The organism is Ruegeria sp. N7, assembly GCF_056531345.1.
In genome coordinates this window covers 1-56,908 of record NZ_JBQFLR010000015.1, presented here as the reverse complement: position 1 = coordinate 56,908, position 56,908 = coordinate 1, and the positions used below count along the sequence as shown (strand labels likewise).

Annotated in this window: 53 protein-coding genes and 1 pseudogene (1 of these 54 cut by a window edge); 27 read left to right on the top strand and 27 right to left on the bottom strand. The window is 55.6% G+C overall.

What is annotated here, in order from left to right; genetic code table 11:
• The 4 genes in view from sauS to ACR0ES_RS15520 are tightly spaced (at most 60 nt apart) and all read right to left on the bottom strand, a layout consistent with a single transcriptional unit that may run on beyond the window.
• On the bottom strand, positions 1-1,051 hold the 5' portion of the coding sequence (gene sauS / locus ACR0ES_RS15535) for an acylating sulfoacetaldehyde dehydrogenase (protein WP_480871249.1). Its footprint begins 371 nt before the window's first position; 1,051 of the gene's 1,422 nt are visible here — the first part of the coding sequence; its start codon is at positions 1,049-1,051; its stop codon lies off the left edge, out of view.
• 60 nt (positions 1,052-1,111) lie between these two features.
• A complete protein-coding gene (locus ACR0ES_RS15530) occupies positions 1,112-2,071 on the bottom strand; it encodes a Bug family tripartite tricarboxylate transporter substrate binding protein (protein WP_480488016.1) in 960 nt (319 codons plus the stop codon).
• A 42-nt stretch (positions 2,072-2,113) separates the two neighbouring features.
• A complete protein-coding gene (locus ACR0ES_RS15525) occupies positions 2,114-2,569 on the bottom strand; it encodes a tripartite tricarboxylate transporter TctB family protein (RefSeq protein WP_480483463.1) in 456 nt (151 codons plus the stop codon).
• Complete coding sequence (locus ACR0ES_RS15520) at positions 2,566-4,077, bottom strand: tripartite tricarboxylate transporter permease (RefSeq protein WP_480488014.1); 1,512 nt, start codon at positions 4,075-4,077, stop codon at positions 2,566-2,568. Before ACR0ES_RS15520 ends, ACR0ES_RS15525 begins: the two co-directional genes overlap by 4 nt.
• 112 nt (positions 4,078-4,189) lie before the next feature.
• Here ACR0ES_RS15520 and ACR0ES_RS15515 point away from each other — a divergent pair, with 112 nt between their 5' ends.
• Positions 4,190-5,218, top strand: a complete 1,029-nt coding sequence (locus ACR0ES_RS15515) for a LacI family DNA-binding transcriptional regulator (RefSeq protein ID WP_480773823.1) — start codon at positions 4,190-4,192, stop codon at positions 5,216-5,218.
• 197 nt (positions 5,219-5,415) lie between these two features.
• Here the strand turns inward: ACR0ES_RS15515 and ACR0ES_RS15510 are convergent, their stop codons facing one another.
• Positions 5,416-6,201 (bottom strand): DeoR/GlpR family DNA-binding transcription regulator, encoded by a 786-nt coding sequence (locus ACR0ES_RS15510; protein ID WP_480483469.1) that lies wholly within the window; start codon positions 6,199-6,201, stop codon positions 5,416-5,418.
• A gap of 203 nt (positions 6,202-6,404) precedes the next feature.
• Between ACR0ES_RS15510 and ACR0ES_RS15505 the strand changes: the two genes are divergently transcribed.
• From ACR0ES_RS15505 to ACR0ES_RS15485, 5 genes are all read left to right on the top strand, one after another.
• Positions 6,405-7,352, top strand: a complete 948-nt coding sequence (locus tag ACR0ES_RS15505; RefSeq protein ID WP_480488010.1) for an ABC transporter substrate-binding protein — start codon at positions 6,405-6,407, stop codon at positions 7,350-7,352.
• A gap of 76 nt (positions 7,353-7,428) precedes the next feature.
• Entirely contained in the window at positions 7,429-8,451 is a 1,023-nt protein-coding gene (locus ACR0ES_RS15500; protein WP_480546022.1) for a quaternary amine ABC transporter ATP-binding protein, read from the top strand.
• On the top strand, positions 8,448-10,439 hold the full coding sequence (locus ACR0ES_RS15495; RefSeq protein ID WP_480871248.1) for an ABC transporter permease: 1,992 nt from the start codon (positions 8,448-8,450) through the stop codon (positions 10,437-10,439). The genes ACR0ES_RS15500 and ACR0ES_RS15495 overlap by 4 nt, the downstream gene beginning before the upstream one ends.
• Position 10,440: 1 nt before the next feature.
• Positions 10,441-11,322 (top strand): phosphotransferase, encoded by an 882-nt coding sequence (locus tag ACR0ES_RS15490; protein WP_480483477.1) that lies wholly within the window; start codon positions 10,441-10,443, stop codon positions 11,320-11,322.
• 8 nt (positions 11,323-11,330) lie between these two features.
• Positions 11,331-13,775 (top strand): GcvT family protein, encoded by a 2,445-nt coding sequence (locus ACR0ES_RS15485; RefSeq protein ID WP_480871247.1) that lies wholly within the window; start codon positions 11,331-11,333, stop codon positions 13,773-13,775.
• A gap of 225 nt (positions 13,776-14,000) precedes the next feature.
• Here the strand turns inward: ACR0ES_RS15485 and ACR0ES_RS15480 are convergent, their stop codons facing one another.
• Positions 14,001-14,480, bottom strand: coding sequence for an Lrp/AsnC family transcriptional regulator (locus ACR0ES_RS15480; protein ID WP_480871246.1), 480 nt, complete (start codon positions 14,478-14,480; stop codon positions 14,001-14,003).
• 84 nt (positions 14,481-14,564) lie between these two features.
• On the opposite strand from ACR0ES_RS15480, the gene ACR0ES_RS15475 reads away from it, so the two are divergent.
• Positions 14,565-15,767 carry a diaminopropionate ammonia-lyase gene (locus ACR0ES_RS15475; protein WP_480871245.1) on the top strand — a complete coding sequence of 401 codons (1,203 nt, stop codon included), beginning with the start codon at positions 14,565-14,567 and terminating at the stop codon, positions 15,765-15,767.
• Positions 15,768-15,902: 135 nt separating this feature from the next.
• Here the strand turns inward: ACR0ES_RS15475 and ACR0ES_RS15470 are convergent, their stop codons facing one another.
• The gene (locus ACR0ES_RS15470; RefSeq protein WP_480871244.1) at positions 15,903-16,856 is read right to left on the bottom strand and encodes a VOC family protein; all 954 of its coding nucleotides are present in this window, start codon (positions 16,854-16,856) and stop codon (positions 15,903-15,905) included.
• Positions 16,857-16,873: 17 nt separating this feature from the next.
• The gene (locus ACR0ES_RS15465; RefSeq protein ID WP_480871243.1) at positions 16,874-17,890 is read right to left on the bottom strand and encodes a nuclear transport factor 2 family protein; all 1,017 of its coding nucleotides are present in this window, start codon (positions 17,888-17,890) and stop codon (positions 16,874-16,876) included.
• Here ACR0ES_RS15465 and ACR0ES_RS15460 point away from each other — a divergent pair.
• Positions 17,889-18,749, top strand: coding sequence for a LysR family transcriptional regulator (locus tag ACR0ES_RS15460; protein ID WP_480616762.1), 861 nt, complete (start codon positions 17,889-17,891; stop codon positions 18,747-18,749). The two genes, ACR0ES_RS15465 and ACR0ES_RS15460, sit on opposite strands and share 2 nt — an antisense overlap.
• Positions 18,750-18,992: 243 nt before the next feature.
• On the opposite strand, the gene ACR0ES_RS15455 is transcribed toward ACR0ES_RS15460, so the two are convergent.
• Positions 18,993-19,703 (bottom strand): MOSC domain-containing protein, encoded by a 711-nt coding sequence (locus ACR0ES_RS15455; RefSeq protein ID WP_480483491.1) that lies wholly within the window; start codon positions 19,701-19,703, stop codon positions 18,993-18,995.
• Complete coding sequence (locus tag ACR0ES_RS15450) at positions 19,704-20,315, bottom strand: MarR family winged helix-turn-helix transcriptional regulator (protein ID WP_480871242.1); 612 nt, start codon at positions 20,313-20,315, stop codon at positions 19,704-19,706. It lies immediately after the preceding gene.
• A gap of 17 nt (positions 20,316-20,332) precedes the next feature.
• Between ACR0ES_RS15450 and ACR0ES_RS15445 the strand changes: the two genes are divergently transcribed.
• From ACR0ES_RS15445 to ACR0ES_RS15430, 4 genes are all read left to right on the top strand, one after another.
• Positions 20,333-21,082 (top strand): hypothetical protein, encoded by a 750-nt coding sequence (locus ACR0ES_RS15445; protein WP_480773828.1) that lies wholly within the window; start codon positions 20,333-20,335, stop codon positions 21,080-21,082.
• 56 nt (positions 21,083-21,138) lie between these two features.
• Complete coding sequence (locus tag ACR0ES_RS15440; RefSeq protein WP_480871241.1) at positions 21,139-21,663, top strand: redoxin domain-containing protein; 525 nt, start codon at positions 21,139-21,141, stop codon at positions 21,661-21,663.
• 343 nt (positions 21,664-22,006) lie between these two features.
• Positions 22,007-22,792 (top strand): phosphodiesterase, encoded by a 786-nt coding sequence (locus ACR0ES_RS15435; protein WP_480546016.1) that lies wholly within the window; start codon positions 22,007-22,009, stop codon positions 22,790-22,792.
• Positions 22,793-22,795: 3 nt separating this feature from the next.
• On the top strand, positions 22,796-23,665 hold the full coding sequence (locus ACR0ES_RS15430) for an EamA family transporter (protein ID WP_480487995.1): 870 nt from the start codon (positions 22,796-22,798) through the stop codon (positions 23,663-23,665).
• A gap of 292 nt (positions 23,666-23,957) precedes the next feature.
• Here ACR0ES_RS15430 and ACR0ES_RS15425 read toward each other — a convergent pair whose 3' ends face one another.
• Genes ACR0ES_RS15425 through ACR0ES_RS15395 form a run of 7 tightly spaced genes read right to left on the bottom strand, consistent with a single transcriptional unit; the run spans position 23,958 to position 32,828 of the window.
• Positions 23,958-25,322 (bottom strand): aminotransferase, encoded by a 1,365-nt coding sequence (locus ACR0ES_RS15425; protein WP_480773831.1) that lies wholly within the window; start codon positions 25,320-25,322, stop codon positions 23,958-23,960.
• Positions 25,315-26,889: a trimethylamine methyltransferase family protein gene (locus ACR0ES_RS15420; RefSeq protein WP_480871240.1), complete on the bottom strand. Its 1,575-nt coding sequence runs from the start codon at positions 26,887-26,889 to the stop codon at positions 25,315-25,317. The genes ACR0ES_RS15425 and ACR0ES_RS15420 overlap by 8 nt, the downstream gene beginning before the upstream one ends.
• Entirely contained in the window at positions 26,886-28,952 is a 2,067-nt protein-coding gene (locus ACR0ES_RS15415) for an FAD-dependent oxidoreductase (RefSeq protein WP_480487990.1), read from the bottom strand. The genes ACR0ES_RS15420 and ACR0ES_RS15415 overlap by 4 nt, the downstream gene beginning before the upstream one ends.
• A gap of 60 nt (positions 28,953-29,012) precedes the next feature.
• Complete coding sequence (locus tag ACR0ES_RS15410) at positions 29,013-30,074, bottom strand: ABC transporter substrate-binding protein (RefSeq protein WP_480871239.1); 1,062 nt, start codon at positions 30,072-30,074, stop codon at positions 29,013-29,015.
• Positions 30,075-30,091: 17 nt separating this feature from the next.
• On the bottom strand, positions 30,092-31,189 hold the full coding sequence (locus tag ACR0ES_RS15405) for an ABC transporter ATP-binding protein (protein ID WP_480871238.1): 1,098 nt from the start codon (positions 31,187-31,189) through the stop codon (positions 30,092-30,094).
• Positions 31,186-31,974 carry an ABC transporter permease gene (locus tag ACR0ES_RS15400; protein ID WP_480588105.1) on the bottom strand — a complete coding sequence of 263 codons (789 nt, stop codon included), beginning with the start codon at positions 31,972-31,974 and terminating at the stop codon, positions 31,186-31,188. Before ACR0ES_RS15400 ends, ACR0ES_RS15405 begins: the two co-directional genes overlap by 4 nt.
• Positions 31,971-32,828, bottom strand: coding sequence for an ABC transporter permease (locus tag ACR0ES_RS15395; protein ID WP_267366088.1), 858 nt, complete (start codon positions 32,826-32,828; stop codon positions 31,971-31,973). Before ACR0ES_RS15395 ends, ACR0ES_RS15400 begins: the two co-directional genes overlap by 4 nt.
• 130 nt (positions 32,829-32,958) lie before the next feature.
• Here ACR0ES_RS15395 and ACR0ES_RS15390 point away from each other — a divergent pair, with 130 nt between their 5' ends.
• From ACR0ES_RS15390 to ACR0ES_RS15375, 4 genes are all read left to right on the top strand, one after another.
• Positions 32,959-33,597, top strand: coding sequence for a TetR family transcriptional regulator C-terminal domain-containing protein (locus ACR0ES_RS15390; protein ID WP_480773836.1), 639 nt, complete (start codon positions 32,959-32,961; stop codon positions 33,595-33,597).
• A 407-nt stretch (positions 33,598-34,004) separates the two neighbouring features.
• Positions 34,005-34,397 carry a COG4315 family predicted lipoprotein gene (locus ACR0ES_RS15385; protein WP_480773837.1) on the top strand — a complete coding sequence of 131 codons (393 nt, stop codon included), beginning with the start codon at positions 34,005-34,007 and terminating at the stop codon, positions 34,395-34,397.
• Between the two features lie 42 nt (positions 34,398-34,439).
• Entirely contained in the window at positions 34,440-34,949 is a 510-nt protein-coding gene (locus ACR0ES_RS15380) for an RNA polymerase sigma factor (RefSeq protein ID WP_480773838.1), read from the top strand.
• Positions 34,946-35,692 (top strand): anti-sigma factor family protein, encoded by a 747-nt coding sequence (locus ACR0ES_RS15375; protein ID WP_480773839.1) that lies wholly within the window; start codon positions 34,946-34,948, stop codon positions 35,690-35,692. Before ACR0ES_RS15380 ends, ACR0ES_RS15375 begins: the two co-directional genes overlap by 4 nt.
• A 55-nt stretch (positions 35,693-35,747) precedes the next feature.
• Here ACR0ES_RS15375 and ACR0ES_RS15370 read toward each other — a convergent pair whose 3' ends face one another.
• Entirely contained in the window at positions 35,748-36,170 is a 423-nt protein-coding gene (locus tag ACR0ES_RS15370; protein WP_480773840.1) for a hypothetical protein, read from the bottom strand.
• Between ACR0ES_RS15370 and ACR0ES_RS15365 the strand changes: the two genes are divergently transcribed.
• The 5 genes from ACR0ES_RS15365 (at position 36,170) to ACR0ES_RS15345 (ending at position 40,461) form a co-directional block, all read left to right on the top strand.
• The gene (locus ACR0ES_RS15365; protein ID WP_480773841.1) at positions 36,170-36,721 is read left to right on the top strand and encodes a hypothetical protein; all 552 of its coding nucleotides are present in this window, start codon (positions 36,170-36,172) and stop codon (positions 36,719-36,721) included. The two genes, ACR0ES_RS15370 and ACR0ES_RS15365, sit on opposite strands and share 1 nt — an antisense overlap.
• On the top strand, positions 36,718-37,461 hold the full coding sequence (locus tag ACR0ES_RS15360; protein ID WP_480871237.1) for an FHA domain-containing protein: 744 nt from the start codon (positions 36,718-36,720) through the stop codon (positions 37,459-37,461). The genes ACR0ES_RS15365 and ACR0ES_RS15360 overlap by 4 nt, the downstream gene beginning before the upstream one ends.
• Before the next feature lie 235 nt (positions 37,462-37,696).
• A complete protein-coding gene (locus tag ACR0ES_RS15355; protein WP_480483554.1) occupies positions 37,697-38,260 on the top strand; it encodes a GbsR/MarR family transcriptional regulator in 564 nt (187 codons plus the stop codon).
• Positions 38,261-38,323: 63 nt separating this feature from the next.
• Complete coding sequence (locus tag ACR0ES_RS15350) at positions 38,324-38,977, top strand: DUF4166 domain-containing protein (protein ID WP_480487972.1); 654 nt, start codon at positions 38,324-38,326, stop codon at positions 38,975-38,977.
• Positions 38,974-40,461, top strand: a complete 1,488-nt coding sequence (locus tag ACR0ES_RS15345; protein WP_480871236.1) for a TIGR01777 family oxidoreductase — start codon at positions 38,974-38,976, stop codon at positions 40,459-40,461. Before ACR0ES_RS15350 ends, ACR0ES_RS15345 begins: the two co-directional genes overlap by 4 nt.
• Before the next feature lie 69 nt (positions 40,462-40,530).
• Here the strand turns inward: ACR0ES_RS15345 and ACR0ES_RS15340 are convergent, their stop codons facing one another.
• The 3 genes from ACR0ES_RS15340 to ACR0ES_RS15330 form a co-directional block, all read right to left on the bottom strand.
• Positions 40,531-40,731 carry a YgaP family membrane protein gene (locus tag ACR0ES_RS15340; protein ID WP_480871235.1) on the bottom strand — a complete coding sequence of 67 codons (201 nt, stop codon included), beginning with the start codon at positions 40,729-40,731 and terminating at the stop codon, positions 40,531-40,533.
• Positions 40,732-40,796: 65 nt separating this feature from the next.
• Positions 40,797-41,438 carry a Crp/Fnr family transcriptional regulator gene (locus tag ACR0ES_RS15335; protein ID WP_480871234.1) on the bottom strand — a complete coding sequence of 214 codons (642 nt, stop codon included), beginning with the start codon at positions 41,436-41,438 and terminating at the stop codon, positions 40,797-40,799.
• 504 nt (positions 41,439-41,942) lie between these two features.
• Positions 41,943-42,275, bottom strand: coding sequence for a YegP family protein (locus ACR0ES_RS15330; RefSeq protein ID WP_480539187.1), 333 nt, complete (start codon positions 42,273-42,275; stop codon positions 41,943-41,945).
• 78 nt (positions 42,276-42,353) lie between these two features.
• Here ACR0ES_RS15330 and ACR0ES_RS15325 point away from each other — a divergent pair, with 78 nt between their 5' ends.
• Positions 42,354-42,515, top strand: a complete 162-nt coding sequence (locus ACR0ES_RS15325; RefSeq protein WP_480539185.1) for a hypothetical protein — start codon at positions 42,354-42,356, stop codon at positions 42,513-42,515.
• Positions 42,516-42,524: 9 nt separating this feature from the next.
• Here ACR0ES_RS15325 and ACR0ES_RS15320 read toward each other — a convergent pair whose 3' ends face one another.
• Positions 42,525-44,156, bottom strand: coding sequence for an arylsulfatase (locus tag ACR0ES_RS15320; protein ID WP_480871233.1), 1,632 nt, complete (start codon positions 44,154-44,156; stop codon positions 42,525-42,527).
• 19 nt (positions 44,157-44,175) lie between these two features.
• Positions 44,176-45,012: a TauD/TfdA dioxygenase family protein gene (locus ACR0ES_RS15315; protein WP_480871232.1), complete on the bottom strand. Its 837-nt coding sequence runs from the start codon at positions 45,010-45,012 to the stop codon at positions 44,176-44,178.
• Positions 45,013-45,102: 90 nt separating this feature from the next.
• Between ACR0ES_RS15315 and ACR0ES_RS15310 the strand changes: the two genes are divergently transcribed.
• The 3 genes from ACR0ES_RS15310 to ACR0ES_RS15300 all read left to right on the top strand — a co-directional run bounded on the left by ACR0ES_RS15310 (position 45,103) and on the right by ACR0ES_RS15300 (position 49,458).
• The gene (locus tag ACR0ES_RS15310) at positions 45,103-46,053 is read left to right on the top strand and encodes a LysR family transcriptional regulator (protein WP_480559000.1); all 951 of its coding nucleotides are present in this window, start codon (positions 45,103-45,105) and stop codon (positions 46,051-46,053) included.
• A gap of 163 nt (positions 46,054-46,216) precedes the next feature.
• Positions 46,217-47,164, top strand: coding sequence for a DMT family transporter (locus tag ACR0ES_RS15305; protein ID WP_480871266.1), 948 nt, complete (start codon positions 46,217-46,219; stop codon positions 47,162-47,164).
• A 266-nt stretch (positions 47,165-47,430) separates the two neighbouring features.
• The gene (locus ACR0ES_RS15300; RefSeq protein WP_480871231.1) at positions 47,431-49,458 is read left to right on the top strand and encodes an oxidoreductase; all 2,028 of its coding nucleotides are present in this window, start codon (positions 47,431-47,433) and stop codon (positions 49,456-49,458) included.
• Between the two features lie 35 nt (positions 49,459-49,493).
• Here ACR0ES_RS15300 and ACR0ES_RS15295 read toward each other — a convergent pair.
• Positions 49,494-49,889, bottom strand: a pseudogene (locus tag ACR0ES_RS15295) (IS6 family transposase); the annotation flags it as partial.
• A 183-nt stretch (positions 49,890-50,072) separates the two neighbouring features.
• Here ACR0ES_RS15295 and ACR0ES_RS15290 point away from each other — a divergent pair.
• Together ACR0ES_RS15290 and ACR0ES_RS15285 are read left to right on the top strand one after the other, a co-directional pair.
• A complete protein-coding gene (locus ACR0ES_RS15290) occupies positions 50,073-50,771 on the top strand; it encodes an aspartate/glutamate racemase family protein (protein WP_480871230.1) in 699 nt (232 codons plus the stop codon).
• Positions 50,772-50,790: 19 nt separating this feature from the next.
• Positions 50,791-52,170 carry an NCS1 family transporter gene (locus ACR0ES_RS15285; RefSeq protein WP_480871229.1) on the top strand — a complete coding sequence of 460 codons (1,380 nt, stop codon included), beginning with the start codon at positions 50,791-50,793 and terminating at the stop codon, positions 52,168-52,170.
• 415 nt (positions 52,171-52,585) lie between these two features.
• Here ACR0ES_RS15285 and ACR0ES_RS15280 read toward each other — a convergent pair whose 3' ends face one another.
• From ACR0ES_RS15280 to ACR0ES_RS15270, 3 genes are read right to left on the bottom strand one after another with little or no spacing between them, the layout of a single operon-like run.
• Positions 52,586-54,367, bottom strand: coding sequence for a thiamine pyrophosphate-binding protein (locus tag ACR0ES_RS15280; protein WP_480483568.1), 1,782 nt, complete (start codon positions 54,365-54,367; stop codon positions 52,586-52,588).
• Positions 54,367-55,776, bottom strand: a complete 1,410-nt coding sequence (locus ACR0ES_RS15275) for an aldehyde dehydrogenase family protein (RefSeq protein ID WP_480588942.1) — start codon at positions 55,774-55,776, stop codon at positions 54,367-54,369. Before ACR0ES_RS15275 ends, ACR0ES_RS15280 begins: the two co-directional genes overlap by 1 nt.
• Entirely contained in the window at positions 55,757-56,671 is a 915-nt protein-coding gene (locus ACR0ES_RS15270) for a sugar phosphate isomerase/epimerase family protein (protein WP_480871228.1), read from the bottom strand. The genes ACR0ES_RS15275 and ACR0ES_RS15270 overlap by 20 nt, the downstream gene beginning before the upstream one ends.
• Positions 56,672-56,908 lie beyond the last annotated feature (237 nt).

Below are 56,908 nucleotides of genomic sequence, written 5' to 3'. Positions count from 1 at the left end.
CCAGAACCCGGCTGAGCTTTTCCCCCGACAAAGGATGATCCGGGCCAATTCCGTCAGTTTCCACGGCTAGGAACTTGGTCCCTTCGGGGACCTTATCCGCCATATCCAGTGCTTCAAGCATCTTGCCAGCGTCCTGCGCGATTACAGATCGGTTGAGATGCCCATCGGGCCACAGCCGTGCGATGATGTTTCCAGCCTCGGAAGATGGTACCAAGGCACCGCCTTCAACGGCGATCGCGGCGACAAAGGCGTCATAGACCGCATCTACAACAACCAGCGCATTTTCAGACGAGCAGGACGTCGCGTTGTCGAAGCATTTCGATGCCGTGATCCTGAAAGCAGCTGCGGCCAGATCTGCGGTTTCGTCCACAATCACCGTCACATTGCCCGCACCAACCGCCACTGCTGGCGTTCCACAGGATTGTGCGCGTTGGACGTTGTTCTGACTGCCGGTACAGATCACGCGATCTACGGCTTCCATCAACCTTTGTGTCTTGGCCTTGGATCCGGGCGCAGGGATCATCTGGACCAGATCGCGATCGAGGCCGAGCTTGTCAAACTCTGAATGGATAAAAGCGATCAGCATCTCGCAGGAAGCGACTCCTTTGGGGGATGGTGCCACCACGATGGAGTTGCCTCCTTTGAGCGCATTGATGATATTGTTCGCCGGCGTCGCAGCGGGGTTGGTCGATGGAACCACAGCACCGATTACACCGATTGGGCGTGCAATCTCGGTCATGCCGGTTGCTGGATTGTCGCTAATGATGCCGTGGGTTTTCACGTCAGCGATATCGCGCAACAAGCCCAGAGTCTTGCGGTGGTTCTTTGTAATCTTGTCCGGAACATTACCCAGACCGGTGGTCGCAACAGCGATTTCGGCCAGTGCCCGATTGCGTGTTGGCTCCATGATTGCCCATCCCGCCGCCAGCGCCGCCTTGTCGTACAGCGCCTGACTGCCGCTTTCTTCAAAGGTCGCTTGGGCCTTGCGCGCATGCGCTACTATGCGATCAACTTCGTCGATCTGGGGGGAAACCCCTTCCTGAGCGTTCATCTCGGTCCTCGATTGTTTGATCGGGGCGGACCCACTCCGCCCCGTAGGGAGTTGACTGGTTCAGAGCCCAGCCAACAATTCGTTCAGTGTTTGCTGACGTTTCTCCCACATCTTGATCACTTCATCGCGTGTCATGATGTGCATGGGCGATCCGCCAGCTTCCATCTTTTTCACCACACGATCGTTGGCGAACATCTCGGGAACCGTTTCCGCAAGTTTCTCGATCACCTCGGGCGGCGTTCCCTTGGGCACCATCACGCCCCGGAAATTGACCGACGAGTTGTCGACATCAAGCCCCTGTTCCATCATAGTCGGCACGTCGGGCAGGAACGCGTTTCGCTCAAGATCTGCGACACCCAGGATTTTGACGTTGCCCGCCTCTTTTGCGCGGAACGCATCCGACAGGTTGTTTATACCACCCATGACTTCGCCAGCAATTACCGCTTTCATGGCCGCTGCGCCGCCACCTTTGGTCGGGATATAGGCCATCGTTGTTCCTGCAGCCTTGTCGATTTGAAGAGCCGCAATGTGGTGACCAACAAAAAGCCCAGCCCCGGACACGGTAAGCTTGCCGGGGTTTTCCTTGGCATATGCGACAACACCTTCCATCGAGTTGAACGGGCTGTCCGCACCAACCACGAAGACAGCCGGGTCAGCACCCCAGTTGGCGATGGGCTCAAAGCTGTCGACCGAATACTCGACCCCACCCTTGATCGATTGGGCGATGAAATGTGGAACATTGTAGGCAGCAAGCGTGTAGCCATCGGCGTCGGCCTGGGTTGCGAACCAGTTCCAACCCACACGCCCTCCGGCGCCGGGTTTGTTTATGATGGCGATTGGCATTCCCAGCGCGTCTTCATTCCCGGATGTCATGGTGACAATCCGCGCCTGAAAGTCGGTTGCGCCACCAGCGCCGTAACTGACCATCATCATGATTGGGCGTTCGGGATACTCCTCGGCAACCGCCGCGCCCGTCAGGCTCGTGAGGGCCAGTGCTGCCCCTGTAATCAACCGTTTCATTTGCGTTTCCTCCCTATTTTGGTTCACCCGCATCCCTTGCGGTCAGAACAGAAATTCCCTTGGTGTGTAGACTTGCAGAAGCATGGCAAAGAGCCCGTACATCACCGCCACAAAGATCGCTGTGATGACACCGCGCTTGACCCAGGTTTTGGCTTCGGAATGTGGGTCTGGATCGTAAATCGACAGCAGAATGAAAAACGCGATTGCCGTTGCTGTGTAGAACCCCAGCGATTTGGACGCCCAGAAGACATAGATAAGGGTGACGAACAGGCCCGGCAGCATGTTGATGAACATCATGCGGGTCACGCCGTTGCCTACCTTGGACAATCCCATCAGCGCTTTGCCGAAGGTCCACCCTGCCAAAACCACAAAGACCGAAGCGATAAGACGCGGAAACAGAAATGCCTCGACCGGTTGTTGAGTAAAGCTGACCCAGGTTACCCAAAGTCCTACGGCAAAAACCAAACCCGACCCGATTATGTGTTGTGTGCGGTTCATGCCTGTGCCTCCTCTTTGGTGGTATAGCGCCGGTGGCGAAGTTCCATCCAAACCGAGTAGGCAATTGAAGCCAGTACAACGGCGATCAGCAGAAGATTCAATCCGCCCGTCAGGAAGTAAGAGGCCTTGCCGACGGTCGCGTCCGCGATCATTCCGCCCTGAATGAAGTTGGCTTCGGCAATCGGACCAAGGATCAATCCCAGTACCAACGGAGCAGCCGAGAATCCAAATCGTTCCAGAAAGAACATCCCAATGCCAAGGCACGCCATGACATAGACATCCCCCATCGAACTCTGAACCGAGTAGGCGCCGAAGACCGAAAGGGCCAAAACAACGGCCGCCATGACCGATTGCGGCACCTGCGCGACACGCGCGGCCAGACCAGCAATGTATAGGCCGAAGACGCACATCAGGACCTGGCCGATCAGCATGGAGTTTATGAACGTCCACGCAACGTCCGGGTGGTTGTCGAACAGATCCGAGCCCGGAAAAATTCCGTGAATCAGCAGCCCGCCCAGCAAAACGGCTGCGGTTGGGCTACCCGGGATCGACAAGGTCAACAACGGTACCAGAGATGGGCCCACCATCGCATTGTTGGCGGACTCCGCGGCAATTACGCCCTCGGAATGACCCGTGCCGAACTTGTCCTTCTCGGCTGAAAACTTCTTACTCTGATCATAGGCAACCAGCCCGGCAATTTGCCCGCCAACGCCTGGGATCAGGCCAATGATGGAACCTGTCAGTGTGCCGATGCTAAGTGCTCGGGTGCGGCTGAACAGTTCTCGCAATGCGGCCATGATCGAATGGCGCTGTACTTCGATGACTTCAGCACCCGTGTCGTGGCGTCCCTTTGCAAACATCGTCAGCACCTGAGGGATCGCGAACAGACCGATCAGCGCCGCGATAATGTTGATGCCGCCGCCCAGTGCAGGGTGAAAGATAAAGCGTTGCGCGCCCATAATGTCGTCGAAACCGACTGTCGCCAGCCACAATCCGATACAACCCGATAGCAAACCTTTGACCACGGATGCAGAATCCAGCGTGCCGATCACAGTCACCCCTAAAATGGCCAGCCAGAACAGGTGTGAGGGGCCAAACGCCAGCGCCCATTTGGCCAAAACCGGTGTCAGAAAGATCAATAGGAGCACACCGAAGATGCCGCCAACCGCCGAGGCCAGAAACGACAGTTGCAGCGCCCGCGCCCCTTGTCCCTGCTTGGCCATGGTGTGGCCGTCCAGAGTGGTGGCAATATTGGCTGGAGCGCCTGGGATTTTCAGTAGAATTGCACTCACCGCGCCACCAGCAACGGTCGAGGTATAGGCGGCTCCCAGCAAGATCAGCCCCTGTGCGGCCTCAAGCTGGAAGGTGAACGGAATCAAAAGGGCAACCGCCATCGTTGGTGACAAGCCTGGTGTCGCGCCCAGGATCAGCCCTCCGATCGTGCCGCCCAAAAGCAGCAAGAAGGACATCGGTGTGAACACATCCCCGAAGTAGTAAATGAATTCCATCCAGTGCCTCCCAACCCGTTTGTCTGCACTTTTGGTTTGTTGACAAATCAGGTTAGGGGATGAAAATAGTATTGCAAATGTTTTCATAAAATCGACCGAACAGGACGAAATTATGTCTAATTTTCAGCATGGTAAAGTCGATATCGTGGCAGTCGCAAAGGCCGCGAAGGTTTCACCGTCTACGGTTTCTCGTACCTTCAATCACCCTGATCTGGTCAGCCCTGCGACTCGCAAAAAGATCAACAGGGCAGTGCAGCGGCTCGGGTATATCCGCAATCGTGCCGCTCAAACAATGCATGGCAAACGGTCAGGAACGATTGGCCTGGTCGTACCAACTATCAACCATGCCATCTTCGCCGAGGTCATTCAGGCTTTTTCCGACTCTATCGACAAGGCAGGATTCAGCCTTCTACTGGCGTCGCACGGGTATGATCTAGATCGGGAATACGCGATGGTCCGCAAGTTTCTTGAACATCGTGTGGACGGCGTGGCATTGGTTGGCTTGGAGCATTCCGATGCCACCAATCGGTTGATCACGCAGCAGAAAATACCTGCACTTGCGATTTGGAACTACTCAAAGGATTCGGAACTTCCTTGTGTCGGGGCCGACAACCAGTTGGCCGGCCGTCTCGCAACAGAGCACCTGCTGGCCCTAGGGCATCGTGACATTGGGCTGATCTTTCCAAAGACCAGTGGTAATGACCGCGCGCAACATCGACTTTCCGCCGTGCACGAAGCGCTACAAAATATGGGTGTCTCCGTTCCGGGCGAGCACGAATCTGAAGCTCCTTACAGCGTTTCGCAGGCCAAGCAGGCTGCGCTGAACCTTTTGGCGGAAACATCTCGACTTACGGCTTTGTTATGTGGAAATGACGTCATAGCGCAGGGCGCTTTGTTTGCGGCCCAGAAACTGGGGTTAAACGTTCCCGGCGATCTTTCAATTATGGGCATCGGAGATTTCAAGGGATCGGCTGATGTTGAGCCGGGGCTCACCACCATTCGAATCCCCGCCGAAGCCATCGGTAAACTCGCAGGTGACAAGTTCACCGATTACATTACGTCAGATGAGTCGGAACATTTTAAAATTTGCTGCGAGCTGGATTGTGTTGTTAGAGGAACAACAGGTCCAGTGTCAGTATAATAGTCGGCATTGCCAACTTGTTTGCACATTCAGAACGGATGTGTCGCAAACTATGAGGCCCGGTTGACGAACATGCGCGATTTGACGTTTTCCCCATCGAATAGTTCGTTAACAGATTTCAACATGATCTCATTAAAAGGCTGCCATCTCCTCAAAGATGCAGTTTTGTAAGCTGGGTACATCTATCAGTTCTGACACTAGTCCGACCCTGCGATAACAACTTCGATTTCATTTTTGTCGAGCATGGCCAGGATGTTGGCAGGAGGAACGCGGTCCGTATACAAAACATCAATTCCGGCCATGTTATGGAGAGATATCGGAGCCCGCTTGTTGAATTTTCCGCTGTCGGCTACGACGATGCGCACCTGCGCATTTTCAGCTGCAGCACGCGCGATATTGGCCTCTTCAAGATCATGAAGCATGAAGCCCAAATCGCCATTCACGGCTCCAACCGAGAACACTGCCAGCTGTACGTTGAAACGCTTCACAAGATCCAATGCCTCTGCACCGAAAGCGCCCCCATCATGGGCGCGCAGTTCTCCACCCGCCAGAAACACCCGGTTGTTGTTGTGCTTTGACAACGTGTAAGCGACGAAAACCGAATTTGTAACTACAAACAGGTCTTTGTGTTTCCGTAGCGCAAGCGCGACGTAGGCGGTCGTCGAACCGATATCCAGAAATAGGGAATCCCCGTCGCTAATTGTATTTGCGACTGCCCGGGCTATTGCTTCTTTCGCATGTGCTTGCGTTCCCAAGCGGTTTTCAAAGGGTGGCTCTATGGCGTCTTCGCTAAGATGTACGCCGCCATGAACCTTCCGCACGATCTTGCGCTCTTCCAGCGCCTTGACGTTGCGCCGGATCGTTTCATTGGAAACATTCAGTTTTTGAGCCAGGAGGCTGACCCTGCACGATCCGCCCGCATGTTGCAGCTCGCGAAGGATTTCTTCTTCGCGCTGATTTGTGGTTTTTCGTGGCTTTAACATGCGACCTCCTGAAAGGGGGATACGGCAGTCATCCCAATAAAACAATATTACGCCCAATACGGTGCCGTTCGGGGCTTTTTGTGTGAATTATAACGAATAGTCGTGGCGAAGTGTGGTTTTTATTGACGTAGTTGTCAGATTGGCGCAGCATGGAAGTGTAATAAACGAAAAACACTCAAAAAGCCACATTCAGGGAGCACAACATGATCAGGAAATTCAATGCACTACACGCAATGGCATTAGTCGCTGGCGTAACTGCTTCGGCTTCTTGGGCCGCCGAATCGACGGACCCAATCAAACTGACGTTGCATGATTGGTCAGGGCAGCTGATCAACACCAAGATAATGGGATCAATCCTGCAAGAGGCCGGATACAACGTTGAATATGTACAGGCAGACTATATCGCTCAGTTTGCGGGCCTGAAGACAGGTGATCTACATCTGGCAATGGAAATCTGGGAAACCACCGGGCGTGAAGCGCTGGACGAAGCCACCGCCTCTGGCAATGTGGTGAACGTTGGTGAAACCGGTCTGATGGCGATCGAAGAATGGTGGTACCCGACTTACATGAAAGACCGCTGCCCCGGCTTGCCAAACTGGGAAGCTCTGAAAGACTGCGCAGGGGAATTTGCCACGGCTGAAACCTCGCCAAATGGGCGCTATGTCGGCGGACCCGTGACCTGGGGCGGTTTCGACGAAGAACGCGTCGAAGCGTTAGAGTTAGAGTTTGAAGTTGTCCACGCAGGCACGGATGCTGCGCTTTTTGCAGAGCTGGAATCCGCATATCAGCGCGAAGATCCGATCATGCTGTGGGTCTATGTTCCGCACTGGGCCCCGGCCAAATATGACGGTGAATTCGTGGAGTTTCCGCCATACTCGGCCGAGTGCTACAGCGACCCGTCCGTCGGTGTGAACCCGGCCTTGGCCTATGATTGCGGAAAACCGCGCGGTCCGATCTGGAAGGCTGCTTGGTCTGGCCTGCAAGAAAAGTGGCCGGGCGCGTATGACATCATCGAAGCCTATAACATCAATAACGACGAGATGAGCGCCATGGTCGGCAAAGCCGATCTGGACGGTGTGGATATTGATGCAGTTGTCGCGGATTGGATGGAGACGAACAAGGACCGTTGGTCTGGCTGGATCTCTAAATAATCTGCTTGGCCGAAGCGGTTACCCCGCTCTCCTCTACCGCTTCGGTCTTTTTCCGTCTTAGTCCCGGACACCACTGATGACTCCCACAACAAAACTGTCCTGCCGAAACGTTTGGAAGCTTTACGGTCCAAACGCCGAGACCCTTCTGGCGCAAAATCCGAACCCATCGGCAGATGACATTCGAAATGCGGGTGTGATCGGAGCGGTACGCAACGCCAATATTGAAATCGTTGAAGGTGAAATCTTCATCATCATGGGCCTGTCCGGTTCAGGCAAATCAACCCTGGTTCGTTGTCTGTCCAGGTTGATCGAACCTACAAGCGGTGAGGTTCTGTTCGACGACGCCGACCTGCTGCGCGCCAGCGAGAAAGAAATGATTGAAATCCGCCGGCACAAGATGGGCATGGTGTTTCAGCATTTTGCCCTGCTGCCGCACCTGACCGTATTGCAGAATGTGATGTTCCCCCTGACTATTCAGGCTACGCCCAAACACGAAGCCGACGCAAAGGCGAGAGACGTGGTGGAACTGGTCGGCCTGAAGGGGCGCGAGGACTACTATCCACGAGAGCTCTCGGGTGGTCAGCAACAGCGTGTGGGCATTGCTCGATCGTTGGTGACAGAGCCCGATCTTTGGTTTCTGGACGAGCCTTTTTCGGCCCTCGATCCGCTGATCCGGCGCGAAATGCAGGACGAATTTCTGCGACTCCAGGAACGGTTGCATAAGACTATTGTCTTTATCACGCACGACTTTGAAGAAGCCGTTCGCTTGGCCGACCGCATCGCCATTATGAAGGATGGTGAAGTCATCCAGATCGCCACCCCGGAAGAACTGGTGATGAATCCAGCGACAGAATATGTGGCTGAATTCACGCGCCATATTCCGCGCTCCAAGGTTTTGACGGTTGGTGGTGTAATGACCGTCGGCGCTGCAGGTGAAGGTGAGCCCATTGTGCAATCGACCCGCGTCTCGACCGTGGCGGAACGGATCATCGCCGCAGATGCGCCAATTCCCGTGACAGACAGCAATGGGCTGGTTATTGGCGCCATTGATCGCAAGGCTGTGGCCCATGTGCTATTCGGTGAAGGGGACGCGGTATGAGCCGCCTGTCCCGCAGTCAGCTCATCATTCTGCTGTTTGTCGGACTCACGATCCTGCTGGGGTATTTCGGCAGCAACCTGGGAAAAGCGCTCGATGCGCGCTGGATCACCAAATTCCCGTCGGCTTGGGTCGTCCCGTTCAAAACTTATATCTCATCTGCAATGTCCTGGCTGATCGAGGATGCTGCAATCGGCCCAGTTTCGTTCACCGACGTTACCCGCGCTGCTGCTTGGTTGATAGAACAGCCCTATGACCTTGTCTTGTCCCTGCTGGCCGAGGGTTTTGTCACCGGGCAAGGCAACGATGCGCAAGTCATCCTACCTGCGATCAGCTGGATTGTGGTTATCACCGCCGTAATAGCTTTGGGACAGTATTGCCGGGACTGGGGGTTGGCGGCGTTGGTCGGCGGCTGCTTTACCTATCTGGCCGTTTTTGGCCAGTGGGACAGCGCGATGGTAACGCTTGCCTCGGTCCTGATTGCGGTGCCGATTGGCGCGGGCGGCGGGCTGTTGTTGGGGATATTGGCCTATCGCCACCTGACTTTCGATCGCATCATCTCGCCCATTCTGGACCTGATGCAGACAATTCCGATCTTTGCCTATCTGGTACCAATTCTGTTCATGTTCGGCTTTGGACCGATTTCGGCGCTTGTTGCAACTATCATCTATGCGACACCACCCATGGTGCGGATCACCACGCTTGCCTTGAGAGCCGTCGACCCCGAGATTTTGGACTTCGGGCGCATGGCAGGCACGACGCAAAAACAGTTGATGTGGCGCGTTTTGGTTCCTTCCGCCAGCCACAGTCTGATGGTAGGCGTCAATCAGGTGATCATGCTGACGCTGAACATGGTCATCATTGCCTCGATGATCGGGGCCGGAGGATTAGGGTTTGACGTCCTTGCCGCGCTGCGCCGACTGGACATCGGCGCTGGGTTCGAGGCAGGTATTGCCATTGTGGTTCTGGCCATTGCCGTCGATCGCCTAAGTCAGGCTTTTGCCGAGCGTATGGGGCAGGTACATCACGAGCTCCCCGGCTCGTGGATCACCCGCCATCGCCGGACAGTTCTGGTAATGATCCTGCTGATTTTGACCTGGGTTCTGGGACAGTTCTCACCCCTGTTGCTGGAATATCCTGAAAGCCAGACGATCACCACTGGCGGGTTCTGGGATGACACGGTCAAATACCTGAACATCAATTATTTTGACACGTTTGAGGCGATCAAGATCTTCTTCCTGACGTGGTTCATGATCCCGATCAAAACGGTTTTACTGGGAATCCCATGGCCTTGGGCCATTGCCATGCTGACCTTGCTGGGTTGGCACGCAGGGGGCTGGCGGCTGGCGCTGCTGTGCGGAGGACTGGCGTCGCTGATCCTCGTGTCAGGACTGTGGGCCAAGGCAATGGTGACAGTTTATCTCTGCGGTGCCTCTGTGTTTCTTGCTACCCTGATCGGTGTTCCGCTGGGCGTTGTGGCTGCTCTGAACAAACGCGCCGGGACGGTGATCAACCTGTTGATTGATACGTTGCAGACTTTGCCCAGCTTTGTTTATCTGATCCCGGTTGTGATGCTGTTTCGCGTCGGCGATTTCACTGCGCTGATTGCCATAGTCCTTTACGCGCTGGCCCCGGCCGTACGTTATGCGGCCCATGGCGTGCGCTCGGTCAGTGAGGAATTGATCGAGGCCGGATTGGTCTCTGGGTGCACACGCACGCAACTTCTGCGCCATATTCGCTTGCCCATGGCCCTGCCCGAAATCCTTTTGGGTATTAACCAGACCATCATGCTGGCGCTGTCCATGCTGGTTATCACCGCCCTCGTTGGCACCCGCGATCTGGGGCAGGAAGTCTACATTGCCCTGACAAAGGCTGACACTGGTCGAGGTCTGGTGGCAGGGCTGTCCATCGCATTCATTGCCATCATCGCTGATAGGCTGATCAACGCAAGCGCTCGTCAGGCACGCATCCGCTTTGGAATGGAGAGTTGATATGACCCAATCCGACCTGATGACCCGCATTCGCAAGCTACCGATCTGGCAGGGCGAGATCAAAGCCACCCCGTTGACGGGTGGGATTACAAATGTGAACTACAAGGTCACTGACAGCAGTGGATCCTATGTGGTGCGTGTCGGTGACGACATCCCTTTGCACCAGGTGATGCGCTTCAACGAACTGGCTGCCAGTAAGGCCGCCCATGCTGCAGGTCTGTCACCCGCTGTAGTGTTTTCGTCCAACGAATTAACAGTGCTGGAATTCGTCGAAAGCCGCACTCTGATCGAAGAAGACGTACGCGACCCCAGTATGCTGCCTCGAGTGCTGGAGCTCGTGAAAGCCTGCCACCTTGAGGTGCCCAAGCACCTGCGCGGCCCGTCGCTGGTGTTCTGGGTCTTTCATGTCATCCGCGACTATGCCGCCACCCTCACCGATCATGGAAGTTCGCATAAAGGCCTGATCCCTGAACTTGTGCAAATTGGAAATGATCTGGAAGCCGAGGCCGGGCCGTACGAAATCGTGTTTGGCCATAACGACCTGCTTTGCGGCAACTTTCTGGACGATGGCACCCGCCTGTGGCTGATCGATTTCGACTACGCGGGCTTCAACTCGCCATTGTTTGATTTGGGTGGGCTGGCCTCGAACAACTCTCTTTCCAATGAACAAGAGGACTGGGTTCTGGAAACCTACTTTCAGGCACCCGTCACCAACCAATTGCGTCATCGCTATACGGCGATGAAATGCGCCTCGCTGCTTCGTGAAACCATGTGGAGCATGGTGTCCGAGATCACCTCGGATATCGACTTCGACTATGCAGCCTACACAAGTGAAAATCTCGCGCGGTTTCGCACGGCCCTGACCGATTACAAAAACACCTGAGGACAGATATGACCGACCTTCCAAATACAGCCAAAGCCGTCATCATCGGCGGCGGCATCATCGGCTGCTCGACCGCCTATCACCTTGCCAAGCTCGGTTGGACCGACACGGTGCTGCTGGAGCGCAAAAAGCTGACTTCGGGCACCACATTCCATGCTGCGGGTCTGGTGGGGCAGCTGCGTTCGAACGCCAATATCACTCAGCTGCTGGGATATTCAGTCGATCTGTACAACAAGATTGAAGAAGAAACCGGTCTGGGAACGGGTTGGAAAATGAATGGCGGTTTGCGTCTCGCCTGCAACGAGGAACGCTGGACCGAGGTCAAACGGCAGGCCACCACAGCCCATTCCTTTGGTCTGGACATGCAGCTGCTAACCCCGAAGGAAGCGCAGGATCTTTGGCCGCTGATGGATATCGGTGACGTCATCGGCGCGGCGTTCCTGCCCACCGATGGGCAAGCAAACCCCTCGGACATTACCCAGGCGCTGGCCAAGGGAGCACGCATGGCAGGCGCGAAGATATTCGAGGATACCAAGGCCACCGATCTTGAAATCGAGAACGGCAAGATCCGCGCCGTAATCACTGAACATGGCCGTATCGAATGTGAAAAGGTGATCGTGTGTGCCGGTCAGTGGACGCGCGACTTTGCCGCCAAGTTCGGTGTGAATGTGCCGCTGGTGCCAATGGAACATCAGTACATGGTCACAGAACCATTTGGTGTACCCGGTGATCTGCCTACCCTGCGGGATCCCGATCGGCTGACCTATTACAAGGAAGAAGTTGGTGGGCTCGTCATGGGCGGTTATGAGCCGAACCCAATCCCATGGGCGGTGAATGGCATACCTAAAGATTTCCACTACACCTTGCTCGACAGTAACTTCGACCATTTCGAACAGATCATAGAGCTGTCGCTGGGCCGGGTGCCAGCGTTGGAGACCGCAGGGATCAAGACCCTAACCAATGGTCCCGAAAGCTTCACTCCGGATGGCAACTTCATTGTAGGTGAAGCACCAGAGCTGAAGAATTTCTTTGTTGGTGCTGGTTTCAACGCCTTTGGCATTGCTTCTGGCGGTGGCGCCGGAATGGTGCTGGCAGAATGGGCCGCCAAGGGCGAGCCGCCCTTTGACCTGTGGTCCGCCGACATTCGCCGTTTTGGCCGCCCGCATTTCGACACCGATTGGGTTCGCACCCGCACAGTCGAAGCATATGGCAAACACTATACCATGGCCTGGCCACACGAAGAACACGAATCCGGCCGGCCCTGCCGCAAGTCACCGCTATACGATTTGCTGAAGGATCAGGGCGCTTGCTTTGGTGAAAAACTGGGTTGGGAGCGCCCGAACTGGTTTGCCGACGCATCGCTGGGCGAGGCACCCAAGGACGAATACAGCTTTGGTCGCCAGAACTGGTTCGCTGCTGTTGGCCGTGAACACAAAGCCGCCCGAGAAGCGGCAGTGCTGTTCGATCAAACATCATTTGCCAAATTCGCGCTGAAAGGCCCCGACGCCCAGGCGGCGATGAACTGGATTTGTGCCAATGATGTGGACAAACCGGTGGGTGCGCTGGTCTATACCCAGATGCTGAATGATAAGGGCGGAATTGAATGCGACCTGACCGTGGGCCGCGTAGCGCATGATGAATTCTACTTTGTCACCGGCACCGGTTTTGCCACCCACGACTTCGACTGGATCAGCCGCAATATTCCGGACGGGCTGAACTGCCAGCTGTTCGATATCACCTCCTCAAACGCAGTATTGTCGCTGATGGGGCCGAGGGCACGAGATATTCTGGCGGCAGTTACCCGCGACGATGTGTCGAATGACGGGTTCAAGTTTGGCACGATCCGGACAATCGGCATCGCCGGTTGCCCTGTCAGGGCACTGCGGGTGACATATGTGGGCGAGCTTGGCTGGGAACTGCACTTGCCTGTTGAATACGCGCAAACAGTCTATTCTGCGCTGATGCAAGCAGGGCAGCCACAAGGACTGGTAAATGCAGGCTACCGCGCAATTGAATCTCTTCGGTTAGAAAAGGGTTACCGGGCCTGGGGGTCCGATATCGGGCCCGATCACACACCGTTTGAAAGCGGTCTGGGATGGGCTGTGAAGCTGCGCAAAAACATAAACTTCAAGGGCCGCGCGGCAAGCGAGAAGCAAAAGGCCGAGGGCGTCAAAAAGATGCTGGCCTGCTTCACCGTCGACCCCGATGTGGTGCTGTTGGGCCGCGAAACGATATACCGGGATGGAGAACGGGTGGGTTGGCTAACGTCGGGAGGCTATGGCTATACAACCGGTAAATCCATCGGTTACGGCTATGTCCGAAATCAGTTCGGCGTCGATGCAGATTTTGTTACGTCCGGCACGTATGAGTTGGAGGTTGCGACCCAACGTGTCTCCTGCGACGTGACACTTCAACCGCTTTACGATCCCAAAATGGACCGTATCAAATCATAACACAAACTCCTGTTACCTGGATGAGGTTGGGGCAAATGTGTCCCAACCTCAATACCTCAGGAAACGTGGTTATTTTCCAGGTAAACCGAGAGGTATCTCGGCAGGATTTACCGCCCAGATCACCAGGTTTCTGGCAGATTTGGAATGCACAAGCACTTTGTTTCCAGTTCTCGCCGCGCAAAAGTCAAATACCCCGCCAGACTACATGCTCTGGAGAGGCACAAGTCAGATGTTCAACTGCATGGATGACTTTGTTCGGTCCATTGCAACGAATGTTCTGAACTTTCGGATGTTCTTGTTCGAAAAGAACAACCGTTGGGTAAGCTTTTCATATTCGGACATATCTCGAACGATAACGATCAGAACAAAATCCACTTCACCAGTAACATAGTAGCATTGCTGAACCTCAGGGGCATCATAGAAGCTTTTCTTGATTTCATCGATTTTTCCGCCAGTCTCGGTTTTTAGTTCGACTTCGACGAAAATGGTCAGCGGCAATCCCACGGCTGCCGGATCAATATGCGCTGACTGCGCGGCAATGACCCCCTCCGCCTCCATGCGTTTGATCCTCCGCTGCACGCTGGGCGCAGACAGATTCACGCTTTCACTGATTTGACGGTGCGGCACCGTATTGTCCTGCTGCAACACCCTAAGAATCGCGAGATCGAAGCTATCCAGACTTCCTGATGAATATTTTTGTTTCATGGCGACCTCATGCAAGTTTGCCTCAAAATTACCAGCAAGTCAGAGCGAAAACATCGCTGACATTGAATTATATTTGCACCAACAATGGAAGGACCACAAATGCTCGCAAACTTTGAGACAGTCGGAATTGAAAGCCATACAGCCAAGCCAGGCTTTGGCCATGCCGCCACAGCCACCTTACCCCGCGAGGGATTTGACCTCGCACAGAGGGAAATTCAAAGCTGGAGTGGGTACAAAAGAGCGCCAATGCCGTCCTTTCAAGGTCTAGCCGAAGCACTGGATCTGGGCGCAGTCTATTACAAGCATGAAGGGTTAAGATTCGGTTTGGGCAGTTTCAAAGCACTTGGCGGCGCTTATGCGGTTCTGCGAGTATTACAGCGCGAATTAACCAAAAAGACAGGCCGTGAAGTCACTGCCGATGAGATCCGAAACGGCACCCATACTGCCGGAATTGCAGACATAACCGTCATTTCGGCGACAGATGGCAATCACGGTCGTTCAGTGGCTTGGGGTGCCCAGCGCTTCGGCGCGCCATGCCGAATTTACATTCACAAAGAAGTAAGCGCATTCCGCGCCGACGTAATGCGCCAGCTGGGGGCCGAAGTGATCAGGGTTGATGGAGATTACGACGCTTCCGTGGCACAGACCCGGACCGATGCAGCGGCACACGGTTGGTTGATTGTTTCAGATACTTCCTGGCCCGGTTACACTCAGGCACCTCTTGATGTCATGGCTGGTTACGGGGTCATGGCGCGCGAGATCGTGCAGGATTTGGCTTTGCCACCCACTCATGTCTTCCTTCAAGGCGGCGTTGGAGGCTTAGCGGCTGCCGTCACCGCGGTATTCCTCCAGGAATGGGAGCAGAATGCGCCGCGCGTCATCGTGGTCGAACCTGAATTGGCCCCCTGCCTTTTTGCAAGCGCCCAGGCAAATCGGCCTACAGCCGTCGAAGTAGGCGAAGAAACCATAATGGCTGGTCTATCCTGCGGCGCGCCGTCCGAATTGGCATGGAACGTTTTGGAAGAGGCCGCCAGCGGTTTCATGAAAATCCCTGACCAGCTTGTGGCACCGGCCGTCCGCCTATTGGCAAACGGCGCTTTCGGAGATGAGCCAATCGAAGCCGGAGAAAGCGCCGTGGCCGGTCTGATTGGCTTGATCTGCGCGTCATTGCGCACCGACCTGCGGCAACAATATCAAATTACGCCACAATCCCGAGTGATGTTGATCGGGTCAGAAGGCGTCACAGATCCGCATGTTTTCGACCGGATCATGAATGATAGCAACTGACTTGCGGAAATGACCCGGCGTGGTATTCCCCCTTGGTGGAAGACGCGCCCGGCTTCCACCTTCCGGCCACGCCGCAGGAGTTTACCGCTGTCCGGCCTGCAAGATACGCCTTTGTTCTTGGCCAATCATGCAGGTTCACTTCCTTTCGACAGTGAACCGCGTTCCCCAAGGGTCTGTCAGCTCTTGCGGTTGCAATACAGTCCCATCCGTCAACAGCACGATCTCATCCAAGCCGCTGCTGTCAGTTGGACGAGCTTTTGCACCATTGCTGTTCCAGACGTTGCCTGCAAAGTGATGGTGGTACCCACCCGAACTGTAGAACCCTGCTGAACCTTCGTGCAGCATGCGATCCTGCGCTAGATGTCGTGTCATGAATTCGTCGACCGCATTGATATCCCCGACCTGTAGGTGGACATGTCCGACCACCATATTTTCCGGAGCCCCGGACCAGTCTTGACGGGCCGCACCTGCAATGGCCTCCAGGTCCAGATGATGCGAGCCCATGCGGATATACTCTCCATCCATCTGCCATGTTTCAACAGGCCGGTCGGCGTAGATTTCGATCCCATTGCCTTCTGGATCGTTTAGATACAGCGCCTCGCTGACGTCGTGATCCGCCGCCCCGGTCAAGGGGATGCGGTTTTGTGCAGCATAGATCAGCCAGCGTCCCAGGTAATCGTGGTCCGGCATCAGAAAAGCTGTATGGAAAAGACCCGCCGCATGCGGATAGCGCCGCGCAGCACGGTCTTGGCGCAACTCGAGCAGAACGTTGTTTCCTGCGCCCAGTTTCAGGGTTTCGCCATCCCGCGCCAATTCCTCAAGGCCAAGCACTTGTTGGTAAAAGGTCCCATCAGTGTCCAGATTGTTCACAATCAGTGCCACACGGCCGATTGACACGGGGGCTTCGCTGCTTCTCATGCCATAGGCTCCTTTTCTGAGTTTCGAAACCCCCTTCCCATCAACCGCGCTGGCGTAGGCCCGCGTTGCCAGCATATCAGCGATCATCGCTGTACCGGCGGCGGCAGTCAAACCTCCGGCCATCCTGTTTAGAAATCCTCGCCTGTGCACATTGCCGGGTTTGATGGTCATGGGGTTTCTCCTGATCCTCAATACTCGAACACGCCGTTGGTGTTTGCGGATTCTCCGGTCTGCGCTTTTTCGATGTCCCAATGCTCTACGATGAAACCATTGTCATCAAAGCGGAAGATATCGAAAAATCCGATGCCCAGATCGCCCTCAATGTCGAGGTTGGTCTGCTTCGAATGAACCAGCACCATGTCGCCCATCGCAATAGTCTTGGCAATTTCTGTTTTTAGGCGCACGTTATCAGCAGCTAGTCCGGTCAAGTATTCTGCCAGAGCATCGCGCCCATCCGGCACGCTCGGGTTGTGCTGTATATAGTTCTCGGAGGAGATATACGCTTCGACCGCTGATAGATCACTTGGGTTTTCAAAGCTTTTCAGAACGGCGATAGCACGTTCACGGTTCTGCTCGATATTCTGATCGGAATAAACATCTGCGTTTGGTCCCTGAAACATAGTGTTTTCATTCGCCGCGCTTTCGGGGACCTGCTGGTAGTGGTCCCAGTGTTCGACCAGTTTTCCGTCCTCGGCGCGCCAGACATCAACATAGACGTACTGGTCCCCGTTACTGCCGGTCCAGACAGAATGGATTGCAACATAGGAACCCTCGGCAAGCACACGGTAGAGATCCACCTGCACATCAGGATCGGCAGTCAGTTCACCGGCAACGGCCTTGATCAACTCAACCGGCCCGTCGCCATATGCGGTGGCATGCTGAACATTGGTATCGCCGATGTACTTCCCGAAATTGTTGAGGTTCCGGTAAACCAAAACATCCCGATAGAACCCTTCGGCCAGTTTGATCGAGGCCTGGGTTTGTGCGTCAATGCTTAGCTTATCAGCATGGAGCGGAGTGGAAAGCGCCATAACCACAGCGGTTGCAGCAAAGAGGACGGATTTTCTAAACGGCATGGGTTTACCTTTTCGGTTGCATGTGGCGACCAGATAGAGATTTTCATTGATGAAAATAACAGAAAGAATAACCATATAACTCATGAAGAAAAACGATAATAAGGAACTCGGCGTCCGTTTGATACGCATGTTTGCCGCAGTCTATGACACAGGTTCGATCACGGCGGCGGCCAGACGTCTGGAGGTCACACAATCCACTGTCAGCCATGGATTGAACCGGCTACGCGGAATTGTGAAAGATGAGCTGTTTGTCCCTATGGGGCGCGGTATCTCTCCTACGCCGCGCGCAGCCCAGTTGTTTGCACAAGCGCAACATATTCTGGAGGCAGTGGACGCATTTACAGAACCCGCGCAATACGAGCCTCGTGATGACAGCGGCCAGTTTGTGATCGCCGCCAATGATTATGAGACCGAAATCGTGCTGAAACCCTTATTTCACGCGTTGCGACACCGCGCACCGAAGGTACAACTGCGCATTTGGCGCGCGCAGTCGCAACAAGACTGGGCCGAACTACTACGCAACGGGCAGGTCGATCTGGTGCTGGCGCCCGAGCTTACCGGAACCGAAGCCGACTTGATGCAGAAACTGATCCTGACCGACAATGATCTTTGCTATTTCGACCCTGACCACGTGACTGCTCCTGATACAATCGCGGCTTATTGCGCGTTGCCCCACGCGGTCATGATGCCCGGGCAACACGAACTTACCGCTATCGATTTGGCGCTCAGCCACCTGGAAAGGCATCGCCGCATCTCAGTGACGCTGCCCGGTTTCTCGGCAATCGCCTCTCTTATTCGCGGGACCAATACTATTGCGACTATGCCTGCGCGGTTAAAGGACAATATCTTTGCCGGCTTTGCTCATTGCAGCCCACCCGTCGACCTGCCACCCGATAGAATTGCGCAGATCTGGCACATGCGCCAGGCAGCGTCACCTCGCCACCAATGGCTCCGCGCGCTCATCTCGGAGATAGCGACCGCCCGATGAAGGGCAAAGGAACTTTGATTGCCATCTCTGAGATGGCGCGCAAAAGACGTGGTCCGCCGCATGCGGACCCTCCTTCCGACAACCGGAACCGATATCCTAACTGCGAAAGCGGAACGTTCACTGGAAACTTCCTGGCTGATCAACCGCCAGAAATTCATATAGCCCCTTGACGTGCCGATGTGCACCGCGCTGGCGACCTGCCCATGTCTTCCAACAAACATGCTGAAGTCTCGCAGTGGGGCCTTAAGGCGATGTGTTCGACATGCTCCCCAATCTCGCGCGCGTATCTTCTTTTACGTCGCCCATCGCCATGCGCGCAAAGGCTTGCCGCCAGCCAGGGGCGAGGTCCGTCAGATTTGCGAGGGCTTCGGCATCCTTGCGGGAAACTCGTCGTGTCAGTCGGGCGCGGGTCACGTGCTGCACGCTCCAGTCCGGATTGCGCCTTTCAATCAACGTTATTCGATCTCCTGCTTCGACCTCGCCGGTTTCCAGAACACGGTAGTACCACCCAGTGCGACCCGTTTTCTGAAACAGGTAGGGCATCCTTTCATTTCCGGTGTGCAGTCCCAGTTTCCAGCAGGGCTGACGGCCCTGGCTGATTTGAACGATTGCCGTGCCCAGCCTCAGGATGTCGCCAATGCACAGATTTTCCTCGGTCAAACCGGTTGTTGAGATGTTTTCACCAAATGCTGCGGGCTCTGCGCCGGGGGGCAGCTGCCCTTCTCTCTGCCAATCCGCATAGTGATCCTGCGCATAATGGTGAATGGCTTTTTCTGCACCGCCATGCACGGTCAGGTCCGCCTGTGCATCATCTGAAAATCCAGTAAGCGAAATGACCTGACGGCCAGACACCCGATCCTTCTGAATGGCAGAGGGCGGCTTTGCCTCCCAGCGGTTCGTGACACAACCCAGGAAAATGCCACCTATTACTGTCGATAGTTCAGGAAGGGTCATTCAGGCCTCTTTGTGTTCAATACATATCTTTTCTTCTTCGCCACGCTCGAGGCTCACTTCCAGCAAGCTGCAGAAGCCATTTTTCTGACCTTTCTTATGATAGGCGCAGGTCATGCATTTCCCGAACGAGTGACCACCGTTCGCTGCCAATGCCAACATCAAGCTCTGAAGCAGACCATCCTTGAGAGACACCTGAACGCTGGAGGGCAGATTGCCGATGGCGTCAGCAATCGGATTGGCCTCTGTCAAAACAGAGGCGCCCGCCTTGGACAGTTCGTACGAGATCGACCGCTGGTCAGATTTTTGTCGGTGCTCGGCAGCGTATCCCTTGCGCACAAGCGCTTTCAGTGTCTGGGACATCGTTCCGCGGGTTGTCCCAAGGTACTCAGCGACATGTGACGGTGAACGGGAAAACTGATTTGCCTCGGAAAGGTACTCCAGCGCCGCCCTTTGTGTCGGGTTCAGGTCGCCCGTCCAGCCCGCAGCGGAATCTATCCGGGCAAGACGGTTGATAAGGATACGAATACTGTGGGCGGTTCTCATGCCCAACAAGTAGCGAGTCGAAATTAAAGTTGCAATATGTTTCTCCGTTTGGTAGCGAGTCGATATCACTTTACCGGAGATAAGAAATGATACTCACCTGGAAATCACTTGCTGCAGTTGTGATCGGAGCTTCGTCCGCCGTCGCAGAAGGCGATCACGCGATACATCAGGAGGGGGCTGTTGTCTCTCCCGCTGATGTCGCCAAGGTGGCCGACTTTGACATCCTTGCAGCGCATGCGCATCGCAACGGCAATACCATTACGTTCCACATGACCACCAATGGTACTGCCGGGGCATCGGTGCCGGCAGGAACCGGGGCAGTAGGAGGGTCAGACGTCTGGTCCTATGTGTGGCCTACATCCCTGGATACGTCTGCAGTAGGTTTCGAAGGCGGCGCCGGCATCTTGGCAATGGCTGCAACCAGCCACCCGGATTTTGACGACACCCCGCTGTTTGATGAAAACGGCGATGGCGACCCAGCCAACGACGGTATCGAATGGCACAGCCACTGGGTTGTTCTCGCCCCGACCGAAACTTGCGGCCCGGGCGCCCTTGCAGTGCGCGATATCCCTGAAGGGACGACGCCAAAGCTTCCTGCAACCTGGCCTGGATTCCCAATCTTCCTGGACAGCCCAGGGTTCACACCGCTGTTCGATGGTCCGGAAATTCAAGTCAAAGCCGGATTTTCCAACGACGTTCAGTTGGAAGGCATCGCTTATGATGGCGTAACCTCTGCTCTGCGGGTAAACGCCAACATTCACGCTCCGCTTTTGTGCGTCACGGATGTTTTCGACATTGCCTCGGGCGACCTGAGCCTACCGGGCAAGCTTCAATAACGATGTCAGCCGGTCGTCTCAGGCAGGCGGCCGACCTCTGAACAGGAGAGATCAATATGCAAGCGCCTGAACTGCAGGTCAGTGAATGGTTCAACACTGACAAGAACTTAATGCTTTCGGATTTCCAGGGTAAGGTTGTCGTCATTGAGGCTTTCCAGATGCTATGCCCAGGCTGCGTCATCCATGGCATCCCTCTGGCACAAGCTGTGCGGGAGCATTTTTCCAACGAACACGTCGCCGTAATCGGGTTGCACACCGTTTTCGAACATCACGACGCAATGACGCCGGTATCACTGAAAGCCTTTCTTCACGAATACCGTATCAGGTTTCCTGTGGCGGTCGACAAACAGGGCACCGGGCCTTTGCCGGAAACCATGGCGGCACACGGAATGCGCGGCACGCCCAGCCTTGTTCTATTGGATCAGTCAGGCCGGATTGCGGCACATCACTTTGGCCAGGTCTCTAAGCTGCAGCTGGGTGCAGAGATTGGAAGCCTACTTGCCAGCGAGGCTGCCGCTGAGGACGCAAGTCGGCAACCCAGCCAGGCCAGGCGGTGTGATGACACTGGCTGCGCTGTGTGAGACGGCGGCATACAGAGGGCAAACCTAAGCGTATCTACCTCCTCGGCGTGCGCGACATTGGTTCTCCATTTTCTCAGCTAAGCAAAACTGCCCGGGTTCCACATGTTCGTTTAGGCACGGTACCGCGCCCGTTTCAGACTTGCGTACCCGCGACAGCAATACGGCCGGATTATCGGGACTACGGCTTCACATCATTTGGAGGAAGTTTCGCGAACTCTGTCGTGTTCGACTGCAAACCTTGTCGCGTATGAGCGAGTGAACCCAGTGAAATTCTTACTAAATCCGTGTGATCGGCAAACTTCGTCGATACCTTGTTTCTTGCAATACTCGGGGAAAATGGCTGATGAAATTCATTCACATCACTGACATACACCTCGTCCGCGACTCCGGCCCGCTAAACGGCGGCTTTCCATCCCAGCGGCTGGACGCCTGTTTGGACGATATCCTTCGGTGGCATTCCGATGCGGCGTTCTGTGTCATCTCTGGAGATTTGGCTGAATTTGCTGAGGATGAGGCCTATCGGGCGCTCAAGGCGAAACTGGCCGCATTTCCGCTCCGCTCATTTCTGCTGATTGGAAATCACGACGACCGAACTGTTTTCCAATCGGTCTTCCCGGATCATCCAAAGGATGCCAACGGGTTTGTCCAGCATCGGTTCGAAACGGATGAGGGGGTTTTCTTGTTTCTCGATTCAACCAAAGACGGGCGCGATGTGCATGAAGGGCAGCTTTGCCCTGCCCGGCTGGACTGGCTCAGGCAGCAACTGACCCAAGCCGAGGACAAGCCAACCTATGTGTTCCTGCACCACCCGCCCTTTGACCTTGGCATTCCCCTTGTGGACGAGATCAGGCTGGTCGAAGCGGACGCCTTTGCTGACGCACTCAAACACGGGCGCAACATTCGGCATGTGTTTTACGGCCATGTGCACCGCATGACCTATGTGAACTGGCGTGGCATTCCATTTACCAGCCTGCCCAGTCTCAACCATCAGATTCCGTTGAATGCGGCCAGTGTCGATGGCGAGTTCTGCGACGAACCTCCGGCCTACGGTGTCGTACAGATCGCCGAGGATCAGCTGACGGTGCATTTCAACACTTTCCTGCAACGCAACCCATTGCATCAGACCTGAGGTATGGAAGCCTATTGGATCGCATTGGTTCTGGTTTCGGCGGCAACCCACCCATTGCGCGACCTTACGCTGAAAGGGGTTGCGCATCCGGTGTCGTGCTATGTCGGAGTGTCTCTGACCTGGGTGATCCTGGCGGCGGTTCATACGCTGGTTATGGGTCAGGAATTGAGCCTGCCACTTGAGACCTGGCCCTTTGTCGCAATCTCAGCCCTTGGGTTGACCTTCTACTACTACGGCACATTGTCGGCCCTGAGACGTGGGAACCTGTCGGTTTATTATCCGATTATCCGTTCGTCGCCGATTGCTATTGTCGCCTTCAGCTGGCTGGCCCTTGATCAGCATTACTCGTGGTTCACCCTGCTGGGGATCGCATTGGTCCTGCTAGGCAGCCTGATGATTCAGAAGTCGCCTGGCGGGCTGCTGCATGATCACAAAGCATTCGCGCTGGCAAGTATGGCGATGCTGGGATCGGCCGCTTATTCGCTAAGCGATGCCCAAGCGATGAAGCTGACCAATCCGGCACCTTTCCTGTTTTTCACCTATATTCTGGTGACACCGCTGCTTGCTGGCATCAGAGCCTGGGAAGATCGCCACTTGTCAGCCCCGTTTCTGGGGGTCGTGCGTGGCTGGGCACAGGCACCGGTGCGGATCGCTTTTGCCGGGATTGCGTCCTATCTGTCTTACTTGTTCATCCTGACCGCATTCCAGCTTGGGGCCGAAGCCGCCACAGTCAGCGCGGTACGGCAAGCATCGATCCCGGTTTCAGTGACCCTCGCGGCGATCATCTTGAAGGAATCCCGTTTTCTGCACCGTATCGGCTGGGCAAGCCTGATCGCATTGGGAATCCTTTTGATTACGCTGTCCCGAGGTTGAAACGGTAGTCACTGTCTTGACGCGCTACGAACTCGTCCTTCGTTTACTGGCCTTGTTTGGGATCTCTCTGGACGTAATTAACCGGTCCTGTAATGGCCGTGCACGACAGAAGCAAACGACTACACTGATGATCCGAAACACTCCATCTCTGGAACCAACGTGTAGATGCTATAGTCGCTCGGGCAGTGCAAATACGCCAACTCCTTGACGAAAACGAACTTGGCAATCCTTAAGATCTAAATGCCGCTACGGTAGCCGATCTCCAGGTTTTCGCAGCGACAGCCTGCAACAGTCACCGGCCACTGATCCTGCCGAGCCACTCGGATGTCGCTTCTAGCCCTTGTCGCAGAATAGCAAACATATGCTCGATTTCGCTTTTTGTAATGATGAGGGGCGGTGAAAGAACACACATGTTGATCACGGGTCTTACAAGCAGACCGCGTTTCTGGCATTCCATATCGATACGACTGCCAATCTCATAGTCGCGCCCAAGCTCGCTCTGGGGATCGCCATCGACTGAGCACTGAACACACCCCATCAATCCCATCCCACGCGCATCGGCCACAATGTCAATCTTGCGCAACTGCTGTAATTGATCCTGAAAAACCGGGCCGACTTTTCGAACGTGATCGAGTATCTTTTCCCGCTCGATAATCTCGATGTTTTTCAACCCGGCAGCCGCGCTGACCGGATGGCCCGAATAGGTGTAGCCATTCGAAAAGGTGGCATCTTTTCCCGCAACATCCGCTATCAGTCGATCTGAGATAATCGCGGCCCCCATCGGCGCATACCCGGATGTCATCCCCTTGGCGCAGGTGATTATGTCGGGCTGAATGCCAAAGACAGCCTCGGAAGCGAACCAATGACCCAATCGCCCGAAAGCCGTGACAACCTCGTCTGATATATACAGAACATCATACTTCTTGCAGATGTTCAGGCAGCGTGCGTGATATCCGATTGGTGGCACGATGACACCGCCCGAGGCCAAAACCGGTTCAGCAATAAAAGCGGCAACATTATCCGGGCCAAGCGCCACAATGGCGTTTTCGAGATCGGCAGCTTTCTCGTTCAGAAAGCTTTCATCGCTTTGACCGGGCGCGCGGTAAAGCGGGTTCACGTCCGGCAGGAAATGCGCCAGGTCGTCGGCCTTGTCGAGCCAAAGCCTGTCACGTTCTTTTCCACTGACGCTGGCTGCCAGATAAGTGCTTCCGTGATAGGCTTTTTGCCTTGAAATGATTTTCTTTTTCTCTGGCCGACCCATAAGGTTGTTGCGGAAATGGACAAACCGGATGGCTGTATCAACCGCGGTGGAACCGCCGGTTGTAAAGAAGACATTATTCAGATCGCCGGGCGCACGTTTGGCGATTTCGCGGGCGAACTGTGCCGCAGTCGAGTTGGTGTTGTTGAAGGGTGAGAAATAGGCAAGATTCCGGGCTTGCTCGGCCATTGCTTCGGCCATTTCCGTGCGCCCATACCCAATCTGGGTGCACCACATTCCCCCCGGACCGTCGATCAGGCGAGCCCCCTTTTCGTTTATCAGATGGATGCCGCTGGCACCTTCGATAAAGGTGCGGTCGTTTTCACCCAAAGCCTCCATCCCTTCCCACGGGTGCAGGAAGTGGTCGTTGTCCCATTGCTTGGCGTTGGAGTTATCCATGGCGGGCCATGCTTCCCGCGCTTAGTACAATAGGGAATTCTTCGCGCACCCGAGCGTCCAAAGCACCAAAATAATTAGGAAAATGGCTGTCGAGGATGGAATTCGCCTTGTTGCGGGCGCGGTCCAGCAGATCCGTTTTCCCTTCATTCTCCCAAGTGTCCGTACGCTCGCGGTCCATCAGCTGTGGGTAGACAAATTCGCTGTTCATATAGCTCAGCGTGTGCGGATTGCCGAGGAAATGACCCGGATCTATGGCGCATTGGTGAATCACATCCACCGCCATGGTTTCATCAGTAACCTCTATCCCACGCAACGATCGCAGGATCATGCCGCCCGCTTCGTCATCGATGACCATGCTTTCAAAACTGCATCCCATCAGGCTACCGATCATGCCACCAAACTCGCACAGGCGATTGGCGCCAGCATGCGCTGCAAGGGTAAAGGTCAGCGCCTTTTCCAGCCCGTATTGCGCATCAGGTATTTTTGCATCGGTCATACCTGCGCCCACCGAAGTGGGAAGGCCGTAGAAGTTGCCCATCTGAATTGCTGCGGCACCGATCAGCGCCTGTTCGCCGCTGCCGCCAGTAAAAGACCCGCTGCGCAAGTCCGTAATGAAGGGCCAGGCCGCAAAGCAGATGGGGCAACCCGGCGTGATCAGGTTGACGATGGCAACGCAGGCAAGTGTTTCGGCCACGGTCTGAACCAGCGTTCCCGCAAGCGTCGCAGGTGCCGTGGCCCCGGCTTGAGGTGGCACGGCCAGATCGACAGTCAGGCCAAGTTTGGCGGTATCAATCAGGATCTCCATATTTTCCTTGCCGATCCGTAAGGGGGAAACAATGGGGCAGCCGCCGAATATGACGCTTGGCTTATTCAGGAAAGCCCCCTCGCCCCCTTGGGCCAGATCAAACATGCGGATGGCATGTGGAATGTGGCTGCGGTCACGGAAAGTCAGGCAGGCGGGTTTTTGGCTGCCCGCAAGCATGGCATAAATGGTGTTCATGTCATGGGTGAAGTCATCGGTCACATCCGTCGCCAGAACCGTGTCGCCCAGCATGTGTATGTTTTCCAACCGGTCGACCAGGCGGGTGAAATCATAAACATCACGCAGAACCGACGGACGATAGGTTTTGGATTTGGAATCGAATGTTGTCACGGCGGTGCCGGAATTGGCAAAATAGACGCTTTCTGCCGTGCAATGCATGTCGTCCTTACCTTCGCGCTCCCCTCGGGCATAGACGTAAAACTCCTTGGCGGCACCTGCCAGAATGTCCTCCATCAGGGAGCGTGGGAAGCACAGCCGGTTGAGGTCACTCAGCACTGCACCTTTGGGAAGCACCAGCTCAAGCAACTCCGGGAAATGGTCGGTAATTCCGGTTTGTTCCAGGACGGTCAAGGCTGCATGATGGATGTTCTCCATATCGGTCTGAGTCAGCGGTCTATAGCGTCCGCCGCTCAGACCCCCGCGTACGGCTTCGTTACCCGTGGTCGTCTGTTGTACCTTCAGACGCGCTGCGCGCCCCCCGCCCCCGCGACGACGTGAACGGGGTGCTTCATTGGTGCTGTTCATGTTGCATCCTCTGCCAAATCAATAATCTCACGGCGAAACCAGTCTTTGTCTGCATCGGCCTTTGGGCGTTCGAAATCGCGGGCGGCGCGATGACCTGCAAAAACTGCGTCTGCGATCAGCCCCGGCGACGCGGCATCACCAATGAGGTCAAGGGTTTTCAAACCGGCTCCCTTCAGGCTGTCGAAAAGGGCGGTTTCACGCTGGCGCTCGGTCACCAGAACCGTTGAGGCGCACGGGATTTCAGTTTCGCGGTCGGTAAAGGCACAGCCTATCCGCACCGCGTCGCTCTGAACCGCCGTAAGCACCTGATTGCAGCGGATATCGACCGCCAGTTCGATCATGCGGGCCTGGATGCGGGACTGTTCCAATGTGTGAACGGCGTAGGCCGAAACCAAACTCTCAGGCGTGGCAAAAATGACCTGATATCCGGCAGTCGCCAATTTCTCGGCAATCACCCCAGCCAGATAGATGTGATCATCATCATAGATCATCACCGGGCCGTCCGGGGGCAGAACGCCTTTCATGATGTCATCAGGCGTCAACACCTTGGCATCCGGCGTGACCCTAGGCAGGCGGCGCTGCGTATTGCGACCCACTCCATCGGCACGCCAATGGCTGCCGGTTGCAACAAAGACATGCTCGATGCCAAGCTCGGCGACTTGTCCGGCTTCGAGCTTGCTGTCCGTGAATAACTGAACATTGGCCCGCTGTTTCAGATCGTTCAGGCGATAGTCAACCACGCGCGACCAGGCGGCGAGGCCTGGAAGTCTACTTTCCATACCTACCCGTCCACCAAATTCGGCCGAGGCCTCGGCCAGAGTCACCTGATACCCGCGCCGTGCCAATTGCATCGTGCATTCCAACCCCGCAGGTCCGCCGCCGATGACCAGCACTTCGGCCTCGCTTTTTTTCGGCGCGATGATCTCGGGGTGCCAGCCACGGCGCCATTCCTCGCCCATCGTTGGGTTTTGCGTGCAACGGATCGGAATACCCAGATTGTCCGACGACACGCAGATATTGCAGCCGATGCATTCGCGGATTTCGTCGATCCTGCCTTCCTCGATCTTTTTTGGAATGAAAGGGTCCGCAATGGATGGCCGCGCGGCACCGATGAGGTCGACAATTCCCTTTTTGACCATCGACAGCATCATGTCCGGGGACGTCAGTCGGCCCACGCCAACAACAGGTTTTCGGGTGATCTGTTTGACGTGGGACAGAAACGCGTTCTGATAGCCATCTTCGGGCTGGAAACGGGTCGTTGCGCTGTCATTGGACCAATCCGCGACATTCACGTCCCACAGGTCGGGAAGATCGGCCAATAGCTCAACAACCGCGCGGCCTTCTTCTGCTGCCTGCATACCGTCGGCGCCCATCATCTCGTCAATGGCAAAGCGGAACGCAACGGCACAGCTGTCGCCTATGGCATCGTGGGTGTCTTCCAGCAACTCACGGGTCAGCCGCACACGGTTTTCAAGCGACCCCCCATATTCATCGCTGCGCTGGTTCATATGGGCTAGCATGAAATGTTGCGCCAATGTCATGTTGTGCCCGGCATAGACATAAACGATGTCAAAGCCGGCCTCTTTCGCGCGCAGGGCCGCGTCGCGGTGCCAACGGCGGAGTTCCCGGATGTCGGCCTTGTCCATGGCCTGCGCGTGCTTTGGTTGCGTCGTATCCACAGACATCTCGGACGGTGCAAGAACCGGAGCGCGGGTCAGCAGGTTTTGCGCGTGGTTGCCGTTATGAACCAGCTGTATGGCCGCCAACGCGCCATGTGAATGCACTGCATCTGTCATCAGCCGCAGCGCAGGCACATCGCGTGCGTCCCACAATCGCCCTTCGGGGAACGGGGACAAGTCCGAGGTCGGGTGAATCTCGGTCTCCTGATTGGACACCACGGCCCAGCCACCTTCTGCTTTCATTCCCCGAACGGCAGCGTCCGCCCGCGGCCTGAGATGCCCCATCCCGGTGCAATGCGGCACCTGATAAAAGCGGTTTCTGGCTGTGACGGGCCCGATCTGGACCGGTTCGAAAAGCAGAGCATATGGGTTCGCGTTCGACATAAACACGCGTTTTCCTGTAGTTGAGTTCCGGAGCCTAAAGGCTCCGGATAGTGGGTTATGTTAGAAGCCGGCTTTGATCCGCTCGAATTCGGCCAGCATCTTCGCCTCAAGCTCGGGGTTCACAGCATCAAAGAACAAACTGCCTTCGAAGAAGCTTTTGGGATCGGAAAAACCATAGGCTTCTATACTGCCCTGATCGGCGATTTCGAACGCTTTTGCGTTGGAATGCGGGTAGCCCCAGTTGTCGATGATGTACTGACCACTGGCAGGGTCCGTAAGCGCGTTCAAAAGGTCATAGACCTGATCGACCGGTGTCGTGGACGATTTCAGATGCACATAGCCACACGCCCAGGTCGCGATGCCCTTGTCCACGTTGCGCATCATGGCCGCGGGCACTTCGTTCCAGATCAGGTTCAGTTCGGACTGGTTCCAGGCCCACCCCATTTCAATCTCGCCACTGGTCATGGCCTGGTCAAACTGACCCGCATCGGACCAATAAAAACGCATATTCGGGTGGATCGAGCGCAGGAAATCCGATGCTTCCTTGAATTGCTCATCGCTCAGGTTGGTGTAGTCATCCGCGTTTCCGGTTGCCAGCGCGGCCAAGGCATAAGCAGACGATGCAGCATCCGGGATGGCGATTTTGCCTGCATAGGCCGGGTCCGCCATCAATTGCAGTGAGATGTCATCCCCTGATATCTTGTCGGTGCGATAGATAAGACCTGTGTTCCCCCATTCGAACGGCAGCATGTAAAGCTGGCCGTTCAGAACGATGGCGTCGACCTCTTTGATCTCGGGCAGCACATCCGCCCAATTGGTCAGCTTGCTTTCATCCAAAGGCTGAATCAGATCAGCTGCGACCCATTTTCTGACCGCGTCAGAACAAGGATGTGCCAGATCAGCGGTAAAACCGGAACTCAGCTTGGTAAAGGCTTCTTCCTGGCTTCCGAAATAGGAATAGCTTGGCGCTTCATCCCCGTATTTTTCCATGTAGCTGGCAAAGAATCCGGGATCTTCATATCCCGACCAGTCAAAAACCGTCAGATCGGCGCCACCTGCACTGGCACTGCCTGTCGTTATTGCCGTCGCACACGCGAAGGCCGCAATTCCCTGAAGTTTCATTCTATCCTCCCTCTGTTTTATTCCGAGATCGTACCAAGATCGATCACGCTAGCCGCCTGAAGCCCCAGCCAAACGGCGTCGCCGCGTTTAAAGTCGACCGTGTGGAAATAGTTCGGAACCGAGACCGAGATTGGTTTCTCGGCCCCAGCCACCTGAATGTGGTAGTGAATATTCTCACCGTAGAAGGCGACGTTGCTGACAGTGCCCTGAACCGTTGATGGGTAGTCTTCAGGACGGTCCTCAGCAATCTCCAACTGTTCCGGTCGAATACCGATGTTCATGTTTCTGGCGCTGGTCGCCACATTGGGGTTTCTCTCGATTTCCATCCGCCCGAAGGCAGCCGCATCGATTGACAACATGTCACCGCTTTCGCTCAGTAACCGGGCCGGCAATATGTTCATCTCACCGATGAAGCTGGCCACTTGTTGATCACAGGGACGGGCATAAAGCGTCGTTGGCGTGTCAACTTGTTTGAGTTGTCCGTTGAACATCACGCCGATACGGTCGGACATGGTCATAGCCTCGTACTGGTCATGCGTGACCATCACAAAGGTAATGCCAAGCGACTGTTGCAGATTGCGCATTTCAAACTGCATCTGTTCACGCAGCTTCTTGTCAAGCGCTGACAAGGGTTCATCCAAAAGCAACACCTTTGGCCGCATGATCAGCGCGCGGGCAAGCGCCACCCTTTGACGCTGCCCGCCCGACAACTCGCTTGCGCCGCGATCCTGAAGACCACCCAGTTCGACCATTTCCAAAGCTTCGGCGACGCGCTGGTCGATCTCGGCCTTGGGCGCTTTGCCCCGCAACCCGTAGGCTACGTTGTTCCCGACATTGAGGTGTGGGAAGATTGCGTAGCTTTGGAAGACCATGTTCGTCGGGCGGTTGTTGGCCGGCACTCCTTCCATATCCTGACCGTCAATCAGCACCTTCCCCCTGGTGGGTTCCTGAAAGCCCGCGATCATGCGTAAAACCGTGGTCTTGCCACACCCTGAAGGACCGAGGAGCGAAAAGAACTCACCCTCTCTGAGGTCAAGGTTTATTCCGCTCGCGGCCACAAATGTTCCGTAGCGCTTTTCGACGTCCCTGAGCTCTATGATGTTTCTGTGTGTCATCGGACCTCTGATGCGGATGAACGGCGGCGGAAGTATTCGGCCAGAACCAGAAGCAGAACCGAAGTCAGCAGCAGGATCGACCCCAGCGCCAACACATTTGGAAGCTTGGCGGGGAAACGGATCTGGCTCCAGATGTAAACCGGCAGGGTTGGCTGGTTGCCGGACAGGAAAAAGGCAAGGACGAATTCATCGAAACTGACGGTGAATGTGACCAAAACACTGGCTACGATACCGGGGGCGACGACCGGCAGCGTCACGCGGCGGAAGGTTTCGAACACACCGACGCCCAGATCGTAAGATGCTTCCTCCAGTGATGCATCGAAGTCATCAAAGGCTGATTTCAAGATCGAGACAGAGAACGGCAGCGCGAGAAACGTGTGGCCCAGAATGACGGTCAGCAATGACGGCTTGAGACCAAGAAACAGAAACAGGACCAGCATTGAAGAGGCGACGATAATACCTGGGATCACCAAAGGCAGCATCACCAGACCTTCTGCCGCGCGTTGACCCCGAAAACGGTACCGAACAAAGGCACGGGCGGCGAACAGCCCCATGGCGGTCGACAGAAGGGCAACAACAGTTCCGACGGCAAGCGAGTTCCAAAGCGCCTGGATCAACGTGTCCTGCTCGCCTAGCTTACGATACCAGTCCAGTGTCCAGCCCTTAATCGGGAACGCAACGATTGTGCCGCTATTGAAAGAGAACAGGGGCAGGAACAGAACCGGCAGATACAGAAACAGCAGATACAGGAACGCATAGGCTGTCAGGGTCGAAGGACGTCTCATCTGATCCGCCTCCCCAGCCGCGTCGCGGACATCACAAACACGATGGCCACAAAACCCACCGAAAGCATTGCGATCAGCGACAGCGTGGCCCCAAGGGGCCAGTTGTTGGCGGCCCCGAACTGCACCTGAATAAGATTGGCGATCATCTTCCCGTCTGAACCACCAACCAAAGCCGGGGTCACATAATCACCGACGGTAGGGATGAAGATGATCAGGCAAGCAGCAATGATACCTGGGATCGTCAGTGGCAGGGTCACCCGCATGAAACGTTGAAAGGGGCTGTTCCCAAGATCTGTTGCAGCCTCAAGAAGGCTCGGATCGATCTTTTGCAGTGAGACATAGATCGGCAGGATCGCAAATGGTGCCCAGGCATGAGCGAGCGTCAGCACGACTGCGAATTCGTTGTAGAGCAGGAAGTCGAGAGGTTCGCTGATCAAACCCAGCGCCAGAAGCGCAGAGTTCATCACGCCGTTGAACCCCAGAATGAGCTTCCAGGCAAATACGCGCAGCAGATAGCTGGACCAAAACGGAATGGTGATGAGCAGAAGCCAGATGGTCTTTTTCTGGGCCTTCATCGCGATAAAATACGCGATGGGATAGGCCAGCGCGACGGTGACTATGGTCACCGCTCCGGCAATCCAGATTGATCTGAGCATCAGGTGCCGGACCAGCGGATCCGCAAACGCATCGCTGTAATTCTTCAGTGTCGGTGTCTTGTCGAGCGTCACATAGGTTTGGGTCCAGAATGAATAGGCAATCAGGATCACCAATGGCGCCGCGACCAGAAAGCCCACGTAAGCCGTGGCTGGCGCGCTGAGGGTATATCCCCGGGACGCTTCGCTGCGAAAGATCACCCAACCTCCCTTCCCGCAATTCACGAGTCACTAATGGACGATCGTCCATTAAATGTTGCGCCAGAATGGCCTTTCGTGTCAATATTCCTGTGAGCTACCTCTATGAGACATTCACAAACGGTTGGTAACATTGAATAAAGCGCAAAGTGTCAAGGAACAAAAACGCGGTTCAAAGCGGGATCCGGAAGCCAATAAACAGCTACTGATCGACGCGACTCTGGACACGATTGCCGATATTGGGGTTACCGATACCTCGGTCAGCCGAATCTGCGAGCGCTCCGGTCTGTCACGCGGAATGATCCATTTGCATTTCGGGGGTAAGGACAATTTACTGACCGCAGCCGCCCAGCATTTCAGCACCGAGTATTATGCCGAGATGGACAGACGGACAGATCTGGGCGCGAGCGCAAGACCCGAAGACCGTGTTATGGCAGTGATTGAGGCCGACCTGTCAGAAGCACTGCTCAATCCCCGCAGTACTAAAATCTGGCATGCGTTTCGGGGTATCGCAAGCTCTCATCCAGGTATCGCCCGTTACAGCAGCACTCAGGATGACAAACTTGTCGAAACCTTGCGGTCCGCGTTCACAGAGATAGCCTCGGAAAACAGGGGCGACCCGAACCTGGTAGATGACGCAACCAGCGGAACGCTGGCCTTGCTGGAGGGGATGTGGGTGAACTACCTAACCGATATGCAGGGATTTTCACGCCGCCGCTCTGTCAACCTTGTTCGAAGGTTTTTATGCGGACTTTTCCCCGGAAAATTCTAGGTCTAAGTCTAGGCGGCGTTCCAATTCAAATTGGATAGCTCGGAGACAGAAGTTTCTGAGAGATAATTGTTCCGGGCGCATGCAATCAGCTCGCCTGTGCTTTCGTTTTGCAAGATTCGCGATAGCCGTGCCAACACTTAAATGTCCTTACTTCAGATACTGACAGGTGACGAAGCACCCTGCCCCACGGGCCCTAACGCGCTTGTCCCACTTGTCGAACAGATACAGGTTCTTCGTACCCAAACTGGATATGCGTGACCTTTCCCATAGGCGTGGACTCTGGCTTTACCATCAAAACAATGCCCACACGCCGCCGAAAAAATGTTTCACTTTGGGGAATTTTTTCCAGGTGCCTTCGTAGTTGTATTGTCTGCCATCCGGCAGACCTGAAACAGTCGGAGAATACAATGTCCCTAAAGTCCCTTACTTTTTCTGGTGTCGCGCTGGTTGCGACTGCAACCGGTTCATTTGCGGATGGTCACACCGGTGCGCCAGCCGTAACTGGCAAGCTCAACGGAGAAACCTTCCTGATGGATGCGCACAAGATGACTCTCTATACCTTTGACAAGGACGAAACAGGCGTTTCGAATTGCTATGATGACTGTGCCACCAAATGGCCGCCGCTGATGGGTGATGCCAACATGGAACTGAAAAAAGGCTACAGCCTGATCGAACGCAAGGATGGCAGCTTTCAGGTCGCCTACAAAGGAAAGCCGCTTTATCTATGGTTCAAAGACGAAAATCCTGGGGACATGACAGGGGACGGTGTAAAAGGTGTTTGGCATATCGCACGACCCTGAACCTTGGTGCCGGGGGAAGGTTTCCTCCCCCGGCTTACGTACATGCTTCAGTCATTTGAAAACCAGCTTGAAAACTGCCTCCCCGATCTTTGGCGTTATGCCTGGTCGCTGACCCGTGATCGTGATGCGGCGGATGATCTGGTGCAGGATTGTGTTGAACGCGCCCTGCGCAAACGATTGCTTTGGCTTCCGGGGCGGCCGTTGAAACCATGGCTCACTAAAATATTGTTAAACCTCTATCGGGACAGGTGGCGTCGAGAAACCAAATTCAACACTGTCGATCTCGATAACATTTCAACACTGGCAGCTACGACAAGCACGGCCGAAGAACGGTTGGAAATCAAGGCAGTCTGGAAGGCGCTGGATTCTGTTCCCCAAGATCAGCGAGAGGCCCTTCTTTCTGTAGTGATTGGTGGGCTAAGTTATGACGAAGCGGCCACAACTTTGTCCATTCCAAAGGGTACGCTAATGTCGCGGATATCGCGCGCGCGTACTAAAATCAAATCTGAAATGGACGCTTCGGCCGCCGTGAAGATCAGGAGCGTGAAATGACGCACACCCCATCCATCGAAGACTTGGTTCAACGTAGCATAGACGGTGAGTTGTCACCGGAAGAGAGCGAACGCCTTGACCGTCACCTTGCCCGACACCCGGACGATGCAGCGCGTTTTCGTGCAATGCAGCGTCAAACAGACCTGATAGACAAGGCGGTCCCTGTTCCTTCTGCGGCACATCTTCGAGGTCTGCAAAAACAGGCCACGCTACCCTCGCCAGTCTCTTTCAGGCTGGTTGCTTCGGTTGCGGTTTTTGCTGTTGGTTTTGGTTTGGGATCTTATTTGGAACCTTGGAACAGTCGGACAACCGACGATCTGGCATTGTTTTCGCAACACGCAAAAGCGGCGCATTCTTTATTCGCCGTTGAAGTTCTACACCCTGTGGAAGTTGCCGTGGACGAAAAGGATCACTTGCAAACCTGGCTCTCCAATCGTCTGGGCTCTGCCATTATCGCGCCACAACTTGGGGAAACCGGGTTTTCCCTGATTGGAGGACGCCTTCTGCCCGCAGGAGACCAAGCCTCAGCTTTATTTATGTACGAGAATGCTGAAGGTGATCGGTTGAGTTTGATGGCCACACATGGCGACACAACTCAAACCCAATCATTTCGGTTTCGACAAGAGGACGGATATCTTGTCGTCTTCTGGCAGGACGGGCCCTGGCAGTATACGTTGGTCGGGGACCAGAAACGTGACCCGATGGAGCACATCGCCCGCTTGGCGCATGGTCAAATGATCTAGAGACCGCTTTCGACGGCTTGGCTCGCGCGGAAGATTTGCGACAACACCTTTGGGGTTATGGCAAATCATCTAACAACATCGGGTACAGCAAGTTTCCTGCCTGCGGCCCGGCCCCGAGGTAATCAACCCATTGATCGGTCGACTCGTTGTACCGCCGGTACCGTTCGATCTTGTCATATAGCCCGTTGACGATGGTTTGCTGTTCTGAAATCGGAAGGCGCACCCAATCATCTTCAGTAATAGTCATGATCTGAGACTTATAGGGCAGGTCAGACAGGTATTCGTCCAACGCCACTGCTTCGGCAAGGCTGGGGTCTGACTGGCGTGATACCTGATCAGGTCTGCGGCTCATGTCTGCGGCAACTCCCAGAACCTGTGCAAAGAACTGATCAGGGTTCACGACGTTCCGCTCGGCCTGGTCGACAATGATCCGCAATGCTTCTTCCAGGTTACTCAGATCTGCCTTCGAGATTTTCAATGAAATTACCCTTTGATATCAGAGATAAACTCTCACTCGCAAATGATATTTTTACCTTCCTTGGGCACCTCGGTGCCGGAGTTGGCGCATTTCTTGCGTTTCTCGGTATTACTTCCAATTTGACGAACAATACGTCCAGTATTGTGTTCAATGCTCAGGTTTCTTCACTGTCTTTACCTGTCCGCCTGACATTATTAGTTTTAGTCGCTGCGGCATTGGGATGGGGATTGGGTGCACTTGTCGGAAAGCTAAGTCAGCAAAGAAATGAGTCTCTTGGCTTTGCAGCTTATGTCGTCGCGCTTTTGTGGGGCGGCCTTATGGTGGGGGCCGCTGACTGGCTTTCTATTGCGCCCCACCAACAGGTCTTGCCGGAAATCCTGTTATTCACTGTCGCAGGAACGGGTCTTGCCCTGTGGGTCGCTGGATTCCATTTTCAAAGCGCCGGTGCAGGTGGGAGGCGAGCACTGCGGGTCAGGTGCGACGCGCTGTTCCTATTCTCGATCGGCGCGGCCCTTTTTATGGTGCTTACTTTGTTGGGGGCACGGACATGAAGCTCGGTGGACCTCTGGATTCAAAAAACGCCGCGCGCCTGCTGAGCGCCGCCGCTGTCCTAGATTTTATGTTTCTGGGTTTTGTATTGGTCACTTTGGAACCTGTGTTGCGTCAGGAACTACGGTTGGGAAATACCGGTCTGGCCTTACCGGTAGGGCTTTATCTGATCCTGGTCCTTAGCTACTGGTTGATCTGCGAAGGTTTTCTTGGTGGGCACAGCCTGGGACGATATGCCTTACGTCTGAATATGCGCGACAAACGCGGCAATCCGGTATCTCATATGCGGCGTTCTACCCGCGCGTTGAAAAAGGTCATGTCGTTTGGCTTAACCGGAGCAAATCCAAATGTCGCATCCCGATATGACAGGGCAGCCGATGTGACATGGTACAGCCCGATGGCTCCCCGCGCCTTGGCCTTTTGGCAACTGGTTGTTCTGAACGGCCCGGATCGCGGCAAGTTTGTCGAGTTTCGGAATGTTAAAGGCTTGTCTAACACACATCAGATCAAAATCGGACGTGACAAGAACTGGGCTGATCTTGCGCTTTCTCGCAGCGAAAGAACTTCGGGTCAGCATTGTGTTTTACGCGTAGAAAAAACGGGCGATCTTTTTATTCGTGATATGGGCTCAACGAACGGAACCTGGACAGGTGGACGGCGTGTCGGTCCTGAAAAATGGGTACCGTTGGCCGCGGATGGTCGGTTCCGTGTAGGAAATGTCCAGATTGCCACGGTCAGGTGACCAGTTCCAACGTACCGCGGGTTTTAGCATAGTTTGTTAGCTACAAATGCACGGCAGGTATTTCGGCTGGTTAATTCCCTAAATTTGACTTTGGAATTGGTTAGTCACTCAGGATTCCACGGTCATCAATTGCGATCCGGTTGCGACAAGACCTCGGTACAGGTTTCGGGTGGATCACCCTGACGTCATGGTAAATTTGTTTGACATCAGACTACCGGTATCTCATATTTCTGTCATGACAGAAACAACTGATTTATCCGAATCCTCGGCCCGTTCACAATTCATCCTCTATTGGGGTGATATGGGCAGCCAGTGGGGTGTGAACCGATCCGTAGCGCAGATACATGCGCTTTTGTACCTCAGCACTTCGCCCATGAATGCCGAAGAAATCGCAAACGAACTTGGCATCGCCCGGTCAAATGTTTCAAACTCGCTGAAAGAGCTGGCCGGATGGCGTTTGATCCACCGCGTGCCCGTCCCCGGTGATCGTCGCGAGCACTTCGCAGCCGAAACTGATGTCTGGAACATGGCCCTTCTGATTGCAAAAGGCCGCAAAGAGCGCGAGATCGACCCCGCGATGCGGGCGTTGGACATCTGCGTGCAACAAGCCTCGGACGAGGCTGATCTGTCCCCTGTCGTATTGGAGAGAATGCAAAATATGCAACAGTTCCTGACTACGGCCGACCAATGGTCCGAGCAAATGCTGTCGGTCCCTAAGTCCAAGCTTTCGGCTCTTATGAAGATGGGCGACAAGATCATCATGCTCCTCAAGATCGGGAGCAAGAAAGGCAAGTCGTAAAAAATTTTGAGAATATATTTCTCTTCCTACAGAAATAACAGCAACTACAGCATATGGTGTGATATGAAACTGAGCAATTTCTCTCCGCATGTTATGGACATGTCCGATCAAAGGTTTCGCGACTTGGTTGGCCCCGCAGCTTGGGCCGCCCTGCCCCATCAGGTCCGGGCGCGGTTTGGTCATTGCCTAGCGAACGGCGCCAGCGTGGTCTATCAGGGCAAAGTTGTAGCAATGCGTCTGACGCTGGCCGGGCAACTGCTGGCGCATCTGGCCCGTCTGATCGGCGGCCCCCTACCCTTTGATACATCCAGCGTGGATCAGCCCGCGATTGTCACCGTGACCGAGGATAGTTCCGTTAACGGACAGTTCTGGATCCGCCAGTATGGGCGCGCCGGAGGGTTTCCTCAAGTTATCCACAGCGCAAAACGGTTCTCTGGACCGACCGGGATCGAAGAATACATCGGCGCCGGTATCGGTATCGCATTGCGCGTTCAAGCAGACCGCACCGGTCTCCGCTTTCTCAGCGATCATTACTTCGTTCAATTGGGTGATAGGAAACTGCGCCTCCCGCGCTGGATTCGCCCTGGCGTTCTGACCATCACTCACACCGATCTTGGCGACGCGCGGTTTCTGTTTTCCCTAAGCCTTCATAGCCGCCTGTTCGGAGAGTTGATCCACCAGGACGCCATTTTTTACGACAGAAAGGATCCGACATGACTGACCCGCTGCTTTGGACATTGATTGCCCTTCAGATCTCGATGGGTGCATTCGACACGCTGGTGCACCACGAAGGCACCGAGCGGCTGGCCTGGCGCCCTTCGCAACAGACCGAACTGCGCCTGCATGGGGTCAGGAACGCTTTCTACGCCGTCATCTTCCTGTGCCTTGGATGGTTCGAACCCCACGGCACGTTTACCATTGCTCTGACCATTATCCTGGGCCTTGAGGTCCTGATTACCCTTTGGGATTTCGTTGAAGAGGACCTGACCCGCCGTCTCCCCGCCACAGAACGGGTCAATCACACTTTGCTGGCGCTGAATTATGGTGCGATCCTCGCGCTGGCTGCCCCATACCTTTGGACCTGGTCTGCCCTGCCGTCAGAGATGGTACCCGTCCATCACGGCGGTTGGAGCATCATGGCGACCCTTGCCGCGATTGGTGTGGCGCTGTTCAGCGCGCGCGATTTGGTGGCGGCCGCACGCAGCACGCGGTTGAATGCTGTCAACTCGGCCTCTCTGGTCGCGCAACTCGCGCCCCGACAACATCTGCTGATCACGGGTGGCACCGGTTTCATCGGACAACGCCTGGTCGAAGCCCTGGTTGCTGGCGGCCACCACGTCACCGTCCTGACCCGCAATCTGCAAAAGGTCGACGCTTTGACCCATCCGGTACGCCTGATCACCTCACTCGAGCAAATTGACAACACAGAGCGTTTTGACGCCATCGTCAATCTGGCGGGTGAGCCGGTAGCAAACGCGCATTGGACGCCTCGGAAACGCGCGCGCATCCTGCAGTCTCGGGTCAAGATGACGAAAGATTTGGTCGCACTGATCCGCAGGCTGGATCAAAAACCATCTTGTCTGATCACCGGCTCCGCCGTGGGCTGGTATGGGCTGCGGCAAGACGAGACCCTCACCGAAGACGACACGCACTGCCCCGCCTTCATCCATGAGGTGTGCGACACATGGGAGCGCGCCGCTGCGCCAGTCGTGGATATGGGCGTCCGGGTTGTGCAACTGCGTATCGGTCTGGTGCTGGGGGTTGAAGGCGGCATGCTGGCCCGAATGCTGACACCTTTCGAGTTTGGCGCCGGGTGTCAGCTGGGGAACGGACAACAGTGGATGCCCTGGATCGAACGGGATGATCTGATCCGCGTCATCGCATTCGCCATGTCGCATCCGGATATCAACGGCCCGCTCAACGCCGCTGCTCCAAACCCGGTGCGCAACGCAGAGTTCACACAGGCTTTGGCAAGCGCATTGAACCGCCCTGCCCTGATACGTCTGCCTGCTTGGCTGATCACAAACGTCGCAGGGGATATGGGACGTGAAACGATACTGGGTGGCCAGCGTGTCATTCCGGCAAAACTGCTACGCAGCGGGTTCCGTTTCAATAGCCCCGAGCTGGCCCCCGCCCTTGCCAGGATCACGGGCGCTCGGGCCGCCTCAAACAGCGTCAGCTCTGAGAAACGTCGCGCCTGACCTGCGCCAGCTGCGCAACACCGGGATCCAGACAAATCCCGGTGTTGCACGAGGCAAGGGTTGGTCGTGTTACGGCTTGGCTTGCTTGTTGGTGCACAGACCCAGAAGCGCATAGATCGGACAGAACTTCATGAATGCTGTCACCACAAACACAGCCCCAAGCCAACCCCAGGGGCCGATAGTACCGGTCAGTGCCAGAAGGAGCAGCACACCACCGAGGATCAGGCGCAGAATCCGGTCGACAGAACCAACATTTGACGTGAATTGCATGGTCGAATCTCCTTGATTGTCTGGCCCAAGATTCACTGTTTTCCAAGTCGTGTTATGTGACGAGGTCACACAACCCCCGTTCTTGCATGGTGGTGCAGGGCTGGGCGGTCCTGCAGATAAATCACACCTCGCTCAAGCCTGACCCACCCGCGATGTTCAAAATCCTTGAGAATACGGGACATGACTTCGCGTGCGCTGCCCAGTTCGGCCGCAATGCGCTGGTGCGTGATGCGGATATCGCCCGAAGGTGCGCCCTGATCCAAAAGCCACTGCGCCAATTTCAGGTCCATCCGGTTAAGTAGAAGATCATCGATAACCTCGGACAGCTCAACAATGCGTTGTGAAAACGCCATGAAGACCGCGCCCCGAAACTCGGCATCTGTAGCCAGCAACGTGTTGAACTTGTCCCGCCCGATGGCCAGCGCCGTCACCGGCCCCTCGGCATAACCGAACCCTGAATAGGGGATGTCCGACAACATGCACGAGGTCGTCATAACGCAACTGTCGTACGGGCCAACCCGATAAAGAACAACGGTGCGTCCCGACGGGCTGGTTTGTTCCACCCGGACGATGCCCGAACGGACGATCAAAAACATCTCACCGTAAGCGCCCGGTGCAAACAGTTGGGATCCGTCTGGTATAGTCAGATTACTTCCTGCGGACTTGAGCCGGTCGAGAATGGCCTGGCTCCAGTTCTGTTGGGTCACCGCTTTACCTCCGTCTCACACTCACTCCCGGATTTTTAGCCTTGGGGACCTCGCGAGCAAACCCAATTTGCCTGTGACAAACCCACCCGCGCGGAACCAAAGTTGACAATTCTACTACGGTCTTAATAGCGGCGGCATCAGTGGAGATGGCGACTCTATTGGCCTGCCAGTTGGGCAAAGTGCTGAAATGGACGGAGTCCAGGGGAGGTCTGCCCTTAGCGGATCATGTTTTTCTGTTTAATGGTCGTCAGGGCAAATGCGGTTGAAGCAACGGATTTGATTGCCAGCATGGGTCTGGATCCTCTGTCGCTAAAACGCCGTTTTATTCGGTAGGCACGGATTTGAAACAGAATCGAAACGAAGCGCTTCACGATGCGTTCGCGCCTACGGGTTGATTGATGAGTGCTTTCGGCTTGGTTGTTCAAGCCTTTGTGCGAGATGCGTCCATGCATCTCGCCTTCGCAGTTTACACAAATGGAAGTGGTAAAAAGTTACCGTGTCAGGTCACGTCAAATCGTCGACACGTGCGTCAGGTGCGTTCCGTTTGACGGAATCGATCCCGTTATCCCGCCCTGAAGTGCTGGTATAGCTCTCGCTGGTGCCGATCACTTGACCGTTGCTGGCCTTCAAGTTGAACATATGACCGCCGGACTTGGTTTCCTTGCGCTCGTACCGGCTGTCATCCGGCGCGTTCTTCTTGACTGACTCGATCCCGTTCGTGGCACTCGCCTTTTGAACATATCCTTCACTGGCCAGAATGATTTCACCATTCCCTGCTTTCAGACGAAATCGAAATTCACCAGCCTTGTCTTTATATATCTCGAACTTCCCGGCCATTTGACGCCTACTCCTCTGTTCTACTTTCGATTTTTTCAAATACATTCCTATAATTAAACATTCGTCTCAAGAAAAAAGATGAGGCGAGCAATCTACCCAGAGCAAGATACCCCCAAAGTCACAGGTAAGATCGAAATGGATGATCTGATGCTGGCTTCGGTTCCATTCGTTACACCTCGCCAGAACTGGCAGGATGCGAGCAAACCCGTCCTTTACCAAGGGACCTCAGCAGCCACCTAGCGATCAGCTTCAGCCATCCGCGTTCTCCATCCCCCATGCCGCCAGCAGTTTCGGCAACGCTACGTTCCAGTCCATCACGCCGACGGTTTCCGCCCAAGCCTGGTATTGATGGATCATGTCTTTCTCAAGGGCGGCGTTGCGGCCCGCTAGGTCGGTCAACTCGGTACGGTCGGCCTCGATATCGTAAAGCTCCCAGGGGCGGTCATGCAGTCGAACCAGCTTGAACTGGCCCAACCGGATGGCGGCATTGCCCTCGTGCTCCCAGAAGATCGGCTGCTCGCGCTGCCAGTCCTTGCCCTTCATTAGACCTAGCAGAGATTCCCCTTGCAACGGTTGGATATCATGACCGCCCACCTCTGTCTGATAGGTGCCTCCGGTGGCTTCCAGGATGGTCGGCAGAATATCGACCACATGACAGGCTGCATGAGCCGTGCCGCGCGGTTCGAACCCATTTGGCCAATGGGCCACTAGTGGGGTGGAGATACCGCCCTCGTGGACATAATGCTTGTAAAGCCGGAACGGCGCATTGGAGACATTGGCCCACGGTTTGTCATAGCTCTGGAAGGTTTGGGCATCGCCGGGGCGCAGACCGGTCACATTGCCCATGGTGATCTGTCTGCCGTCATGGGTGCGGTCAGGATAGAACTTGGCCCAGCCGTCCTCGGCCATGAACTCGGCGCAGCCGCCGTTGTCTGACAGGAACAGGATCAGCGTGTTGTCGAACTGACCGAGCCGTTTCAGGGCCGCAACCAGCGTGCCGATCGACTGATCCATGCGGTCAACCATCGCCGCGTAGGTGGCCATCTTGCTGGCCTCCCAGTCCCGGTTCTGTTCCTGCTCCCAACCATGTACAGTGCTGTCGCGGGGCGAGATGTCCCAGCCGCGCTGGAACAAACCCTGACCGTTCATGGTTTCATGGCGCGCGGTGCGAATATGGTCCCAGCCTTTTGAATAGACCCCATCGTATTTTGCGATGTCCTCAGGGTGGGCGTGCAACGGCCAGTGCGGCGCTGTGTGGGCTAGGTAAAGGAAGAAGGGTTTTTCTTCCGCCACAGCGCTTTCGATCATACCAATAGCCTTTTGGGTGATGGCGTCGGTGAAGTAGAAGTCATCAGGGAAGGTTTCGACCCGACTGTCATCCTCCAGCATGTAATGCGGCGAAAAGAAATGTGTGGCCCCATCCATGATCCCGTAAAACCGGTCAAAGCCGCGTTGGCGCGGGGTTGGGTGTTCGACGTCGCCAACCCGCCAACTGTCCACCTTACGGGCTTCAAAATCGCCCGCCACATGCCATTTCCCCGACATCAGCGTGGCATAACCGCTGGCGCGCAGATGCTCGGCAATCGTGGCACTGTCATTGCGCAGGAAGCCCTGATAGGCAGGGGTGCCCAGATTGGCGCCCATGTGGCCAACGCCTGCATTATGCGGATAAAGCCCGGTCAGAAGCGAAGCACGGGTGGGGCAGCAGCGGGCGCAGTTGTACATCGCCGACAGCATAACGCCGCCCCGCGCAAGGGCGTCGATGTTGGGGGTCTGGATTTCAGAACCGGTGCAGCCGAGATCGGCAAATCCCATGTCGTCCGCAAGGATCAGGATGACATTGGGCCGGCTGGTTGCTGCCTGTGAGTTGAGGTGGGTCATTGCGATACTTTCGCTAAGGTCAGGCCGCAGCAGCGGGCGCGAGGGGCACGCCCTCAACAGTGACACGATGCATCAGACGGCGGAAGCCGTGATAATCATTGATCGCCTTATGCCAGGTGGCGCGGTTGTCCCACATGGTAATGTCACCGGCCTGCCAGCGCACACGGCATTGGAACTCGGGTTGCTGGCAATGGGCATAGAGCATGGCCAGAAGCGCCTCGGACTCAGCCGGGGCCAAACCCTCGATACGGGTTGTGAAGACCGGGTTCACAAAAAGGCCACGCCGTCGGCTCAGGGGATGCGTGATAACGACCGGATGCCGGGCGTCCAGGATTGCGGCCTCTGCATTGCCCAGACGTCCTGACTTTACTGCCTCGCTATCCATTACGGCAGCGCCGAACACATGCCGCGAGGAATGCACGGCCGTCAGCTCGCCGAGAAACCGGCGCATCGGGGCCGAAAGCGCCTCGTAGGCGGCCCCCATTGAGACAAACAGCGTATCGCCGCCGTAAGGCGGCATTTCGATCGCATGCAAAATCGAGCCCATCGCCGGTTCCTGATCGTAGGAATGATCGGTATGCCAACCTTCTCCAACGGCTTCTTTCTGGTTCTTCTCTTTCAGCACAATGGCGATCTCGGGGTGCCCTTTGACCGGCTTGAAGAACCGGTTCACGTTGACCGGCCCGAAACGGCGGGCAAAGGCGAGGTGATCTTCCGGGCCCACATCCTGCCCCCTCAGCACAATCACCGAGTATTTGGCAAATGCGCGCTGAATGGCGTCAAAATCTGCATCGCTGCGGACATCCGCACCCAGAATTTCGGCACCCAGCCCCCCCGTCAGAGGAAGAATCTCCATGTGAGTCTCCTGTTTGTCCCAAAAGCAGCATAGGGCTTGTCAAAAGGTCGGTAAAACTGATTTAATACACCTCAAACGTCAGTTTTTTAGATGATTAATTTCACCCTTCGCCAACTCGCCTACCTGTCAGAAACCGCCCGGCGGGGCGGTATTGCCCAGGCTGCTCGGCAATTGAATGTTTCTCCCGCCGCGATTGCCTCAGCGGTGGACAAACTGGAGGCGACCACCGGCCTGACCCTGTTCGACCGCTTTCCGGCGCAAGGTATGCGGCTGACGCCTGCGGGAAAGGAGTTTTTCGCCCAGGCTGAGGCGCTGCTGGCGCAGGCCGCGGCGCTGGACAGGCAGGCCGAGAACCTGGCGTCAGGACGCACTGGCAGGATCCACATCGGCACTCATCACGCACTGGCACAGCGCATCGTCCTGCCTGCGGTGCTTGCCTTCCGCGAAAGCTACCCAGACGTTCGTGTCGAGGTGAAGGAAGCGGATTATCCGACCTTGGTGGACGCACTGGATGGTGGCGAAGTGGATGCGCTGGTGGTTTTTGACCAGGGGTTCGATCTCAAGCGGCATGAGGCAGAAGTGCTGCTGGAGCTGCCGCCCCTGGTTCTGCTGTCAGGCGAACACCCTTTGGCAGCAAAAGCCCGGATCAGCCTGTCCGACCTGATCGGACTGCCCTATATCGCTGTATCACCAGCCGGGCCTGGCCCTAGCTATCTTCAACTGCTGCAGGCCGCAGGCGTTCACCCCGAAGTGCCATTCCAATCCCAATCACGCGAGCTTGTTCAGGCCTACGTCGGCAAGGGGTTCGGCTTCACCCTGGCAGGCTTCCCGCCCAAGCAGGATCGCACGATTGAAGGCGACCCCATCGTTGCGCGACCGCTCGAGGAAAGCATCGGACACTACAGGGTGGTGATTGCCCGCTCTCGCCAAACAGTGCAGACAGCGTTGATTGACCGGTTTCTAGAGATTTGCAGGTCGCCGATCTCTGTGCCTAGCCTTGCAGGTAAACCGTTGAATGAAAAGGCCAGTACATCTCGTTAGCGAATCCTGAAACAAGGCAGTTGATGCTGCCGTGCGGGTCATGGAACCTGCGGTTCGCTGCATGAGCAAACTCCTACTCTTTCCGAGCTCGGGAATATCGGGACTTTTGCCTGGCGTCGCATTGAGAACAGACACGCATTTGGCGACAGTTCTTCATGATGGGATGACCTCAGCTGATTCCACACCTCAATCCACGGATCGCACCCTTGCGGGCGTTGCACTGATGCTTGGATTTTGCCTGACTGCTCCCTTGCTGGATGTAGCTGCCAAGCTCGCATCGGCCAGTGTGCCAGTTGGGCAGATAACGGCCGCCCGCTTTGTATTGCAATGTGCGTTGATGGGACCGTTTGTCTGGAAAATGGGACTGTCATTGCGTGTCGCGAGCGGTGAATTGATGGTACTTGTATTCCGCTCAGTACTTTTGCTGTTCGCGACTTTTTGTTTCATTACGGCTATCCGAGTGATGCCGCTTGCTGATGCCCTTGCCATCGTGTTTGTGGCACCGTTCATTGTCTTGCTGGTCGGCAAGTTTTACCTTGGTGAAGATGTCGGTCCTCGTCGCGTCGGGGCAGCTCTTGTAGGGTTTGTCGGCGTATTGTTCGTCATCCAACCCAGCTTCGCGGCTTTCGGCGCAGTGGCAATTATTCCTCTCGGTACGGCTGTTGCTTTCGCTTTCTACATTCTTGTGACGCGGGGCTTGTCGCGACGGATGCACCCGGTGGCTCTGCAATTTCACACTGGCCTGGTTGCCAGTCTGTTTTGCATTCCAATCTTATTGGTTGCGCAAGGTTCTGGTTCCGAACTTTTCGATCCCGTTTGGCCGAAAGACATTGCACTGTTGTGGCTTCTTGGGACCGGTTTTTTTGCGACGGTAAGCCACATGATGATGACTTATGCGCTGTCATTTGCCCCGTCTGCCACATTGGCTCCTTTGCAGTATTTTGAGCTGCCGGTAGCAACCTTGTTTGGCTACCTTGTCTTCAATGACTTTCCGAACAGGCTTAGCCTGCTTGGCATTGCCATCATCATCGGTGCAGGTCTGTACATGATACATCGCGAAAGAGTTACTGCCAGACAGTTGATCACAGCGCGCGCAGCACCTCCAATCTAAGATTGCACGTGATTGCAACCTTGTGCAGACCTTGATGGATCGAGCGGCCCCTGCCAGGTTCCCTTCTGTACTCAAAGGGTGTTCCACCATTGGATTTCCTGGTCGGGTCGCCTTTTCATACAGCAATGTCGGAAGCAGTGAATTCTTACGCATAGCTTCCCAAGTAAAGTGCTTTCGACAACCAAACTCATCAGGTGTTGAAACTGACCAGCGGAGCCGACCCTGGACAGTTTTCAAACAGCAGATTTGGCCGAAGGGGCACGAAAGTGGCGCACCTACTCGATTCGTTTCAATTGAAACACCTGACTTTGCGCAACCGCATCGTCAGCACGTCCCATGCGCCGAATTTTGTTGAAGATGGCCATCCCCGGGACCGCTACAGGTTGTATCACGAGGAAAAGGCAAAGGGCGGGGTTGCCCTGACCATGGTCGGTGGGTCGACCAATATCGCCCCTGATAGCCCATCGGTGTTCGGCCAGCTTTATGCCGGTGATGACAGCGTCATTCCATGGTTTCGGAAACTAACGGATGGCGTTCACGAACATGGTGCCGCGATCATGTGTCAGATCACTCATATGGGGCGCCGCACTGCATGGGATGATGGCCATTGGCTGCCTGTCATAGCTCCGTCCAGTATCCGCGAACGTGCACATCGTGCCTTTCCCAAGGCCATGGAACAAGAAGACATCAACCGCGTGATTGACGATTTCGCAGCCGCTGCGCGTCGCTGTCAGCAAGGAGGATTCGACGGGATCGAGCTCCTGTCCCACTCACACCTTCTGGGGCAATTCCTGTCCCCGCTGACAAACAAGCGCGACGATGACTATGGTGGAACGCTGGAGAACCGCATGCGCCTGACCTTGCAGGTGCTCGACGCCGTGCGCGCCGAAGTCGGCGCTAATTTCATCCTGTCGATGCGCATCACCGGCGATGAACTGAAAGAAGGTGGGCTGAGCGCTGAAGAATGCATTGCCGCAGCCAGGATGCTGGAAAAATCCAGCGATGTCGACCTGCTCAACATCCTCGCCGGCGCGCCCTATGATGATCTGGGTTTGGCTGAATGGGTGCGCCCCATGGGCCTGCCGGCGGCACCGCATATCACCGTGGCCGGGCGCATCCGTGATGCCGTCGATTTGCCTATCCTGCACGCAGGAGGGATTGCGGATATTGCCACGGCCCGCCACGCGGTCTCCGGCGGCCATGTCGATCTGGTGGGCATGACCCGCGCACAGATGGCAGATCCCTATCTGGTAGAAAAACTCGCGCGGGGGGAAGAAGAACGCATCCGCCCCTGTGTCGGCTTGGGCTACTGCGTGGACCGGGTCAATCAGGGCAAACCTGCCGTTTGCGGACACAATGCCGCCACGGGGCGTGAGCAGACCTTGCCTCATATCATCGCCTACAGCGACACCCGAAAGAAAGTTGTTGTCGTCGGCGGCGGGCCCGGCGGACTGGAGGCCGCACGGGTCTGCGCCCTGCGCGGTCACGAAGTCGTGCTGTTCGAGGCATCGGATCGGCTGGGCGGGCAGTTGGTTCTGGCCTCTAAAGGGAAAACGCGCAGACAGGTCTGGGGCGTAGCTGACTGGTTGATTTCCGAAGTGACTTTGCTTGGGATCGATATCCGCTTGAACACCTATGCCGAAGCTGATGACGTGATATCCGAAGCCCCCGATTTGGTGATCGTTGCAACAGGCGGCTGGCCCGAAACCACAGTTATCCCCGGCGGCGACCTGGCAATTTCCAGTTGGGACGTGTTGTCGGGCGAGGCACGTGTCTCGGGCGAGGTGCTGTTGTTCGATGAAGTCGGCGACCACCCTGCGGCTGTAACTGCCGACGCGCTGGCGGGCAATGGTTGCAGTGTAAATCTTGTAACCCCGGACCGGGCACTTCTGCATGACCTTGGCCCAACGACCTCTGCCGTCGCCTTACGCGATCTGGCCGCCAATGGAGTTACCTTCACCTGCCTGCAAGAGCTTACCTCCCTGGTGCGCGAAGATGATGGAGTTCGCGCCAGCCTGCGTCATGTGTTGACGGGGGATGTCACTGAACGTCTTGTTGATCACGTAGTCGTAGAACATGGCCTGTCCCCAATGGACGGACTTTTTCACGATCTCAAACCAAGCTCGCGGAACCACGGGCAGGTTGAACACAAGGCGCTTTTTGGTGGGACATTTCCATTCGTTGACACCAATCTAAGCGGCCGTTTCCATTTGGCCCGAATTGGCGACGCAGTTACAAGCCGAAATATACACGCCGCAATTCTCGATGCATTGCGAATATGTGTAACTGTCTGAAAGAAATTTCACTTCTTTGCTGACCAATGGAGGAAGCCAAGACGCTTTATCAGGCGGCGCAACAACCGTTTTGCGGCCCGCTTGTCCCGCTTCGGTTGGAGTATTTCGTTCAGCACGACGCCATGCTGATCGACCGCGCGCCAAAGCCAATACCTGCGACCAGCGATTTTCACGACAACTTCATCGAGATGCCAGACATCACCAGGACGGTCCTGACTTAGTCGCAAGTTTCGAGCCATCATCCGTCCGAACTTGATCACGCAACGCCGGACAGTCTCGTAAGAAACGCCGATCCCGCGCGCAAGCAGCATCTCTTCAACTTCGCGAAGGCTCAAATTGAAGCGGAAATACAGCCACACAGAGTGGGCAATGATCTGAGGAGGAAATCGGTGACGCTTGTAGCTGTTGGACGATGGATTCACCAATGCGATCTATGTCCAAATCCAGACACGAGCAACCGATCTAGGGTTAACCTGACAACACCCCTGTCATTCTGCCCCCAGTCGGAACAGACGCCATCTAGGCATCGGTAACGCCTTGACAATCTAAGTTAACATTTTTGTTGGAATCGTTAACAACGTTTGTTAACGATTTATATCGTCAAGGGAGATCACATGGAAATTCTAGTTGTAAACCCCAACTCTACTGAATCGATGACACGCAAGATCATCACGTCCGCCCAGGCGGCCGCGAGTGCCGGTGTCGTGATCAGAGGCGCTACCGCGCAAGGCGCACCGGCGAGTATCGAAGGGCATTTCGACGAAGCGATGTCAGTTCCCGGCCTTCTGTCTTGCGTGCAAGCCGCAGAAGACCAGCAGGTCAATGGCATTGTCGTTGCTTGTTTCGATGATCCCGGTATCGGCGCTTGCCGCGAGATCGCGACGGGCCCTGTCATCGGAATCTGCGAAGCTGCGGTGAAGGCGGCGAGCATGCTTGCCACCTCGTTCTCGGTCGTCACCACTTTGCCGCGGTCAGTGCCCATCATCGAACACATGATCCATGGCTATGGCCTGTCGCATCAATGCCGGCGGGTTCGGTCAGCAGAGATCCCTGTTTTGGCCTTGGAAGAGCCCGGCTCGAACGCGCGCGAAAAGATCCGCGAGGAAATCCTGCGCGCGATTGAGGAAGATCGTTGCGAAGCAATTGTTCTGGGATGTGCGGGGATGGCGGATTTGACCGCGTGGCTCAGCGAAGAGACCGGTATTCCGGTGATCGATGGCGTGAGCGTGGCAACCCGCATGATCGAAGCGCTGGTCGGTTGCGGCCTGAAGACCAGCAAAATCAATGCCTACGCCCGGCCAAAACTAAAATAACCTGTCATCGGAGGAGAAAATGACATTCAAATCAGACACGGCTGACACGGTCGCTATGCCGCACGACGATCACCTAACCCATATCGAACACAAGGCGATCGGGGAAGAGAGCCTGGCACCGCAAGAGACGCGGATCATGGACCCGTGGTCCTATCTTTTCGCGTGGCTTGGCGGATGCGTTTCCATCGGAACATTTACTATCGGGTCAGGCTTGGTCGGTACGCTGAACCTCCTGCAGACCTTTGTTGCTATCGCCATCGGCTGCACGGTGATCGGGCTCGCGCTAATGATCAACGGTCAGGCCGGTCACAAATATGGCATTCCGTTCATGGTACAGGCCCGGTCCGCTTTCGGCTTTTCGGGCACACGGATTCCGGCGCTGGTGCGTTCGGTTCCCGCTATCGTCTGGTTCGGGTTCCAGAGTTGGATCGGCGCGGGGGCACTCAACCTCGTGTCGGAAACGCTCCTCGGTTATTCGAACATGTGGGCGTTCTTTATCGGCTTCCAGTTCCTTCAGATCGGTCTTTCGGTGCTTGGGTTTCACGGGATCAAGTGGCTCGAGAATATCGGATCGATCTTCATCATCGCGTCGCTGATCTACATGTTCTTTAGCGTCATCAACAAATACGGCGAAGAAATCTCGACCAATCTGGTAAATGTCGAGGGCACCTGGGGTGCACCGTTCTGGGGGGCTACCATGCTCTTCCTTGGGATCTACAGTACGATGATGCTGAACGTATCGGACTATTCGCGCGAATTGCGTCGGAGCGTTGGGCCGCTAAGGCAGGTCGCGATCTATGCAAATTCGATCCTGCCGGCGACACTTTTCATGGGCCTCATTGGGCTGATGGTGTCCGGTGCTACCGGTGAAGTTGATCCAATCAAGGTGTTTTCGAGCGCTGTCGACAACAAGCTGCTGCTGGTCGTAACGCTCCTGTTCATTGCTTTTGCTCAGGTCACAACGAACATCCTGAACAACGTCGTCCCTCCCGCCTATGCGCTGATGGATGTCTTCAAGATCAAATTCAAAACCTCTGCAGTGATCGTCGGCTTGCTCGCCTTCTGCACTTTCCCGTGGGAACTTGTAAAAGATGAGTCCGCGGCAGGCCTGAGCATTTTCATTCAGACCTACTCGGCTTTCCTAGGTCCCATCTTCGCGATCCTTGTCGTCGATTACTTCGTGCTGCGCAAACAGACGCTTGATCTTGACAAGCTCTATGATCCGGAAGGCCCCTATAACGGCGTGAACTGGGCTGCCGTGATCGCCATGGGTGTCGGAGTTGTCGCGGCCCTGATCTTTTCGGGGATCTCCTGGTACGCAAGTCTGATCCCGGCGGGTCTGACCTACTACGTGCTGATGCACCACCTGCCAAGCGCGAAAAGGTTTCTCGACGAATAGTCGATGACCCATCCGCCAAAAGAAGGCTCGCGTCATTGCGGGCCTTCTTTCTTAGGCATTTACTGCTCGCCGCCATCAAAAAACAGTCACGTACCGGGTAGCTAATAAGCGCCTTGGCCTAAACGACGCGCCCGGCCCTAGGCTGCCGTTGGCCGCCTGTTGGTTATGCTGCGACGAGTCCCGTCGAATCTGCCATTCGCTGCGAGAGAGAAAACTTGGACGCTAAGAACGCACATACTTCAGCGTTATTGCAATTTGACATTATCTCACGTGCTTCGTTGAGAATAACTAACCAACAAAAAAGTTCAGACACACAACAACGATGACCGCGCCGCGACGGAGCTGTTGATATTTGCTCGAACACGGATGAGCATTGACACAAGAAACTGGGCGCGTTCAGACGCGCCCAGTTTCGTCAAGTCGCGACGTGAGATACCTCTTTGTCCGGTGAGTATATGTCCAAGATGTTCCAATGTCCGGTCGTTGGTGTTGGGTTGTTGATCATTGGGACATCAAGAACGGTTGGTTTGCCGCTGGCGATTGCCGCTTCCAATGCGGGCAACAATTCATCAGCAGCACTGAGCCTGTGCCCTTCTGCACCATAAGCTCTTGCAATATCCGCATAACCCGGTCCGTTTGCAGGAGCTGCGGCTGATCCAGGGAACGTGGTCCCGTATGTCAGACCGTAATGCGCCTTTTGAAGGCCCGCGATAGTGCCGAAGGCGTTGTTGTTCATAACCAGCCAGATGATGCCCAGATCAAGCTCGACCGCGGTTGCCAGCATCGACGGGTTCTGACCGAACCCCCCATCGCCAACAAGACTTATCACCACACGGTCAGGGGCTGCCAGTTTTGCGCCGATCGCTCCCGGAGGGCCAAAGCCCATCGTCGCGAATCCACCCGGGGTCAGGATTGAACCGGGTGCCAGGATATCAAATTGTTGTCCGACGCCGTTCTTGTTCCATCCCACGTCCGTAGTGATAATGGCATCCTCGGGCAGTGCCTTGCGGGTATCTGCCAAAATACGTTCGGGCATCATCGGAAAGGACGACGAGGTCGCCATGTCCACGTTGCGCGCTTTGAAGTTCGTTCGGAAGTCGGTGATCTTCTGTTCCAGCGCGGGGCGTTTGAAGCCCTCAGGATACATCTCGCGGGCAACTCGGTTGACGACGCGCAAAGCGGCCTTGGCGTCAGCAACGACTCCGATCTCGGTGGGATAATTCCGTCCAATCTCTTGCGGTTCAATGTCGATATGGATGACCTTTGAGCCAGGAATGTTGAACGTGTAACCAGGATACCAGCTGGAGCAATCGGCCTCTTTGAACCGGGTTCCGACAGCAAAGATGTAATCCGCATTCAGGCAAGACTGGTTGACCAGCTCGGTGCCCCAAAACCCGGTCATTCCCAGCACAAGCGGATGGTCGTCGCGCAGTGCGCCTTTACCCATCAAAGAATGCGCGACTGGTAGGCCCATGTGCTCCACAAAGGCGCGTAATTCCTCGCTGGCCTGTGCCAGTAGAATACCACCACCGACATAAGCGACCGGACTTTGAGCCTGCGCCAACGCTTCGACAATCTCTCGCGCTGTTTCATCGTCAATCGACGGTTTTTTGAGCGCGCGCGTGTTGTCGCGGATACGGTCGAAACTGTCCGAGGGGATCACCTCGGAGAAGATGTCCATCGGCACGTTGACCAGCACTGGCCCGGGCTGGCCGCTTTCGGCCAGATGAAACGCCTTTTCCAGAATTTCGGCCATCAGGTCTGCCCGATCGACCCGCCAGGCGCGTTTGACAAAGGGACGATAGATCTCCCACTGGGCGGCGTCTGCATGGAGGTTCACTTCCTGATGTGGATGTTTACCGTAGTAGTGCGTTGGAATGTCGCCCGCGATCACGACCATCGGGATACAGTCCAGTGCGGCGTTGGCGACCCCGGTTGCACAATTGGTCAGCCCCGGGGAGAGATGGGACAGCACCACCGAGGCCTTGCCCGTCACGCGGGCATATGCGTCCGCTGCGTGGCTGGCGATTTGTTCGTGCCGTACGGTGACGAAATCGATGGGGCTTTCCGCCAACGCGGCCAGAACCGCAATGTTCGTGTGCCCGCACAGGCCAAATACATGCTTGACCTCGCGACGTTCGAGAAAGTCGACGATGTGTTCGGCAACGGTTTTGCCTTCCAGTTTCGCTCCGTCCATCACGCGACCTCCTGTCCGTAGAACTCACCGAACAGGTCCGGCTCCGAGGGGCGATCCTCGGGGATGGGACGGCTGACCCAGGTGTAGTTCATCATGTGTTTCATGGTGACATTTTCATTGGTAATGTTGCCGCCCCAGATGCCGCAACCTAGGCTGCTGGTCATAGGCATGCCATTGGTCCAGGCACCCGCATTGGCCTTGGACTGAGGCTGTCGCACCATCATGCGGCTGACCGGAGCCAGGCGCGCCAACCGGTCGATGTGATCGTCATTGTGGCTGTAGATGCCGCAGGAATGGCCCTTGCCTCCGGTGTTGTAAATCTGGCTGACCGTTTCCAGCGCGTCATCGAAAGTGTCAAAGTGATATAGCGCCATCAGCGTGGTCAGTTTTTCCTTCGAGAACTTGTGCTGCGGCCCGATTTGCCCCTGATTTTCAACCATCAGGAACTTGCGATCTTCGGGGATCGAGAAACCGGCGACCTTGGCCGTTTGCTGAGGCGGACAGGCGATAGTCGGGAAGGTACGGTTTCCTTTCTCATCCCACATGGCAGCTTCGAGCATGGCCTTCTCTTTGGTCGAACACAGGTATCCACCTTCGGCCTCAAGCGCCTTGACCATATCGTCGTAAACCGAGCGCTGGATGATGATGTTACCGTCGGCCGAACAACCCGAACCAAAGTCAGACGTCTTGGAAATTCGTGTGTTCTGAGCGGCGATGTCCAGGTCGGCAGTCTCATCGATGACGATGGATGAATTGCCCGCGCCGACGCCAAAGGCCGGGCGCCCTGAACTGTACGCCGCTTTGACCATGGGCTTGCCGCCCGTTGCCAGCGTCAGATCACAGATCTCCATCAAATGTTGCGTCAATGGGATCGACGGTTTGCGAATGGATTGAAACAGATCCTCGGGGGCACCAGCGGCACGGCAGGCCGCTCGCATGACCTCGACCATCTCGAAGGTGGTATGAGCGGTTCGCGGATGCGGACTGAAGATAACAGCATTCCGGGCGTTGGCGGCGGAAACACCGGTCACCGGTGGTGTCATCGCTGGATTGGTCATCGGAATCAGGGATGCGATCACACCGGCAGGCTTGGCATATTTTACCAGACCCTTTTCTTCGTCTACTTCGACGATCCCGGTCGATGGTGTCCGCAAGACATCACGCAACACCATGTGAATCTTAAATCGCTTGGCAGGACGCCCTTCGCGATCTCCGATACCGCTTTCGTCCACGCCTTGCTGGGCTAGACGCGTGAAGGTTTTCTCGTTCCCCGCATACCACGCAATGGCCTGAGACAGGCGGTCCAACCTGCCCTGATCCCAATCCTCGATCTCGGCCATGGCAGCGCGGGCGCGTGCCAGCATATCGGCCGCCATGTTGCGGTCGTTTTCAGTGAGCTCTTTGCCCATGATGATCCTCTTGGTGTTTTGGAATTGCAGCATTGGGCATACGACGCTGTGACCGCGCCTCGCCGAATGTTCGCTTGGCGTGGCTGAGACAGCGACGCGCGTGTTCTTCATATCCCAACTCGGCCACGCGGCTTTGGTTGGGCAGTTCGATGGAATAGTCGACGGGTGGCATCCGTTCGATGATGCCGGTGAAATCGATCCATCCCTCACCGGGATATAGCCGCGCATCGCGGGCCAGTTGGATCATGCCCTCACGCGTATCGGCGATGCCGGGCAGGCAATCAGAGATATGCAGGAAGTGAAACAGGTCCGAGGGAACGTGCAACAGCTCACCAAGATCTACGCGGCTGAGGTGCAGGTAGAGCGTATCGACCAGAATACCGCCGTTGGGCTGATCAGAGGCGCGGACAATGTCCAGTGCTTCATCCAGCGTGCGCAAGCGGGAGAAGCTCGGGAACTCCAAGTCCACCGTTAATCCGTAGGGCGCTGCCAGTTCGCAGGTTTCGGAATAGACGTCGATCAGAAAGTCACGATCATCGCGGGTGTTTGTCCACGCGCTCATAATCATGCGTTTGGCGCCCAACTCCCCGCCAATCTCAAGAGAAGGCTCAAAACTGCGTGGATCGACATCTTCGGTGATGCGTGCAAGCTCGACATCAAGGACCTTCAATCCGGTGGTAGAGAGAGCCGTTTTGGTGGCCTGCACCTGTGCCTTGTCGATTGGGGATTGAGTGAATTCGCCGGGCACATGCATCGGAATGAATCGGGGGCTGACGGCATCGTAACCGGCCCGTGCGGCGATATAGACCAACTCGGGCGGCGTACAGCCAATCAGCGTCAGATGCGCCAAGGAGTAGAGAGAGGGGCTTGCGCCAGCCTCTTCGGGTTTCACCATGAACGACAGCTCCACGTGTCTGCGAATCTAAAATTCATCACACGTAGTCAAAAATATCTGATATTTTTTAAAATATCAACTTTAATACTGAACAGGAAATGAAAACGCCCTGGCAACGGCCCGGGCGTGTATTACACTCGTGTAGGCAGACCCTTAGAGAGTGACCCAGACCCCTCCGGACTGGTGAGAGCGCACAGAGGCGTCAATGAATCGAACACCGTCTGCGCCTTGTTCGAC

Coding starts and splice junctions, on each gene's coding strand:
- ACR0ES_RS15530 (WP_480488016.1), bottom strand. CDS start 2,071: ATGAAACGGTTGATTACAGGGGCAGCACTGGCCCTCACGAGCCTGACG.
- ACR0ES_RS15525 (WP_480483463.1), bottom strand. CDS start 2,569: ATGAACCGCACACAACACATAATCGGGTCGGGTTTGGTTTTTGCCGTA.
- ACR0ES_RS15520 (WP_480488014.1), bottom strand. CDS start 4,077: ATGGAATTCATTTACTACTTCGGGGATGTGTTCACACCGATGTCCTTC.
- ACR0ES_RS15515 (WP_480773823.1), top strand. CDS start 4,190: ATGTCTAATTTTCAGCATGGTAAAGTCGATATCGTGGCAGTCGCAAAG.
- ACR0ES_RS15510 (WP_480483469.1), bottom strand. CDS start 6,201: ATGTTAAAGCCACGAAAAACCACAAATCAGCGCGAAGAAGAAATCCTT.
- ACR0ES_RS15505 (WP_480488010.1), top strand. CDS start 6,405: ATGATCAGGAAATTCAATGCACTACACGCAATGGCATTAGTCGCTGGC.
- ACR0ES_RS15500 (WP_480546022.1), top strand. CDS start 7,429: ATGACTCCCACAACAAAACTGTCCTGCCGAAACGTTTGGAAGCTTTAC.
- ACR0ES_RS15495 (WP_480871248.1), top strand. CDS start 8,448: ATGAGCCGCCTGTCCCGCAGTCAGCTCATCATTCTGCTGTTTGTCGGA.
- ACR0ES_RS15490 (WP_480483477.1), top strand. CDS start 10,441: ATGACCCAATCCGACCTGATGACCCGCATTCGCAAGCTACCGATCTGG.
- ACR0ES_RS15485 (WP_480871247.1), top strand. CDS start 11,331: ATGACCGACCTTCCAAATACAGCCAAAGCCGTCATCATCGGCGGCGGC.
- ACR0ES_RS15480 (WP_480871246.1), bottom strand. CDS start 14,480: ATGAAACAAAAATATTCATCAGGAAGTCTGGATAGCTTCGATCTCGCG.
- ACR0ES_RS15475 (WP_480871245.1), top strand. CDS start 14,565: ATGGAAGGACCACAAATGCTCGCAAACTTTGAGACAGTCGGAATTGAA.
- ACR0ES_RS15470 (WP_480871244.1), bottom strand. CDS start 16,856: ATGACCATCAAACCCGGCAATGTGCACAGGCGAGGATTTCTAAACAGG.
- ACR0ES_RS15460 (WP_480616762.1), top strand. CDS start 17,889: ATGTTTGCCGCAGTCTATGACACAGGTTCGATCACGGCGGCGGCCAGA.
- ACR0ES_RS15465 (WP_480871243.1), bottom strand. CDS start 17,890: ATGCGTATCAAACGGACGCCGAGTTCCTTATTATCGTTTTTCTTCATG.
- ACR0ES_RS15455 (WP_480483491.1), bottom strand. CDS start 19,703: ATGACCCTTCCTGAACTATCGACAGTAATAGGTGGCATTTTCCTGGGT.
- ACR0ES_RS15445 (WP_480773828.1), top strand. CDS start 20,333: ATGATACTCACCTGGAAATCACTTGCTGCAGTTGTGATCGGAGCTTCG.
- ACR0ES_RS15440 (WP_480871241.1), top strand. CDS start 21,139: ATGCAAGCGCCTGAACTGCAGGTCAGTGAATGGTTCAACACTGACAAG.
- ACR0ES_RS15435 (WP_480546016.1), top strand. CDS start 22,007: ATGAAATTCATTCACATCACTGACATACACCTCGTCCGCGACTCCGGC.
- ACR0ES_RS15430 (WP_480487995.1), top strand. CDS start 22,796: ATGGAAGCCTATTGGATCGCATTGGTTCTGGTTTCGGCGGCAACCCAC.
- ACR0ES_RS15425 (WP_480773831.1), bottom strand. CDS start 25,322: ATGGATAACTCCAACGCCAAGCAATGGGACAACGACCACTTCCTGCAC.
- ACR0ES_RS15420 (WP_480871240.1), bottom strand. CDS start 26,889: ATGAACAGCACCAATGAAGCACCCCGTTCACGTCGTCGCGGGGGCGGG.
- ACR0ES_RS15415 (WP_480487990.1), bottom strand. CDS start 28,952: ATGTCGAACGCGAACCCATATGCTCTGCTTTTCGAACCGGTCCAGATC.
- ACR0ES_RS15410 (WP_480871239.1), bottom strand. CDS start 30,074: ATGAAACTTCAGGGAATTGCGGCCTTCGCGTGTGCGACGGCAATAACG.
- ACR0ES_RS15405 (WP_480871238.1), bottom strand. CDS start 31,189: ATGACACACAGAAACATCATAGAGCTCAGGGACGTCGAAAAGCGCTAC.
- ACR0ES_RS15400 (WP_480588105.1), bottom strand. CDS start 31,974: ATGAGACGTCCTTCGACCCTGACAGCCTATGCGTTCCTGTATCTGCTG.
- ACR0ES_RS15385 (WP_480773837.1), top strand. CDS start 34,005: ATGTCCCTAAAGTCCCTTACTTTTTCTGGTGTCGCGCTGGTTGCGACT.
- ACR0ES_RS15380 (WP_480773838.1), top strand. CDS start 34,440: ATGCTTCAGTCATTTGAAAACCAGCTTGAAAACTGCCTCCCCGATCTT.
- ACR0ES_RS15375 (WP_480773839.1), top strand. CDS start 34,946: ATGACGCACACCCCATCCATCGAAGACTTGGTTCAACGTAGCATAGAC.
- ACR0ES_RS15365 (WP_480773841.1), top strand. CDS start 36,170: ATGAAATTACCCTTTGATATCAGAGATAAACTCTCACTCGCAAATGAT.
- ACR0ES_RS15360 (WP_480871237.1), top strand. CDS start 36,718: ATGAAGCTCGGTGGACCTCTGGATTCAAAAAACGCCGCGCGCCTGCTG.
- ACR0ES_RS15355 (WP_480483554.1), top strand. CDS start 37,697: ATGACAGAAACAACTGATTTATCCGAATCCTCGGCCCGTTCACAATTC.
- ACR0ES_RS15350 (WP_480487972.1), top strand. CDS start 38,324: ATGAAACTGAGCAATTTCTCTCCGCATGTTATGGACATGTCCGATCAA.
- ACR0ES_RS15345 (WP_480871236.1), top strand. CDS start 38,974: ATGACTGACCCGCTGCTTTGGACATTGATTGCCCTTCAGATCTCGATG.
- ACR0ES_RS15340 (WP_480871235.1), bottom strand. CDS start 40,731: ATGCAATTCACGTCAAATGTTGGTTCTGTCGACCGGATTCTGCGCCTG.
- ACR0ES_RS15330 (WP_480539187.1), bottom strand. CDS start 42,275: ATGGCCGGGAAGTTCGAGATATATAAAGACAAGGCTGGTGAATTTCGA.
- ACR0ES_RS15325 (WP_480539185.1), top strand. CDS start 42,354: ATGAGGCGAGCAATCTACCCAGAGCAAGATACCCCCAAAGTCACAGGT.
- ACR0ES_RS15320 (WP_480871233.1), bottom strand. CDS start 44,156: ATGACCCACCTCAACTCACAGGCAGCAACCAGCCGGCCCAATGTCATC.
- ACR0ES_RS15315 (WP_480871232.1), bottom strand. CDS start 45,012: ATGGAGATTCTTCCTCTGACGGGGGGGCTGGGTGCCGAAATTCTGGGT.
- ACR0ES_RS15310 (WP_480559000.1), top strand. CDS start 45,103: ATGATTAATTTCACCCTTCGCCAACTCGCCTACCTGTCAGAAACCGCC.
- ACR0ES_RS15305 (WP_480871266.1), top strand. CDS start 46,217: ATGACCTCAGCTGATTCCACACCTCAATCCACGGATCGCACCCTTGCG.
- ACR0ES_RS15290 (WP_480871230.1), top strand. CDS start 50,073: ATGGAAATTCTAGTTGTAAACCCCAACTCTACTGAATCGATGACACGC.
- ACR0ES_RS15285 (WP_480871229.1), top strand. CDS start 50,791: ATGACATTCAAATCAGACACGGCTGACACGGTCGCTATGCCGCACGAC.
- ACR0ES_RS15280 (WP_480483568.1), bottom strand. CDS start 54,367: ATGGACGGAGCGAAACTGGAAGGCAAAACCGTTGCCGAACACATCGTC.
- ACR0ES_RS15275 (WP_480588942.1), bottom strand. CDS start 55,776: ATGGGCAAAGAGCTCACTGAAAACGACCGCAACATGGCGGCCGATATG.
- ACR0ES_RS15270 (WP_480871228.1), bottom strand. CDS start 56,671: ATGGTGAAACCCGAAGAGGCTGGCGCAAGCCCCTCTCTCTACTCCTTG.